The 57,671-nt window shown below is 47.6% G+C and carries 41 protein-coding genes (1 of these 41 running past the window's edge); 9 read left to right on the top strand and 32 right to left on the bottom strand.

Translation table 11 applies throughout. The features are described 5' to 3' along the window. Together ACJMM9_RS09560 and ACJMM9_RS09565 are read right to left on the bottom strand one after the other, a co-directional pair. Positions 1-3,831: hypothetical protein (locus tag ACJMM9_RS09560; protein WP_405326136.1), on the bottom strand; the 3,831-nt coding region annotated here is incomplete at its 3' end. 12 nt (positions 3,832-3,843) lie between these two features. Then, positions 3,844-11,565: a hypothetical protein gene (locus tag ACJMM9_RS09565; protein ID WP_405326138.1), complete on the bottom strand. Its 7,722-nt coding sequence runs from the start codon at positions 11,563-11,565 to the stop codon at positions 3,844-3,846. A 524-nt stretch (positions 11,566-12,089) separates the two neighbouring features. On the opposite strand from ACJMM9_RS09565, the gene ACJMM9_RS09570 reads away from it, so the two are divergent. The 6 genes from ACJMM9_RS09570 (at position 12,090) to ACJMM9_RS09595 (ending at position 16,750) form a co-directional block, all read left to right on the top strand. Continuing rightward, positions 12,090-12,941, top strand: coding sequence for an FISUMP domain-containing protein (locus ACJMM9_RS09570; protein WP_173466836.1), 852 nt, complete (start codon positions 12,090-12,092; stop codon positions 12,939-12,941). Positions 12,942-13,046: 105 nt separating this feature from the next. Beyond that, positions 13,047-13,439 (top strand): hypothetical protein, encoded by a 393-nt coding sequence (locus ACJMM9_RS09575; protein ID WP_405326140.1) that lies wholly within the window; start codon positions 13,047-13,049, stop codon positions 13,437-13,439. Position 13,440: 1 nt separating this feature from the next. Next, positions 13,441-14,817, top strand: a complete 1,377-nt coding sequence (locus ACJMM9_RS09580; RefSeq protein WP_405326141.1) for a GspE/PulE family protein — start codon at positions 13,441-13,443, stop codon at positions 14,815-14,817. A gap of 4 nt (positions 14,818-14,821) precedes the next feature. After that, positions 14,822-16,048, top strand: a complete 1,227-nt coding sequence (locus tag ACJMM9_RS09585) for a hypothetical protein (RefSeq protein WP_405326143.1) — start codon at positions 14,822-14,824, stop codon at positions 16,046-16,048. After that, positions 16,038-16,388, top strand: a complete 351-nt coding sequence (locus ACJMM9_RS09590; protein WP_405326144.1) for a hypothetical protein — start codon at positions 16,038-16,040, stop codon at positions 16,386-16,388. The genes ACJMM9_RS09585 and ACJMM9_RS09590 overlap by 11 nt, the downstream gene beginning before the upstream one ends. Further along, a complete protein-coding gene (locus tag ACJMM9_RS09595; protein WP_405326146.1) occupies positions 16,385-16,750 on the top strand; it encodes a type II secretion system protein in 366 nt (121 codons plus the stop codon). Before ACJMM9_RS09590 ends, ACJMM9_RS09595 begins: the two co-directional genes overlap by 4 nt. A gap of 2 nt (positions 16,751-16,752) precedes the next feature. Here the strand turns inward: ACJMM9_RS09595 and ACJMM9_RS09600 are convergent, their stop codons facing one another. Genes ACJMM9_RS09600 through ACJMM9_RS09610 form a run of 3 tightly spaced genes read right to left on the bottom strand, consistent with a single transcriptional unit; the run spans position 16,753 to position 20,168 of the window. Further along, positions 16,753-17,226, bottom strand: a complete 474-nt coding sequence (locus tag ACJMM9_RS09600) for a hypothetical protein (RefSeq protein WP_405326148.1) — start codon at positions 17,224-17,226, stop codon at positions 16,753-16,755. Between the two features lie 27 nt (positions 17,227-17,253). Then, complete coding sequence (locus tag ACJMM9_RS09605) at positions 17,254-18,543, bottom strand: U32 family peptidase C-terminal domain-containing protein (RefSeq protein WP_405326150.1); 1,290 nt, start codon at positions 18,541-18,543, stop codon at positions 17,254-17,256. A 5-nt stretch (positions 18,544-18,548) separates the two neighbouring features. Continuing rightward, the gene (locus ACJMM9_RS09610) at positions 18,549-20,168 is read right to left on the bottom strand and encodes a hypothetical protein (RefSeq protein ID WP_405326152.1); all 1,620 of its coding nucleotides are present in this window, start codon (positions 20,166-20,168) and stop codon (positions 18,549-18,551) included. 184 nt (positions 20,169-20,352) lie between these two features. Between ACJMM9_RS09610 and ACJMM9_RS09615 the strand changes: the two genes are divergently transcribed. Next, the gene (locus ACJMM9_RS09615) at positions 20,353-22,377 is read left to right on the top strand and encodes a carbohydrate-binding domain-containing protein (RefSeq protein ID WP_405326153.1); all 2,025 of its coding nucleotides are present in this window, start codon (positions 20,353-20,355) and stop codon (positions 22,375-22,377) included. Between the two features lie 110 nt (positions 22,378-22,487). Here ACJMM9_RS09615 and ACJMM9_RS09620 read toward each other — a convergent pair whose 3' ends face one another. The 27 genes from ACJMM9_RS09620 to ACJMM9_RS09750 form a co-directional block, all read right to left on the bottom strand. Beyond that, the gene (locus tag ACJMM9_RS09620; RefSeq protein ID WP_088639846.1) at positions 22,488-23,588 is read right to left on the bottom strand and encodes a type IV pilus twitching motility protein PilT; all 1,101 of its coding nucleotides are present in this window, start codon (positions 23,586-23,588) and stop codon (positions 22,488-22,490) included. A 1-nt stretch (position 23,589) separates the two neighbouring features. After that, a complete protein-coding gene (locus tag ACJMM9_RS09625; RefSeq protein ID WP_405326155.1) occupies positions 23,590-26,139 on the bottom strand; it encodes a tetratricopeptide repeat protein in 2,550 nt (849 codons plus the stop codon). Then, a complete protein-coding gene (locus tag ACJMM9_RS09630) occupies positions 26,136-26,393 on the bottom strand; it encodes a Trm112 family protein (protein WP_173353554.1) in 258 nt (85 codons plus the stop codon). Before ACJMM9_RS09630 ends, ACJMM9_RS09625 begins: the two co-directional genes overlap by 4 nt. A gap of 63 nt (positions 26,394-26,456) precedes the next feature. Next, complete coding sequence (locus ACJMM9_RS09635; RefSeq protein ID WP_405326158.1) at positions 26,457-28,121, bottom strand: glycosyltransferase family 2 protein; 1,665 nt, start codon at positions 28,119-28,121, stop codon at positions 26,457-26,459. Positions 28,122-28,334: 213 nt separating this feature from the next. Then, positions 28,335-29,048 carry a polyprenol monophosphomannose synthase gene (locus ACJMM9_RS09640; protein WP_405326160.1) on the bottom strand — a complete coding sequence of 238 codons (714 nt, stop codon included), beginning with the start codon at positions 29,046-29,048 and terminating at the stop codon, positions 28,335-28,337. 32 nt (positions 29,049-29,080) lie between these two features. After that, positions 29,081-30,019, bottom strand: coding sequence for a glycosyltransferase family 2 protein (locus ACJMM9_RS09645; RefSeq protein ID WP_088639851.1), 939 nt, complete (start codon positions 30,017-30,019; stop codon positions 29,081-29,083). A 16-nt stretch (positions 30,020-30,035) separates the two neighbouring features. Continuing rightward, entirely contained in the window at positions 30,036-33,242 is a 3,207-nt protein-coding gene (locus ACJMM9_RS09650) for a DUF2723 domain-containing protein (RefSeq protein WP_405326162.1), read from the bottom strand. Positions 33,243-33,247: 5 nt separating this feature from the next. Continuing rightward, complete coding sequence (gene nusB / locus ACJMM9_RS09655) at positions 33,248-33,688, bottom strand: transcription antitermination factor NusB (RefSeq protein ID WP_405326164.1); 441 nt, start codon at positions 33,686-33,688, stop codon at positions 33,248-33,250. A 2-nt stretch (positions 33,689-33,690) separates the two neighbouring features. Then, positions 33,691-34,158, bottom strand: a complete 468-nt coding sequence (gene ribH, locus ACJMM9_RS09660; RefSeq protein ID WP_405326166.1) for a 6,7-dimethyl-8-ribityllumazine synthase — start codon at positions 34,156-34,158, stop codon at positions 33,691-33,693. A gap of 1 nt (position 34,159) precedes the next feature. Then, positions 34,160-35,407 (bottom strand): bifunctional 3,4-dihydroxy-2-butanone-4-phosphate synthase/GTP cyclohydrolase II, encoded by a 1,248-nt coding sequence (locus ACJMM9_RS09665; protein ID WP_405326168.1) that lies wholly within the window; start codon positions 35,405-35,407, stop codon positions 34,160-34,162. Then, positions 35,394-35,993 (bottom strand): riboflavin synthase, encoded by a 600-nt coding sequence (locus tag ACJMM9_RS09670; RefSeq protein WP_405326169.1) that lies wholly within the window; start codon positions 35,991-35,993, stop codon positions 35,394-35,396. The genes ACJMM9_RS09665 and ACJMM9_RS09670 overlap by 14 nt, the downstream gene beginning before the upstream one ends. Before the next feature lie 160 nt (positions 35,994-36,153). Beyond that, positions 36,154-37,428 (bottom strand): bifunctional diaminohydroxyphosphoribosylaminopyrimidine deaminase/5-amino-6-(5-phosphoribosylamino)uracil reductase RibD, encoded by a 1,275-nt coding sequence (gene ribD / locus ACJMM9_RS09675; RefSeq protein ID WP_405326171.1) that lies wholly within the window; start codon positions 37,426-37,428, stop codon positions 36,154-36,156. Between the two features lie 79 nt (positions 37,429-37,507). Beyond that, positions 37,508-37,948, bottom strand: a complete 441-nt coding sequence (locus ACJMM9_RS09680; protein WP_405326173.1) for a rhodanese-like domain-containing protein — start codon at positions 37,946-37,948, stop codon at positions 37,508-37,510. Between the two features lie 116 nt (positions 37,949-38,064). Beyond that, positions 38,065-39,231, bottom strand: coding sequence for an alpha/beta hydrolase (locus tag ACJMM9_RS09685; protein WP_405326175.1), 1,167 nt, complete (start codon positions 39,229-39,231; stop codon positions 38,065-38,067). Positions 39,232-39,267: 36 nt separating this feature from the next. Next, positions 39,268-41,016: a 1-deoxy-D-xylulose-5-phosphate synthase gene (locus ACJMM9_RS09690; protein ID WP_405326177.1), complete on the bottom strand. Its 1,749-nt coding sequence runs from the start codon at positions 41,014-41,016 to the stop codon at positions 39,268-39,270. A gap of 222 nt (positions 41,017-41,238) precedes the next feature. Then, positions 41,239-42,183 (bottom strand): hypothetical protein, encoded by a 945-nt coding sequence (locus ACJMM9_RS09695; RefSeq protein WP_405326179.1) that lies wholly within the window; start codon positions 42,181-42,183, stop codon positions 41,239-41,241. Beyond that, positions 42,180-42,830 carry a hypothetical protein gene (locus tag ACJMM9_RS09700; RefSeq protein WP_405326181.1) on the bottom strand — a complete coding sequence of 217 codons (651 nt, stop codon included), beginning with the start codon at positions 42,828-42,830 and terminating at the stop codon, positions 42,180-42,182. The genes ACJMM9_RS09695 and ACJMM9_RS09700 overlap by 4 nt, the downstream gene beginning before the upstream one ends. A gap of 202 nt (positions 42,831-43,032) precedes the next feature. Further along, complete coding sequence (locus ACJMM9_RS09705) at positions 43,033-43,821, bottom strand: RHS repeat-associated core domain-containing protein (RefSeq protein ID WP_405326183.1); 789 nt, start codon at positions 43,819-43,821, stop codon at positions 43,033-43,035. 481 nt (positions 43,822-44,302) lie between these two features. Then, complete coding sequence (locus ACJMM9_RS09710; protein WP_405326185.1) at positions 44,303-44,740, bottom strand: hypothetical protein; 438 nt, start codon at positions 44,738-44,740, stop codon at positions 44,303-44,305. Between the two features lie 151 nt (positions 44,741-44,891). Next, positions 44,892-45,098 (bottom strand): hypothetical protein, encoded by a 207-nt coding sequence (locus tag ACJMM9_RS09715; RefSeq protein WP_405326187.1) that lies wholly within the window; start codon positions 45,096-45,098, stop codon positions 44,892-44,894. 171 nt (positions 45,099-45,269) lie between these two features. Then, positions 45,270-46,331 carry a hypothetical protein gene (locus ACJMM9_RS09720; protein WP_405326189.1) on the bottom strand — a complete coding sequence of 354 codons (1,062 nt, stop codon included), beginning with the start codon at positions 46,329-46,331 and terminating at the stop codon, positions 45,270-45,272. A 189-nt stretch (positions 46,332-46,520) separates the two neighbouring features. Beyond that, entirely contained in the window at positions 46,521-47,381 is an 861-nt protein-coding gene (locus tag ACJMM9_RS09725; RefSeq protein ID WP_405326191.1) for a DMT family transporter, read from the bottom strand. A 99-nt stretch (positions 47,382-47,480) separates the two neighbouring features. Continuing rightward, entirely contained in the window at positions 47,481-51,035 is a 3,555-nt protein-coding gene (smc, locus tag ACJMM9_RS09730; RefSeq protein ID WP_405326193.1) for a chromosome segregation protein SMC, read from the bottom strand. 176 nt (positions 51,036-51,211) lie between these two features. Further along, entirely contained in the window at positions 51,212-51,733 is a 522-nt protein-coding gene (locus ACJMM9_RS09735; protein WP_405326195.1) for a hypothetical protein, read from the bottom strand. After that, the gene (locus tag ACJMM9_RS09740; protein WP_405326197.1) at positions 51,733-52,950 is read right to left on the bottom strand and encodes a hypothetical protein; all 1,218 of its coding nucleotides are present in this window, start codon (positions 52,948-52,950) and stop codon (positions 51,733-51,735) included. The genes ACJMM9_RS09735 and ACJMM9_RS09740 overlap by 1 nt, the downstream gene beginning before the upstream one ends. A gap of 193 nt (positions 52,951-53,143) precedes the next feature. Beyond that, on the bottom strand, positions 53,144-54,562 hold the full coding sequence (locus ACJMM9_RS09745; protein ID WP_405326199.1) for an MBOAT family O-acyltransferase: 1,419 nt from the start codon (positions 54,560-54,562) through the stop codon (positions 53,144-53,146). 176 nt (positions 54,563-54,738) lie between these two features. Next, positions 54,739-55,140 carry a hypothetical protein gene (locus ACJMM9_RS09750; protein WP_405326200.1) on the bottom strand — a complete coding sequence of 134 codons (402 nt, stop codon included), beginning with the start codon at positions 55,138-55,140 and terminating at the stop codon, positions 54,739-54,741. A gap of 431 nt (positions 55,141-55,571) precedes the next feature. Between ACJMM9_RS09750 and ilvB the strand changes: the two genes are divergently transcribed. Next, positions 55,572-57,290, top strand: coding sequence for a biosynthetic-type acetolactate synthase large subunit (ilvB, locus tag ACJMM9_RS09755; protein ID WP_072830376.1), 1,719 nt, complete (start codon positions 55,572-55,574; stop codon positions 57,288-57,290). Between the two features lie 15 nt (positions 57,291-57,305). After that, positions 57,306-57,671, top strand: partial view of an acetolactate synthase small subunit gene (gene ilvN, locus ACJMM9_RS09760; RefSeq protein WP_088629071.1) — the 5' portion only. Its footprint extends 129 nt past the window's final position; 366 of the gene's 495 nt are visible here — the first part of the coding sequence; it begins with the start codon at positions 57,306-57,308; the stop codon falls past the right edge of the window.

The raw sequence follows: 57,671 nt of genomic DNA on the forward strand, positions 1-57,671 counted from the left end.
AACACGAGTGAGCGTCAGGTTGTCAGAATGGTACTGACCGAAGTACGTGTACTCGCCGATTCCCGGATATGTAACCTTTGTTTCGTGAGCGGGAGCGTCAACGACGAACTTTGTCCAAATTCTCTGGCCGCCCTCGTCGTAAGCCATGTCCGTAAAGCCAATTTGCCCCGTGAGATAGGCATCACTCAAAACATCATCATATGTCGAATTCACAGGATCATTAGAGAATAGCCTCACCCTACTCGGCAAGCCAAGAGCGTTTATCGTATAAGTATTTTTCGAATTTCTGTCGATCCACACATTGCCAGAAGGGTCATAGAAATAGTACGTCGTATCTACAGAGTTGTTCACATTCATCATCATCGGCCTAAATAGCGTATTGATGTATGTGTAGGCAATTGTCGTGTCACCTTCACGCTTGGACAAAAGCCTGCCCAAGCCGTCATAGCCATAGGCTCCGTTACCGATGCTACCATTATCTGTCGTATATCCAGTTAGACGCCCCTGAGCATCATAGGTGTAACTTTCGTCAGAACTGTAACCATCCCACACATGCTTTGCAGTTGCCAAACGGCCCGCAACAACGGACGGATATGTCACTGTTTCAGAATAAAGTGTCTTACCGGCAGCATTCTTGTAAGACACCTGACTCGTACGCCCATAGATGTCCTTCGCGTATGTCATGTCATAGACATGATCACCCTTGTCGAAGTAGGCCTTCTTCGAGACAGTCCCTGCCTCAGTGCGGTCAATACGCATGAGGCTGTCACCTCCTTCGAGTACAGACTTCAGGCGGCCCATATTGTCGTAGTAGTAAGCAAGCAACGATATCGTGCTCCACGAGCCGTTCTTCCACTCGGCGGTCTCCGTCGTGGAAAGCTCGCCAGACACATTGTAAGTAAAGGAAGCCTGCGTGGCGGGAGCGCCTTCCAGCCCGTAAATGGTCCACTGCTTGACCTTTTGCCCCAAACGGTTGTACGAAGACATCTTGAGGCTATTCGCCTTAATTGCGGGATCTGAACGTACACAGACACCGTCATAGGAAGCAATCGCCCCGACATCGTTCGGCAAAACACCCTCCATCTCGTCGAGAATGCTCTGCAACAAAACTCTATCTGTCGTAACACCTGTTGACAAAAGCTCTCCTATCGTCGGTTTTCCATAAAAGTTCTCCGAAAGAATATACAATTTGTCATCGGGAACAGCATTGACTGAATCCGCAAAGGAGTGTCCACAATGCACTTCGCCGGTCTTCGTGACCTTACCCTTATCATTATACTCAATCGTGGAGAAATAATTGCCGCTACAGCCAAGTTTTTCAGACATCGCCTGCTGACGTGCGTCTCGAGTAAAACGGACATTATCGTCAGCGTCGTACATGCTTACGACAGTCCCCTTGTCAGGAGTCGTGACAGTCTTGACACGACCAGCGGCATCGTAGGTGTAAGTCGTGGCAAGACCAAAAGCCCCTCCATCCACGGAAACATCCGTGTATTCGACCTGATTATCCTTATTGTAGCGCGTCCTCGAAATGACGATATGATTGCCGGATTTCGCCCAAGCGTAGAGGATATTGCCATTTGCGTCAAATATCTGCTGCGTAAACACACCCTCCGCAGAACGATTTACAACCAGCTTGTAATTGTATTCCGTCCAGTTTTCGACACTGACATCTTTGTTTGCGATAGCCTTCTTCGCTGTCGCATACTTTTCAGTCATAACCTTCTCGTTGAGCTGATTCTCAGAAAGGAAATTCGTATAATCAGACGTAATCAGCGGGATTGTCCACTGCATCGCAGATTCTTGACGCAGTGCATACGAAGCTTCTGCTACACCGGAAACATCCTTTGTCACTCCATTGTCCTCGCCGTAGTGGTAATCTTCCTTGACATACGGAACACCAAAGGCCTGCTGTTTGTCCAAGTCATCGCTACCATCGTGGTAAGCCGAGGATTTCACAATGCACTGCTTACAGAACATGTCCTCATAAGCAAAAGAGTTCTTTGCGGAAAGGTATGACAGCGGAGCGAACTCGACATTACCAAAATCGTCCAAATAAGTTGCATTCACGTTGAACTTGCCGTTTCCGAGATCAGTCTGCGTCTGCACGACACGACCGAGTCCATCCTTCACAGAGTAGGATTCAAGTTTTCTAGACGCATCCGACGGATCGAGGAACACTTCAGCCTTCACATAGGACGGGTTCACGGCAGGCAGCACCCTTGTACCGCACTTCTTGGACGTAGCGGTCACATAAACATTTCCGGTCAAAGATTCCAATGTTAAATCGACAGTTCCATCTCCGGGGAGAGTCGCAAACTGCTCCAAGAGCACCGGACCGTCATGCTTGTAAACCGTAAAGCCGTTAATTACAACTTCATCTATAGTATCTCCTGGAGCGGGTACAATCTTGGCATAAAGACTGGAACCATTAATGAATTCGTACGGGAGTCTGCCGCTGAAGTTGATTCCCTTCATGTAGGCAAGACCGTCAGACTCAAAGAAGAGAGTGTCCGTTTGCGGTTTCAGGAACTGTACCGAACGCGGCTGGCGCAATCCGTAGCTTATGTTCTTTATCCGGATAGCCCTGTTATATGCAGTATCACTTGTCTGGAACTTGAACGCAATAGCCTTCGTCATTTCCAGTGTTCTTCTATCGGTCCCCTGCTTATGCCACGATTTCATATACGCCACGGGCCATATTACAGAAGCCCCCTTAGAGGTGCTGAATTTTTTTCCCTTGGCAATAGGTTTTTCATAAGATAACCGAGGATAATTATTATAAATATCAGCCTGTCCCAAGGTTGGTCCATCTAGAAAATAAGGATAATCAGCATGAACAGCGTCATCTTTATATATATCCCCATTATCTGTTCCGAAATACCATAGCAGCACTTCGATCGGATTTTGCGCAGTTCTTCCATCACCATAAGTAATGGATTGAGCCTCGAAGGTTACATAGTTGAAGCTACCGACAACGGGATGTTCCCTAGAATGGTCAAAAGCCAAAAGACCTCCAGGAGCCTTCTGCGCTCCGAAATAAATATCAATGCTATTTTCCCCTTGACTAAACAAAACGCCATCGCCATCGAACGACTTCGCTATCCAGCCCGGACGAAGCTGTCCATTATAAACCAGAGGTTCAGCATGCCAATTTATAATATCCCTATAATTCGTTTTTAATAGATACCCACCATTATAAAGCGCTGGGCTAAAAACATCCTTGCTAGTTAATTGATTTAACGGGGAGCTACCATACTGCCCATTATAAGTATAAGCGGCAACGCTACCCCATTCAATCCAAGGTTGAAACTGGATTTCGCCATCCGTGTAGAAATACACCTGGAACGATACGGGGTACTGGAACCCATCGACTTCGAATGGGCCGATTTCGACAACGGCATACCCTTTTTTAGGATCAATAGGCAACCACTTCACTTGGATTGATGAAGAACCGGAAACAGGGTGCATCTGCTTTTTCGTGGTTTCCAAAAAAGGAACATATCCCCAAGCCTCTTCCGAAAAATCATAATCATCTGGCACATGCCCAAGATAGATACGCCCAGTACTTGTAATTGTCACCTCGTCATAGCCAGTTCCCCCAAACTTGATATTATTTTCCAAATTCACATAAAGGAGGGAACCCTCTTTGGGAAAATTCGCCGCATTGAAGCCATACGAAACCACATCTTCCCATCCTGGAAGTCCATAATGAACTCCTTGGTCATTATATCTCGGCTGGGAGAGCTGTTCAGGTTCGTCAGCCAAGGATACAGAAACTAAGGCGGAGAAAAGAACAATTTGAACAAGATTCTTTATAAACATATTCATAATTCTCTCCCCTTATCTCAAGACACTATACGGTTCTACATTGAAGTTTGCAGACCACACAAAGCCATCGAAAACAGAATGGTCAAAAAGTTGTATAGACGCATACGGAGCATAGAGAACAGCCCTCATCTGCACGTTATTGCCTATGGGGATATAGCCGTAGAAGCCAACATAGATGAACAAATCACCAAGACTGCCTCCATGGGTAATTCTGTTGAAGTTGCCCACATTGAAGCCGTTCGTTACCCATATGCGAGTTCCCGCCTCAAAATAAAGTTCAACATGGGGGTCAGTCCAGAACGAATCAAAGAAATAATCCCCCGCAGCAAAATGAATCACGGAACTATCACGGGCAGTAAAACCCTTGTAAACGCCAGGAACAGCATTCAGGCTCTGTCCAACCTTGACAAGTATATCAGATGAGCCAGTTGCGAACGGGATCACAGGCATGGATGTAGTTGAAACATTCGAAGTGTAGACAACATCACCATAGACTGCATCGCCTTGAACCTGCAAGTTTCCTCCCAGACGGATTCCACTTACATGCGAGCGGTTTGCCAAAGTTACATCACCACCGGATACAATCAAGTCACCTACTTCAGATTCGACACCAACTTCGATACCAATTCCAGCAAAGATAGAGCCTTGTACGGATACAAAGTCGCCAAGACGCATGCTGCCTACTGTATAGAACCTAGCATCAGCGAGCGTTCTCACTTCATCAGGGACATTTCCTGAAAGCAGCTCGCTAGATGAACTAGAAGAACTATAGAACAGACATGTTTCACCATCACAGGACGATGAAGAAACTGAACCGCAGGCCTCACCTTCACAAGACGAGGACGATTGGCTCCAGATATCGTCAGAGGAACTGAAGCCGCCAACATCAGACGAAGAACTGAAAGCAATCTGGTAGATATCATCGTCATTGTCGTCATCGGAGTAAGAATATTTCCATCCTCTCGACGAACTGGATCCCGAATGCACGGAACTACTAGATCTGAACAGAGATAAAGTATCACGCCTTACAAAGAAATCAACTATGACTGTATCGCTATACGGGCTTACAACGAACACATCTTTCGGAAGCGGCCCCACAAACGGAATCGTGTCGCCCCCATGATAGACAGTATCCTTCCCCGACAACGAATCAACGACATGAATCTCCCAACCGCCGGTCACATGGATATGGACCTTCGTTGTATCGGCTCTGGAAGGCTTGGCTGAGTCGCCTTTTTCGGGAACAATCGGCGTCAAATCAAGCTTGACCGTATCGCCAACCATGTTGCCACGCATCACGAGGGAATTACCGTTACCCCACAGGACTGGATTGGGTCTCGGCTTACGGTACGTATTGAGATAGTACGACAGTTCGGAACTGTCCTTGCCGACAACGCGCAGTTCAACCCTATTCAACCTTTCCCCAAGCGCAATACTCGAAACAGCCGCCGAATTGGGAAGCCTGCTCTGCACGATATTATCGTTGACGTAAATCTCTATACGGTCTACATCGGAAGGCGTACGCAAAGTCGGTTTTACAGACAAGGTACTTTCATATCCGACATTGAGTGTGTAGTTCAATATATACTGTCTGAACGAGCATGATTCATTCAAGGAGTCAGCCCCGAGATCTAGCGTAGACAAACTCAGATCAACTTTGTCATTTGCATTATAACGCATTGTGACAAGTTTATCCTTGCGAGTCGCATACCCCGCATCGAGACCCTGTTTAAATACGACATACGGATTTCCATTCGACTTTACAGCCAAATCAACAGATTTTTTCGACTGGACTGGATATGCGAAAGCGGGATTGCCGATCGACAACCACCTGTTTCCATCATGTTTTATGACGGAAATCCGATTTCTATTCGCTTTATTGCCAAACATGATATACGGAGTATCCCCACGAACTTCCAGGTCAAAGATATCGTCAGGCTGCACATAGAGAACTCTGCTTCGTTCGTCAGAAAGAGAATTGCCGTTTTTTGCAACGGCAATGGAATAATCCTTGACCGGGTTCCAGCGCAGATAATTGCTGTATGTAACCCCGTCAGCATTCACATTCTGCTGCACCGTTGCCTTGAAGACAGTAAGGGCAAGTTCCCCGTAATCGATATCGGCATTCACTACAGCATTCTGGTCGTCAGCTTCCTCATCGTCATCAAACCGTTCATCCGGATGCGTCTTATAGACAACGGCCATAAACAAGGACTGCCCATCGTAGGCAAGCTTCACCGCCTGGGGTTCGTCAATCGCATGCAGGTTTGAACCATCCCACGAAACAATATCGCCTTCATAGCGGGGCTGTCCAGAAATCTTACTCGGACCCGCCCACACAGACCTGCCCATGGACGTCTCGGAAGCATCGTAGAGGCGTTTCAACACTATATATGTCGGCGCAATCTTCACTTTATTCAAAGTTCCGTCATCTTCCTTATTTTTCGCACCTACTTCAAAAGCTTTCGGATTACCAATGTAGGCAACATAGAGTTTACCGCCTGGTCCCGAAATCATATCGAAGGTCTTGTTATTGTGGTCGCAGACAACACCATCAAGGTATGAAACGACATTTCCATGGACAACCTTCAGCACGGTGTCGCTGCCAGAAATAGTCACAGAAAGAGTATCCTTGTCAAACACGGGTACCGATCCGAGGTTTTCCCACTGGCGAGACTGCATGTTCCAAATTTTGCTATATAGCATGTCATCCGCTACAAGCCTCGGCATCGTTTTTTGATAGGTTCGAATCGAATCTATCGAGTCACGGAGCGTGACCGGAACAACTTTAGCCCTAACATCCGCACGGTAAAGCAAAGCCGAGGTGTTCCCACTTATAGCGACTTTCATATCATCTACACCGAAAGACGTATCTTTTAAATCCCTGTAATTGAAGCTAATTCCGTCATCACAATCATAAACCATAGGATATGCGAGTGAAACAGTAGAATCACTAGCACCGCTAACCACAGGAATAAAGCTCAATGCATATTTACCTTTGCCATTTTTCTCTCCATACGCAAAGTTGTAAGCAACAGAACGTCCATCAACAATTGCAGAGGTATTACGCCACAAACTTTGGGTAAAATCGGCTCTATAAATGGAATCATTGCTACCATTCTGATAAACAACACTTGAGGAGTCGTACGGGTTCATGAACTGAGGAATTTTACCATCGGCAAAACCACCAATCTGGCCATAAACAACCCAGTCCTTCTTCTTCATTCCAAACTGGAAAGCATAATCGCCATATGGTTTGCGCACTGTGTCAAAAGGTGCCACATCGACGAACAACATCCATTCCGGGTTATCAGTAAACTTGAACGAAATTGGGCAGAGTCCACCACATGCAGCGGGAATCCATTCCTGTATTTTTTTGTTTTTCCAATCGGATTCGCTACCCTTCACCAGAGCGTACTTGACTTCAGATTCATCTACTTCCAGACCAAGCTCAACTCCGATATCGATAGCATTAAGTGCGAAATACTTCTTCGATGACGGGTTATTATAAACCTTTCCGTTGACCTTTACGAATTTAAGCTTATCATCACCTGAAGCCGCGATAATGCAGCTTCCATCAACAAATGTCTTACGAGAAGCGAGATACACATTTCCTTCAGCCGTTTCAGAATAAGATTCAATTTCACGACCCATGTTGTCATAGACTACATAAGATCCGATACCTCTATCATTCACGGTGGTAATGACCTTGTCCCAGATGTCATCCCAGAACATCGCAGAAGAAGCAGCGTCGTAAGGAAGCACACGAATATCTTGTAAATGAATTCTAGATGGAGCGTTCGTCATCAATGAAAATTGCACCGGTACGGACGAATTCAAAACAGGCATTTCAAATTCAATCTTCTGCCACTCTTTATTCGTCAATACATTCCTACTTGACGAATTGGATCCTAAAGCTACATTGACACTTACGGAATCGGTGTCAAATGTCTGCACCCATGCGGACACCTTATATTTTTTACCTTGTACAGGCTTTTTTATTGTTGCAGAAAGAGAACCACTCCTTGCCAATTCTAAAAGCTTTGTCGAAAATCTGCCATATTGAAATCCAGTACTTCCATTAATCGCATAACCTGTTATTCCTTCTGAAGAATCCTTCAAAATGCAACCCGACCACGCGACATTATTAACCGGGCCGCAATACTCACCAGAAAGCATCAAGCCCTCGTCAACGCCACAACCGGCTGCGGTACCATAGACACGACGAGTCACCGGATTTTTAAACGAGGCCATTTTTACCTTTTTCGGACCTTCCTCCGTTTCAATAACGTCGTCACCGTTATACACCGAATTGAACGAAGTGCGTTTCCAGTCCGCATAGGAAGAGACACTCCCGTTTTTCACTATATGGCTGATTCCATTTTCCACATCAGTTTGAGACATTCGCTTTTGTGGAGCCATTTTCCAAGTAGATACGGACCTAAAGATATTATTAACAGTATCCCAACCGTTCGCAAACGCAGAAATGACTCGTCCCGATTCACAAGTTCCTATACACGAATAACCACCGGCAACAACATCAATTCTATTGTCTTTTCCCAACTTATTGTCATAATCACTAAGTGGCGACTTCAAATTCGCGACATACTTGGTGATTTCTTCCGTTGTCTTGGATCCATTTTTCTTTATTATAGACACAACCTGTCCATTCTTGGGAGAATACACGTAAGTTTTCGTTTCTTTGGTCGACCCATTGAACGATACGTCCTTTATTATACGATCTTGATAAACTCTTGTAGGCCAACCACTGTCTCGATATCTTTCATAACTAGTTTCCTTCCTGGATAAAATCGCGTTCTTGCCTTTGCTTTTCGAATTCGAACGGCCCCTTTGGGTCTCGACACACGTTGAACCCAGCCCGACGTTGTATTCAGTCTTGCCATTCTTGGTATATTCCCCGCTACACAAAACACTGTGTTTTTCCCCCTGGCCAAAGGGAAGCGTGACATTCATTTCCTTGAAAAGAGGTGTATTATTCGCTTCATCATAGGCGATTTGATTTGAATCTCTGGTAAAGCTATAAGTATATTCAATGGTCTTATCAACAACAGGCTCGAAAATGGTTTTCTTTTCTACATGGTACGAATCAAACGAGCCGGAAAACGAATTGCCAACCTTGTAATAGACGTCCGTCTTATTCCCCGCCGGAACAGCAAATGCATCATCTCCCAAAGAATAGGCTTCATTCAAATTAGGTACGGAAATCAAAGAGTCTTCATTCCACTTCTCGCCGTCCCAAATCCATGCTATTTTCACTTGGTTCTTTTCAATGAACCAGTCCGTTCCTGTTATAACCTTCTTCTGATCCATTTTGTTTTTCTTGGAACCGAGGTAATCGTAAGTCCACTTCTTATTTTTTGCGTCTTTCATATAATAGAGATGCAGATAGACGTACTTCTTCACATCACATCCCCTCCACTTGCACTTCAAGCGACTCTGTCCAGCAATGAAAAAGTCTCGACCGCTAAAACCGACCCAATTCCAGGCCGCAGAGGGCCAGGCAAAATCCTGAACCTGGAAATGACGTTGTTTTTCGCCCTCTTCATTACTCCATTTTTCCGTATTCCAGTAGTAGTTGGTCAGGTATCGCTTGGAATGATGCCTTACCGTATAGTAGTCCTGCCCGTGAGCCTGTAAGTCCATTGCTGTATAAAAGCCATCATTGTCAAAGTCATTCTCGTATTCCCTTACCCAATCAGAGCCGGTCCAATGCCAAGCTCTAAACCGAGAATTACCGCCAACATAAGCAGAAGGCTCCTCTACACCAACAAAATAGCCATCTCCAAGGAAATATGTACTTCCGTTATCCTGATTCGTATTATCATGAGTTTTCTTATTTCCGTAAGTTTTCTGCACAGTCCCCTTGCTGTCAAACGTATAGACATGGAACTTCACGGCATTGGAAAAATCAGTAGTGTTCACCTGTATTAACATGTGGTTTTTCTGAGCCATGACTCGTATGCCGCTCTCATTTACTGCGGCGTTGCGTATCTGATCTACATCAAATTCCATACCCCATTTTGACCAGACAATTTTTATCTCCGTTTGGGGAGTATCCCAAATGTTCTCTTTTTTAGTTTTTACATGAACCACATAATCAGGTCCAGCAAAGAACCCCATTGCTTTGGAGAAAGAACTATTGTCTATTTTTTTTTCGCACACCTTATTCCAATCCATTCCATCCCACTGATAGACCAAAGCACCTATAACGTCCTTACCTCGCTTATCATTAACAAGGAACCATCCCTGATCACCAAACTCAACATCGGATACGTCATTCACGTCAATCGTCTTGACCAGTTTCCAGCTCCCGTTTATCCTGTGAAATACGACAACATTCTTCTTAGTCTTCTTCCCGACCAAGTAGGCAGTACCATCCTCAAGGTAACCCTTGCCAAATATTTTCTCTGCATCAAGCGTCTCCTTGTGTCCCTGACCAAGAGTCTTTTTTACGTAGGTATATTCCACCCATCCGCATTCTTTTCCCTTCACTCTGAAAAGAGCACCCAACGGGTACACCACATCGCTTGATTCACCGACAGCATTTTCCGATCCGTCATAATACTCATAATACTCGTAATCGTTTTCCTCGCCCATCTTGTTAAAAAAACGCACCGCAGTCAGAAGTCTCTTAACAAAGCCTTCTTTCTTATTTCTATCAATTCCATATTGGTTCAAAGCAGAGTAGCAAAGTTCGACAGAACCCACTCTACCATTCCTACCCAAAATCACAATCTTGGCCAAGTACTTGCGGTTTATTTTTTCTATTGACATATCGACATCAGTATCACCCAGAAGTTCATTTTTCAAGCCTTCGTAGTCTAGATACTCGCCAAAAAAAGCACCCTCACCCTTATTCCTGTAATCAAATTGAAGCGCATCGCCCATGGATGAAACGACTGTTTTCAAGTACGATTCCTTGGTATACTCCTTGCCTTTAGAATCCCAGTGACCACTCCTTTTAAAATTGCCAGAAAGCCCCTCCATTATTTGCTCATAGGTATATTCGAGATAATTGCCCTCGACATCCGTTTCCTTGCTAATATTCCATACAGTCGGATAAAGCCATGGAGTGCCGCCAATCGCTTTGCCTATCAAGCCGTAACCAAACGTGATCGAGGAGCCGTCTTCCTTCAACGGCCAGAATAAGTCGTATTCTGTCGCATTCCGTTGCGGATTCGTCAAGATTTTACTGTCTGGTTCATTGATATCGCCATACTCGTGAACCACACCCTTCGTGTCTGTAATTTTCCATCCCTTGACATAAGTTATAAGATCCCCATTCCCGGTCACATCGGTAGAACCGACCACCTGTTCGACCTTCATGAACGGGTTGCCTTCCACCCACCATTTATCATTGGGATTGGAGGGATTTTCCCTAAAAATTTTGAATCGTCCACCAGATGACAGCACTAGGTAGTACTGATCATCACCAATGAAACTTGTTCCGCGATTGTCGCTGACAACTTTAGCCCTACCCAATGTCCAACCAAGACCGACAAGGCCCACCGTTGTTTGGTCGTTCCTCGTATTCATTTCCTTGAATATATTTCCCGAATAGCTCAAATCGAAATTCACCGAGACCTCGCCCGCAGAGATACTCGCAAGTGGTTTGGTCAACGCAACCGTACCTGACAAAGGATTTATGCCACCTTCGGGCGACATGTATTTATTAAAAGCATTGGAATTATCGCCGTTTTCAGCGAAAGACAATGAAAGAGCAACAATAAAAACAAAAGATATTTTTCTAAACAAAATCACAACCCTTTTCAAATTTTATTTGCAATAATTTAGTAAAAACAGACAAATTATCAAAATAAATTTTCTTTTACTTCATATTCAATTTATACACAGCAAAAAACATATTAAAAGCATACAGATATTTTCCATAAAAATTAGTCTAAAATAAATCAACAACAGAAAAAAATTGTTTTTATACATTTTGAAAATTTGTATTTATAATAGCATTAACAATTTAAGACATTACCGCACAATTCGTCACAAATTTTAATTTACATCAACAACCATTTTTCAACCAAATAAATTACCCCCAAAAAAAGCAATCCGAATGAGTCAATTCCATTCTCTTACCGGCATACAAGTAATCAAAACTTTACAAAATGTTTTAAAACAACTTTATTCACACACACGCAAGCCCACTCCACTTTCTATTTACCCATTTTTACACAAGTCTTTTTACATATTTACTATATTCGTAATGGCAAGGAGTTTACAACATGAAAAAAGAAATTTTCGCCTACTGCATTACCGTTGCATGTCTTTTATCCGCTTGCGGAGACAATTCCCCCACAACCCCTAGTAACAACGCTGAGGATTCACAGATATCAAGCTCTTCAGCAGCAAGCAAACCAACATCTTCCACAAAAGAGAGTAGCGATTCTAAAGAAGTTTCCAGCAGCTCCGCAGCCTCAAGCAGTTCCAACAAAGAAGTTGCATCCAGTAGCGCTGCGGCAAAAGGTTTCCCAGCAAACTACAATCAAGAGACGGGAATTCTGACAGATGAACGCGATGGAGAAGTTTATACGACCGCAAAAATTGGCGACCAAATTTGGATGGGGCAGAATTTGCGATATTTTACGGCAGAACCAGCTGAAGGCTGCGATTATACATATAATAGCGAAGCTGAAAATATTCCAGACCAAGAAACTTATGGACGTCCGTATTCATGGATAGGGGCAGTTCGAATTCCTTGTGATTACTTAACAAAACAAGCTGTTTTCGGAAATGACGGATTTCCCACACCACATCAAGGAGTTTGTCCCAAAGGATGGCATATTCCAAATTTTGACGAATGGAAAACAATGATTGAATTTACCGACTCACACTTGTATAAACTACTATCAAAAGATTGGGTAGAGCCTGGATATGCAGGAACAGACGAATATGGTTTTAATGTACTTTCCCCCAAAGGTGCCAATGTAGTTGTTGAATACCTTATGTTAGACAACAATGGTTCCAAAAGCACAATCATAGCTTTTAACGATATCGGCGGATCTACTCTTGAAATAGAGACGATACGTTCCGTAAAATCAGTCAATAGCATTTATCTCCGTTGCCTAATGGACTAAGTTTTGAAAATTCTAACAATCTCATAAAGACCGATGAAAATTTCATTGGTCTTTATTTTTCAAACAACATTTTCTAAATTTACCGTAATCCTTAAGGGCATCACTTTGAAAAAAGCATTTTTATTTCTTTTATCAATCGTTTCATTCTTCCTCACCTCCTGCCTTCAGGACGAGGACACGGACACTCGCATTCCTGTCCGCTATACTGTTATTGTCACAGACAAGATTACAGGCAAGGCTGTAGAAAAAGCCAAGGTCGAACTTACAAACGAAGTCCAATCAGCCCAAGCGCTCAACACAAATTCCAGCGGCACCGTAATTTTTCCATCCGAAGAAAGTTACGTCAACCAGATTGTAGTCACCAAAGATGGTTACTTCCCCAAGGATACGGTGGATATCATCAGTGGCGCCGACTCGACATTAAACGTGATTTTACGTTCCATCAGCATATTCCTTGTTCCGACAGATACAGCCTCGGTTGACTCGACAAAGAAATAGCATGTCGTTCGAGCTTAAAAATCCACCTCCACAAGCGGCCTTGCGCTTTTTACCGCAAGAGCTGATGGTCCGTTACTCCGTCATCCCGGTCGATTACAACGAAGAAAGCAAAAGGCTCACTGTCGCCATGGCCGACATTGACGATTTCGACTTGATTAACGACATTCAAGTTGCGGCAGGCGTTTACGTAAATCCAGTCAAAGCGGATGAAGATAAAGTCATCCAGTGGATTAGCGCATTTGCAGAGCATGCCGTTCCAGCTTTCGGCATGACTGCCGCCGGGAACAAGGCAAACTCCCCCGCCATCCGCATGGTGAACGAGATTATTTCGGAAGCCATGCACACGGGCGTTTCCGACATCCATTTTGAACCGGGTGAAAAATCGTTCCTCGTTCGCTTCCGAAAAGACGGTGTACTAAAGATTGCAAGAAAGCTCCCATTGCGCATCATTTCAGAAATCACGTCGCGCATCAAGATCATGGCGAGCATGGATATCGCCGAAAAGCGGCGCCCGCAGGACGGTCGCATCCATTTTGACGACGGAACCAAGGCCGTCGATATCCGCGTTTCAGCTTTGCCTACGGATTACGGGCAAAAAATGGTATTGCGCCTTTTAGACAAGGGAACGATCATACACAAGCTGGATTCACTGGGTATGACACAGGTCCAAATTGCCCTTTGCGAAAAAGAAATCCATAAGCCGTACGGCATGTTCTTGATCACAGGCCCGACGGGTAGCGGTAAGACCACCACGCTCTATACGCTATTGCAGATGATTCGTAGCCCGGAACTGAACATTTCGACAATCGAAGAACCGATTGAATACAAGCTAGACGGCATCACGCAGACAGCCGTAAACGCAAAAATTGACTTGACTTTCGCTGCTGCATTGCGTACGCTCCTCCGTCAAGACCCGGACGTAATCATGGTGGGCGAAATTCGCGATAGCGAAACGGCGGAACTGGCCATACGCGCGGCACTCACGGGCCACCTGGTTTTCAGTACACTCCACACGAACGACGCTCCTTCTGCAATCGTGCGCCTTATCGATATGGGTATCGAGCCGTTCCTTGTGGCTTCGGCAGTGAACTTTATCATGGCACAAAGGCTTGTCCGTAAAGTTTGCCCCAAATGCGGAGGCAAGGATCCCAATTGTTTAACCTGTGGCGGTAGCGGTTACAAGGGGCGTGTTGGCATTTTCGAGATGATGCCCATGACCGAGACTATCCGAGAAATGGTCCATAAAGGGACATCAAACGCAGAGCTTCGTCGGGCAGCCATTGCCGAGGGCATGAAGACTCTTGCCATGGACGGTGCAGATAAAGTTGCACAAGGATTCACCACGGAATCAGAAATTGCCGCAGAGGCGATGATTTAGCAAAATGGGCGCGGTAAGCAGCAAATGTGGATACACACTCCCCCTCACCATAGCCATCCTTGTCATTATCGGGTTTCTCGCTTCGTCGTTTTACACCATGGTCAAAACCGAACGGATTGAATCATCCCGCAGATTTTCCGATACTCAAGCAACACTCGAATTGGAGAGCGGAGTCAATTACGCATTTTTCCGCATGCAAGCCGAGCACAAGCCTTGGCGCACCGACAGCTTGCACCATACCAGCAAAGACGGGAACATCAGTTTTTCACTTTCGCAAGTACAAGACGGCGCTTTCGCCTCGCTCAACGTGTTCAATCACGATTCATCGCGCTATTTTACGGCACACACAGGATTCATACCGACAAAACGCCCCGCATTGACGTTGCTTGCTTCACAGGCTAACATAAGCCTCGTCGGAAACGCTCGTATTGATGGTGGCACAGCGCTCATGAGCGGCACTGTTTCGTACAGCAACCATTACAAGATGCGCGCAGAAAAGGATGCTTTTTTCGACACAGTCTATGTCGGCGACAGCCTCCCCTATTTTGACACACTGAAATTCTCCCCAGAAATCAGCCGTAAGCAATTTACAGAACTGTTCCAAAAGGAGCGTTGCGTTTTTGACGGAACAGATGAGGTTCCAACAGAACTCAGTTGCCGCATGGTCATAATGCAGGGCGACAGCCGCTGCAACCGCTGCAAGATTGTAGCAGAAAAAATCTTTTTACGAGAAAGATCATCATTCACAAAGGCAAATATCATTGCACGAACCATTTCAATAAAAGATAGCGTATTGTTTTCGGGAACATTTTTTGCACAGGATTCGCTGGAAGTATCCGTAAAGCGCAAACAAGAAAACACTATCAACTTGGCTGTTCAAGGGCACAAAACCGGCGATGTCGATTATACCGGCACCATCATGATTTCCGACTTAAAAGCAGACAAAGCGATAATCTTGTTTATGGGCGACAACTGGAACGAGACCATGAAGGGCATCCCCGTAACCATCGCCGAAAATGTCGATATCAAGGGATCCGTCATTTCAAGGGGATTGGTTGACTTTCGCGGTAAACTGACAGGGCAAATGATAGCCTACTATCTTGGTTTTTACGAAGGCGAAACGCTCTGGAGAGGGTTCTTTAGGAATGGACAAATAAAAGGAGACTCCACAATTCACCCATTCTTACCCGACATCGTTTATTTGGGCGGCGAGGCAAGCTATGAAAATTAAGCGCTCAAAAAATGGGAGTACACTTGTCGAAGTGCTTATCAGCTTTGCCATTCTCTCTTCCACCGGGGTTCTTGTTGTCGGCTATTTATTCCAGAATCCAATATCGAATAAGGCGTGGATAAACAATTACGGGCAAGAATTAAGCAAGATTATTTTATTGACTACACCGATTGCAAGCGACACCGTTGTCACACACACCGATGCAAGCGGGAACCACTGGGAAACAGTCGTAAAAGTTTTAAAAGACCAGGAAGAATCGTGTTTTGAAGCAACCTCAATCCGGCGTAAAATAGATACGACCCGTACGCTCCATTACTGCAAATACGGAGCGTACAAATGAACCATTTATGCAAACGAGGGTTCACACTCATAGAACTTGTAGTGACCATCGCCATTTCGGGAATTTTTTTCACCATGGCCATGAACCTCTACAGCACCGCAAACAGGGCTTTCGTCACCGACAAGAAATACGATGAACTCTACTTCGAATACAATGTTCTAAAGGCAAAAACAGTACGTTTTTTGCAGGAGCACCCCGACTTTTGCGAACGAGCCGACAAATACAAAGCAGAATACAGCCTACCGCTCAGCCCTCTGCAATGCAAGGCCATAGACAAAAAACGATATCTGGTCTATTTCCAAGGATACTCCGATTCGACCAAGCACTCGCTCGTCGGATTCAGCACAATTATCGAGGAATAAACCTACGGATTCTGCGGTGGTGGCGGTGGATTATTTTGCCCGCCATTTTCCCCGAGCTTTTCTTGCAGATGGTCGATCCGGTTTTCGAGCAGCTTTTCGATTTCTGGGAGCAAGCGGTCCTTCACGCGATCGAGATACAAGCACTGCAGCTGGATCATGCGGTTGCGATGGCGACCGGCAAACTCCTGAATCCAGTGGCTCACAGCCTGCTGGCGGTCCTGAATCTTGTCGTGCAACGAGCGCTGGATGAATGTCCTCTGGACTTCCATATAGCGCTGCATATTGAACGGCATGCGGTAAGTACGAATAAACTGCTTTAGCAATACCAGCAAGCAAAGATGATCATTGCACTGATGATCGTGAATGAACTGCCGCAACTCTTCCAGGTGTTTCTGGAAGAATGGCACAATCGCTTTATCATCGATCTGATAAAGTTCAAGTTCATCCTGTTCTTTAGTCGCTTTATCGACAGCCATGTTCCAAATCTATTTTTTTACCGAATCTTATACTTTTGCCCGCTTCACAAGGAAGCTGAATTTGGCGTTTTTTTCGTTATTTAAGGTACTTTTTCCCAGAAAAACGCGCCCTTCCGTTCCCGGATTCAACCGATCCGCAGCGGCGCCGCGGAAATCTAGCATTTCCTCGACTTCGCACTTCTGCATGCCATCGGGAGTCATCAGCTCCAAGGAATCGTCCATGGAAAACGGATTTTTCACGTTCACGAGGCAGGCTCCCGTAGCTTCATCAAAATCCTTAATCTGGGCCGCCACGCAGCCACCAGCGGCATCCACATGCGTCGCTTCATAGTTCTGCGGCAACGGTCCGCGCAAGAATCCCGGCATAAAGCCTCGCCCATCGACAAAGGTAATCGCACGGCGGCTTTCTTCGGGCACGGGCTTTCCCTCGGCCACGGCGTCAATCGCCATGCGGTATGCTCGCACGACCTGGCTCAAGTAATACACGGAGCGCGTACGGCCTTCGATCTTGAAAGAATCAAGCCCGCCCGCCACGAGTTCAGGAATCACGTCCAGAGCGCAGAGGTCGCGGCTACTCATAAAGTAGGTGCCCCAAGTGTCTTCGTCGAGCGCAATCGGGTCAAGTTCCGGGCGGTCGGTGCGCTGGAGCGCAAAAGAGCCTTCATGTTCACGATAGTCCTCGACCTGCGGACCGGAGTTCGCATACAAGCGATAAGGCATACGGCAGCTGTTGTCGCAGGCGCCCTGGTTTGCGTCGCGGTGCGTCACCCAGTTCGAAAGCATGCAACGGCCAGACATGGCCATACAAACTGCACCATGGACGAACACTTCAAGTTCAAGGTCCGGGACCTGTTTCTTTATCTCCAAAATTTCAGACAGGCGAAGTTCACGGCTCAAGATGATACGGCGTACACCCAAGTTCTTCCAGAACGAGGCTGCAAGATAGTTTGTCGTATTCGCCTGCACAGACAGGTGAACTTCCGTTTCCGGGTGTTCCTTCAAAAGCCAGCCCACAAAGCCCGGATCCGCGACAATCAAGGCATCCGGCTTGAGTTCAAGTGCCGCATTCAAAGCTTTCTGGAACGATTCCACCTTCACGTTACGCGGAATCACGTTACTCGTGAGGTAGAACTTCTTGCCATGTTCATGCGCATACGCAATGCCTTCGGCAAGGTCATCGAGGTTCTTGAAACCGTTTTCACGAGCGCGCAGCGAGAACGCCGGCTGCCCAGCATAGACAGCATCCGCCCCGTAGGCAAATGCATACTTCATTCGTACAAGGTCACCCGCAGGTGCTAAAAGTTCAGGCTTTTTCATAAATTCTACCACTTGAATCCAGCGCGGATATACGCTTTTTTATCATCAATCAAAGTCAGTTCTCCCAGGAACGAGAAACGCCTACCTTCGTAGCTTATCGCAGGCGTAAGCATGTACTGGAGTTTTGCGCCACCAAGGAACTTCTTAGAAAGTTTCATATGGTTCGATCCCGGAGTCGTATCGTTTACAGCGCTACCGTAATCCGTTCCCTTCCAGAACCACGTCTGGCGAACAGAAGCAAAGATACAGCCATCCAAGCGAGCAAAGACATTCCAGTCAATCGTACGGCTGTTCGGACCGCCCTGGTTGCCTAGCGGGAATCCGAGATGCGCCACCTGGGCCGTATTTTTCTTGAAGTGCGAATACACATAAGGTTCTACACGGGCGTATTCAAAAATCGTACCCGCCTCGATCTTGTGCCCCTTGTAATAAAAATCATGGCCCGCCTGGAAACCAGCCATCCAAGCCCACTTGGCTTCAATGTTGTCGTTTCGGATAAGGCTAATCGGAGATTCCATATCGTCCAGGAAAAATTCCGTATAAAGGCGCACCGCGTTAAACAGGCGGTAGTTGAAATCAAATGAAATAGAGCCGTTATTGCTGGGTTCCGAGAAATTCCCCTTTTCCATAAACAGCGGAGCCGTCGGGACAAACAGCCAGGGCTTCATGTCGTCATAAAGGACCGTCAGTTCACTGATGCCGAACGTCGCATTGCCCACGGCCAGTTCATAACGGTGACCAAACAGGTTTCGCGAATTATCCTTGTTCGACGAACTCATGCTGTTAAAGATGCGCAAGTCCGCATAGAAGCTCATCACGCGAAGAGGTCCTATCATCATGTCAAGGCTCAGCATATTGTACGGAAGCGAGAACTGGCTCAACGTGAGGTTGTTGTAGTAACCCGGCCCCCAGTGCATCACGTCGCGGCCAAAATCGAGACGCAGCCAGTCGTAATTAAAAGCGAAATGCGTACGATAGCGTGCGTAACTCGTGTATTCAACGCCGGAATTATTTTCCTCTCTCTGGATTTCCAAAAATTCACCATCATAGGATTTCGGACACGAAATAGAACTTCCGTTGCGCAAGCATCTAGCCGAGTGCCCTTCATTGTAAATACGAGCATCCAACACAAAGTCAACGGAATCGATAAAGCCACGCAAGTAAATACCGCCATCGAGAGCAGGCCAAATCGTATCGCCAATCGACTTTTTATTCAAACGATAATCTCGCCCCGTCCAAACCGTATCGCCGAGAGATTCGCCACTTCGGTAGTCTATACCGCCGACAAGGCTTGCGGCAATACCAAAACGAGGAATCACAGAATCAGGAGAACCAAGTCCCTTTCCTAAAATACCTGCTCCGCGCTCGCTATCGTAATAAAGCAGGGCATCACTTTCCGTTTTCGTGAAGTTCTTGCGGAAAGTCGTATCCCTGCGCGGATACGTAAAGTACTGGCGCTCATTGCCCGTCGTCTGTCGATGGTATTCAAACAGCATCGGAGCCGTTTCCAGAGTACGCAAGTTGCGGGAATGTTCAGGCTCAATGACCGGAGAGGCAGCAAAAGATACACTTGCAGCAACAAGGAATGCACATGATACAAAAAGGAAAGCCTTCTTCAAAATCATTTTGCAAATTTAGCATTTTCGATAGCAAGATTCGCTAAATTGCAGAAATTTGAGCCATTTCGTTCCGCATGGAACTTTTCGTTCCGATTAGACATGTGATAAAAAACTTAAACCGCATTTTGAACATTCAAATATGATCCTACAAATAATAGGTTTTAAGAAAATGTTGAATGGGAGAATTTCTATGAATAAAAAACTTCTGACAATAAGCTGCATTTCAAGCCTTTCATTAGCAATGTATACCGCCTGTTCGGACTCGACTTCAGCGGCAGATTTTTACAACGCAGGTGAAGAAATCGACGCAAGCTCCAGTAGCGTAAGCGATAACCAGTCAACACCCACATTTGAAAGCAGCGACTCTGATATTTCAAGCTCCAGCGAATTACCTCCCGACAATTCCGCTCCGGGCAGTTCCGCAAATGTTCCTGCAAGCAGCTCCGGGAATGCCCCCGCAAGCAGCAACAGCAACGGCACAAGCAGTGCAAACACAGCCTACTCGAGCACTCCGGCCGCGCAAAGCTCTTCCAGCGCGCAGCCCGAACAAGTTAACGAAAATCCCGGGGACCGCGCCGTCATCGCCTACGCTGCTAGCGGCGCCACAGTCACAAACGCAGGCAACTGCGTCACCGTTACAGGCGGTACCGTCACGATCAAGTGCGGTGGCGAATACGATTTTAGCGGTTCTTACAGCGGTAGCGACGCCCAGATTCTCGTGAATACCGCCAAGACAGACACCTCTGTTTACCTGAACATGAAGGGCCTCACGCTGACAAACACGACAGACGCCCCAATCTACATTCAAAAGGCAAGCAAGGCTTTCGTTGTCGCCAAGAACGGCACGACCAACACATTCACGGACGCATCTTCGAGAACCAAAACATACAACTACACAAACGACTCCGGCGAAGCCAAGACCGATACGACAGGCGCATGCATTTACTCCAAGGACGACCTCACCATCAAGGGCGAAGGTACGCTTATCGTCAAGGCAAACTACAACAACGGTATCCATACCAGCAATGACTTGAAGGTGAAAAACGGCCTCATCACCGTAAACGCGAAGAACAACGGTCTCAAGGGTAAAGGTTCCGTCGAAATTAGTGGCGGTACCATCAACATCACCACGACCGAAGGCGATGGCATCAAGAGCGATACCGAAGATGCAGCAGACTTGGCATCCGGCAAGGGTTCCATAGAAATCACGGGCGGCACAATCACCGTAACGTCCGCATTTGACGGCATCACGGCGGCAAACGCCGTCGTCGTTGCAAACGGCGAATCCAAGAGCCCGAGCATCAAGATAACAGCTGGCGGCGGCCAGACATGCCTCAGCAACAACACAAGTTCGACAGGCGGCCGCGGCGGCATGGGAGGATTCCCTGGCGGCATGGGCGGTAGCTCCTGCTCTACAACCGAAAGCATGAAGGGCATCAAGGGCGATTCGAGCATTACCATTAGCGGTGGCGTAATCGACATCAACAGCCGCGATGACGGTCTCCATAGCGGCGGAACCATCACGCTCAGCGGCGGCACAATGACCATCGCTACAGACGATGACGGTGTTCATGCCGAAAAAGCCCTCTACGTCAAGGACAACGCGAACGTGAGCGTCACCATCGCTTACGAAGGCATGGAATCCCCGGACATGAACTTTGAAGGCGGCATCACGAGCGTCATCACCACGGACGACGGCTGGAATGCGGCTGGCGGCACAAGCTCCACAACAGGCGGCAACACGGGTCGTGGCGGCCCCGGCGGATTCGGTGGCGGTGGATTCCCGGGCGGCATGGGCGGTAGCACTGGCAACCTCAAGGTCACGGGCGGTTACCACTACATCTACGTCGGCACAGGCGACACAGACGGCATCGACAGTAACGGCAACATTGATATCTCTGGCGGCGTCATCATCGTGGAATGCCGCATGAACGGCGGTATGGGCGGCATGGTCGATTCCGACGGCAACACAACCATTTCCGGAAACGCAAAGCTTCTCGGATTCGGGACAAACAATTCTGAAGAAGGTACGCAGTACAGCGTCAATTTTGACACCAACAGCTATTACGGCACTTCGGATATCGCGTTCAAGCCAAGCTTCTCTGGTAGCAAAATGGTTTCTAGCGTAGGTAAGCCGGCCGCCATGAGCAGCGTAAGCGGCATGACCAAGACCTGCTTCGGGAACAGCACCGATCGCTGCGTTTATACGAAATAGACGAAAGAACGGGCTGTTAGCCCTACAGACGAAAGACTAAAGATAAAAGGCGAGCACATTTGCTCGCCTTTCTTATTGCAATTTCCGGCTTCTCTCGTCTTTCGTCTAAACTACATCCAGCCGCGGTCAGATGTGCCGGAAATACCACGAATCTTAAGGTCAAAGTCATCGCGGTTCGTCGCAGCGTTCATTGCCGTTTCGAGCGAAATCTGCTCATTCTGGTAAAGCTCCAGGAGCGCCTGGTCGAACGTCTGGCTATGGTATTGGATGTGGCCTTCGGCAACAGCCTGTTCCACCATGTCAATCTTGTTCTTGTCCTGGATGTATTCCTTGATAGCGCCCGTATTCACGAGAATCTCGGCTGCCGGGACTCGCCCCTTGCCATCCTTCGTCGGCAAAAGGCGCAGCGAAATGATGCCCGCCAAGACTTCGGCAAGCAACAAACGCACTTCGTCATGCTGGTGCGGCGGATACATCGAAAGCACACGGTGGATCGTTTCCACGGCGTTCGTCGTATGGATTGTCGCAAAGACCATGTGACCCGTATCAGCTGCCGTCAAAGCAATCTGCATCGTTTCAAGGTCACGAATTTCGCCCACGAGGAGCACATCCGGGTCCTGACGGAGAGCCGCACGGAGCGCATTCGCATACGAAAGCGTATCCACGCCGATTTCACGCTGCGAGATAATCGCTACGTTATCTTTATAAAGGTATTCAATCGGGTCTTCGACGGTAATGACGTTTACGGATTCCTTGTGGTTGATGTAGTCAATCATCGAAGCAAGCGTCGTCGACTTACCAGAACCCGTCGTACCCGTCACAAGCACAAGACCGCGCTTGGTCAAAGCCAAATCGCGAATGACTTCGGGCAAATGCAATTCTTCAAACGGCGGAATTACGGCCTTGATATGACGAATCACGACTGCGATCGAACCACGCTGACGGAACACGTTCACACGGAAACGCCCCATGTCGCGGGCGCCCACGGCAAAGTCGCATTCCTTGTTCGCTTCAAAGCGCTGCTTCTGGTCGCGATTCATGATATCATCCAAGAAGGAATCCATCATAGCGCTATCGATGCGCACGTCAAAAAGCCTCTGTAAAGCACCATTGATACGATAAACAGGCGGAACGCCAACTCGCAAATGCAAGTCAGACGCCTTGCGGTTTACCATTTCACGCAAGAGCTGTTCAATGCGAAGTTCAGCCATATTAGACTTCTCCAAACTTTTCGCGGCAGAGTTTCTTTACTTCTTCCAGACGAGATTGAATTTCAGCATTATCCGGATTTTTCTTGGCGAGATCCGAATAAATATCTAGAGCCTTGTCGTAGACTCCCTGTTCCATGTAAATGTCGGCCAGCGTACGCGTATTCAGACTGTCATCCAGATCAGCGGCGCCACGAGAGAGCGGAGCTTCTGCATTTTCAACAAGGCTTGCTGAAACTTCGTCATCGGAATCGCCGGACATCAGGTAGTCTACGCCGTTGTTGTTCGGTTCATCGGACTCAGGCAGGGAATCGTCTTCGTCAAACAGTCCCTTGAATGCGTTCGAGACTTCGGAATCGATGGAATCGAGTTCAGCAGACGGAGCAGTCTCTTCTACAGCCTGTTCTGCGACGGGAGCTGCAACAGGTTCTTCCGGCAAATCCAAATCATCATCTTTGCCAAAAATGCTATCAAAAGATTCTTCGACGCCCTTTTCTACATTTTCCTTTACTGCGCTCTCTTCAAGTTCTGCACTTGTCGCTTCCTGGCTCAAAGATTCTTCGGCTGGAGTTTCTTCGACCGAATTTTCAGAAGAAGGAGCAGATTCCGCAAGAGAAGAATCGTCCTTGTCACCGAACATGGAAGCAAAAGCACCACCCATTTCCTGAGCAAGGCTTTCTTCTTTCGGCTGTTCTGCGACAGATTCTTCAGCAACAGGTTCTTCAGCTGGAGCATTTTCTACAGGAGCTTCATCATCGCCAAAAAGCGCATCAAAAGCACCGTCAACGTCTTCGGCAGCCGATTCTTCATCCTTTTTTTCAGATTCGCTTGATTCATCCAGATTCAAGACAAAATCATCTTCAGGCTTGGACAGGTCCTCTTCGTCCGAGAAATCCATATGAGAAGTCGGGACCAGACCTTCTGCCGGAGCAATATTCTCGGCAGCTTCCGTTGGCGTAAATTCAGGAGCCTTTTCAACAGCGTCATTGCCTGCAGCATTAGACAAAGTATCTTGGTCCATGCTAAAGCCTGCATCAGCAGACTTTTCGAACAAGCCACCCAAAGATTCCCCAGAAGCAGGTTCTTCAGTTTTTTCCGCTTCAGGAGCCTTTTCATCCGTGAATGCGGCAACAGAATCCGTCGTTTCCTTTGAAACATCTTCATTCATGTTGAAGTCGGCATCGGCGGATTTTTCAAACAAGCTCCCAAACGAATTTTCATCGGACTCTGGAGCTACAGAAGCATGTTCTTCAGGGAGTTCATCATCACCCAAAAGCGACGAGAAAGCATCATCAACATTCGTTCCGGCATCTTCAGTCTTTGGCGCCACCTCTTCCGGTGTTTCATCTAGATTAAGATCGTCCGACTCAACGGCATCGGCTTCATCCGAGAAATCCATATGCGATGTCGGAATGCCACTTTCAGAAGATTCAGCAACGAGATTTTCCTTTTCTGTCGGATTTTCATCTGGCGCATCCAAACTTTCTTCAAGCGGACTTTCTTCAAGCGGTTTCTCTTCATTTAACTCAGAGCTGGACGAAGTGTCAGCCGTAGATTCTTCCGGGAGTTCGTCGTCGCCAAGCAGCGAAGAGAATGCATCGTCAACATTCGTTGATTTTTTATCTGCATCCAGCGGTTCATCCAAGCTATCAAGACTAAACTCGCTCTCATCAAGCTTTTCATCAGAAATCTTTTCGAGCGGTTCATCAATCAGTTCATCAGAGACGCTCTCCTGCTTGGATTCTTCGGCATCATCAACCTTTTCGTCATCCGAGAAATGCGAGAAGAGAGATGACGTTGCCGGTTCTTCTTCGGCAACAGCCTTCTTGCCCGAATCCACAACATCGAGATCGTCATCACCGCCCAGGATGCCAGAAATGGCAGAAGAAACTTCTGAAGAGTTCAGCACATGATCAAAATCAGGAATTTCAGAACCATCAGGATTCTTGGAAAGATCATCGGAAGCAAAATTCAGGGAATTACGCAAAGCCTCCATTGAAGAATTGTCTTCTTCATCAGTATTCGGAAGCGAAGCTGCAAGGTTTGCAAAGATATTGTCTTCACCGCTGGTTTCTGCATTTTCAGCATCATCGTTCACGTCCATCGTAAACGAACTTTCGTCCATCGGTGGCGGCACGAGACTTGCCTGTTCTTCTTCTGGGAGAACATCGTATTCCTCTTTCCAGAACGGATCCAGCGGGTCCATATCGTGAACACGGCGGAAACAGGCATTTCGCTCAGCAACCTTACCAAGCTTATCGTAGGATTCACCCATTCTCTTATGAGCAGAGAGGCAGAACGGATCCTTGGCAAGCACCTTCTTATATTGCGAGATGCTCCCCGCATAATCCTGCTGACCTGCCAAGACCTTTGCACGGACCAACATTGCAGGAACATCGGAAGGTGAAGCCGCAAGAGCCGTATCGACAATTTTCAAGGCGGCTTCGTAATCACCCGAAGCACGTTCCATGTCGGCAAGCCAGGCAAGAGCCTGAGAACGCCCCTTATTCTTTTTTACAGCCTTTCTGAGAGAATCCAACGATATAGCCATCATTTCTCCAATGGAAGAAGAACAGCTTCATCCGCCAAAAGTACAGGTATACCGTCGCGAACCGGATAGACACGGGAACCATCAGGTGTCGTAAGCGCTTCGGTCAGGGGTTCAGTAATAGCTTCGCCAGCTGCGTTCTTGAGTGAGCCGGCACTAATAGCATTGTTCAAAAGAGCGATGCAATCCTCGCCCGCTTGAGAAAGAGGTTGACGTGTTTCCGGGCAGCAAAGAATACTTAACAATTTAGAATCGAGCATAAGACCTTTTAAATGTGTTATTTCATCAAAAAAATAACACATTTTTACAAAAAAGGGCAAATTTTAACGAAGATATTTAAGGTTTACAAGGGCAAAATTGCCGTTTTTGCCATTTCCAATAAGCAAATACACGCACATACCCAGTTTATCGAGCCAGTTGATGTTGAATTCTTCGCGGTAACCCGAGAAATTCGAGACCACCAAAAGCTCACGGCAGCCCGTGCGGTTGCAGATGGACTCCATGTCCGAAAGCGGTCCAAGGAGATGCTTGCGGTTTTCTTCGCTCAACTTTTCAGGTTCAGAGCTCACGCAGCCGAGAATTTCAATGCCCGGGATCACGTTGTAGCTGTCGAACCAGTTGTTGAGGGAATCTTCGCGGCCACCCAGCAAGATGGAGCGGTGGCGTTTTTTCGCAAATATACGGTAGAAATAGTTTATCCAGAACGCAACGCGACGCCAGGCAAGGAGCGCAAGCGGAATAAAGAGGCTGGAGAAAATCGTAATGAATAACCAGTCCCTACCAATATACGGTAAGGAGCTAGCGCTGTTTCCAAGAACGGAAACCTGGGTAAAGTAACGGAACGCAGCGTACCCGCCCACCGTAAGCAAGTTCAGCGGAATCAGGTAACGCAGGAACTTTTCGCCCTTGAGGCTCGACACAGTGTATTCACCACGGAACACGAGAAACACGAGGTTCACAATGGTGACAAGCCCCACAAGCCACCAGTCCTCAAATTGAGCCAAGTCCAAAATGCCATGCACGGCAGTAAAGCCTGCGGTGGGGCTATCAGTAATAGCAACATCAATCCCTTTGTTCAAGCCGACAAGCGCCCACACGACAAGCACACCCAAGTCGAGGAACATCTTCCAGAACTTCGGGATAAGGCGCGAAAACATGCCCACAAAAGCAGCAAAAAGGATTCCGAACGACACAAGGAAATTCGGAACAAAATAAAGGTCCTTGTGCTTTTTCACAAAGATCAGCATCGCCTTGTAGAAATCCACATACGAACCCCAACGGCGCGTACGGCAGCTCTGGCCCTTAAAATGCAAAATATTCGTGACCGGCGTGTAATAGTTGTGGAGACCCATTTCCTTGGTGCGGAAACAGAGGTCCAAGTCTTCACCGTACATGAAGAAATCTTCGTCAAAGCCGTTCAGCTTTTCATAGACATCGCGGCGGATGCAGAAGAACGAGCCGCTAATGGCATCGACTTCAATCATCTCGTCCGGGTCGGCGTATGTCATGTTATAGCTTGCAAGCGTCTTGCTTTTCGGAAAGAGCGAAGCAAGGCCAATTGTCTTGGAAACAGCAGAAACAATCGTCGGGAACGAACGGCGGCATGCCCACTGCAGCGTTCCGTCTTCGTTCAAGATACGGCAACCGACCGTGCCTGCATCCGGATGCTCTTCCATGAACTGGAGCATTTCGCGGAAAGCGTTCTTTGAAATGATCGTATCCGGGTTGATGAAGAACAAGTATGGCTTGGTCGCATGCTTTTCGGCAAGGTTACAGCCTTTGCCAAAGCCCAGATTTTCCTTGGAGTCAATCCATTCCACTTCCGGGAAGAAGTTCTTGATTTCGGGAATGATCGGCTCGGTAGAACCGTTATCCAGAACGATAATCTGCGAATCGATCCCTTCGCATGCGTCACGGACGGACTTAAGGCATGCCGGAATGAAGTCGCAAGAGTTATAAGCAATGATAATGACAGAACAGGAAAGCATGAGCAATTAGCAGTAGAAAGTTGTTGTATTAATTCGGAATTATGATTTCGGAATTCGGAGTTTAAATAATCGCGGCAAAGCCGCCTTATTAAACAATTGTACTTTCGTTTTACTCAAGTACCTAATGCTGGACTCGAAAATAGGCTTGCAAGCAATCCTGCTTCACTCGCCCTATGCATTAGTCCTAATTCATACTTCCTAATTCCGAATTGCTTAAGCGAGGCCGAGGCGAAGCTTGAGCACGAGGAAGAACGCTTCGGAGATGATCCCGCCGCTCATCTTGGAAGTGCCGCGAGTGCGGTCCGTAAAGATGATGGGGATTTCTTTCACGCGGAGACCCTTCTTCCATATCTTGAAGGTCGTCTCGATCTGGAAACAGTAACCATCGCTCTTCATCTTGTCGAGGTTAAGCGCCAGCAACGCTTCACGGCGGAAGCACTTGAAGCCGCCCGTCGCATCGCTGATCGGGAGGCCAGTCACAAGTCGCGTATAGACATTCGCGCCATAGCTCAAAATCAGGCGGCGCAAATCCCAGTTCACCACGCTGATGCGGTGATCCTGATAACGGCTACCCAGCACAAGGTCGGCATCTTCGGCAGTTTCCAGGAATCGGTTCAGATCCGTCGGGCTATGGCTAAAGTCGGCGTCCATTTCGAAAACGCGCTCGTAATCGCGTTCAAGCGCCCACTTGAAACCCATCACATAGGCGGAGCCAAGACCCATCTTACCCTTGCGGCGGATCAAGTGGATTCTGGGATTCTTGTCGGCTTCGGCCTGAACGAGGTCGCCAGTACCATCCGGGGAACCATCATCCACCACCAAGATTTCCAAGCAATCATTCTGTTCCAAAATGGCCGACATAATGAGGAGAATATTCTCCTTTTCATTGTAGGTCGGAACAATAACCAAACTCTTAGGGAACGCCATAAAATACCTCTCTAAACACAAATCTACACAAATTACAATTCGCCAATGGTATCAGAAACGGGATAAGAGCGTTTTTTGTTGCCATTCATCATCTCGCCAAGAAGTCCAAGCGAAAAGAACTGAACACTCATGACAAGCGAGAACGCCCCGGCCAACAGAAGCGGACGCACATGCATCGCCCCAGTCTCACACCATTCATAGCCAAAATAACCGCAAGTGCCAAGACCGAAAAGCATCAAAATAAGCCCAATCAGCCCAAAGAAATGGAGCGGTTTCGAAGAGAAGCTACGCATGAACATGAGGGATACCAAGTCCAAAAAGCCACTCACCAAACGGGAAACGCCGTACTTCGAGACCCCATGGACGCGAGCGCGGTGCGCGACAGGCATTTCCGTAATGCGAAAGCCCTGCCACTTGGCCATCACCGGGATAAAGCGGTGGTAGTCGCCATAGAGCTGGATAAAGCGGACAACGGAGCTGCGATAAGCCTTGATGCCGCAGTTGAAATCGTGCAGGCGCTTGCCACAGACCATCGACACGGTCAAGTTGAAAAGCTTGGAAGGCATCGTCTTGTGCCAAGGGTCAAGACGTCGAATCTTCCAACCAGAGACAAGGTCGTAACCGCTTTCGAGGATCTTGATCATCTTCGGGATTTCGAGCGGGTCATCCTGCAAGTCGCCATCGAGCGTAGCGACATACTTGCCACGAGCCTTGGAAAAACCAAGGGCAAGTGCGGCGGCCTTGCCGCAGTTGAACTGGAAACGGAACGCACTCATCGAAGATCCAGGTTTTACACCATATTCCTTGGCGAGACCTTCGACAACTTCCCATGTATTATCGCGGCTACCATCATCAATGATGATCACCTCGAATTCCATACCGGTCGGTTCGATTGCGGCCCAAATTTCCTTCATCAACTCAGGAAGATTTTCACTTTCTTCCTTAACAGGGATAACCAAGCTCAAATCCATGACAATACCTCAAGAACTAATTTACAGCATCGGCAGCCGGTGCCGGTTCTTCATCAACCTTAAGCGATTCGTCCGTAATAGATTCGATCTGCTGGAGGCTCATCGTAAGGCGGCTCTTACCCGGAGCATCGTAATCCGGGATGTTTTCGAGACCGCGCTTCACGACATCGATAGCCTTAGCCTTCATGCCCGCAGAAGCGTAGACATAGGAAGCGGCCCAGTAGTTGCGCCATTCTCTCGGGAACTGGTAAATGCCCAGCTCAAGATACTTGGCGGCATCGTTAGCAATACGTTCGACTTCAGCCTTGTCGGCCTTGGTAAACGGCTTCTTCGTGATGAGGGCCGAAATCTTTTCACGGGCATCAAACGAGATCTGCAAATAGAGCGAGACATAGCTGCTGAGCAAACGTTCCGTTTCGGAATTGATGTACGCAGAGCCATCGCCAAGACCGCGGAACTTATACACGCTATCAATGAGAGCGGCAGTCTTCTGAGCATCAAATGCATTCTGCTTCGGCGTGAGGTCGCCCTTCACAAAGTTGTAGACCATGCCTTCCTGGACCATGTACTTTTCAAGACCCATGAAGTTCGAAGTTCCGACAGTCGTCGAAATTTCAATCGGCTTATCCATGTTCTGGAGAGCAAGATCGATCACGAGCTTGTACTGCGTGAGCATCATGCTAGAACGGTTTCTCTTAGCCCAATCCAGGAATGCGTCCCAGACCTGGTAGTTCACCTTGAACTGGAGAAGCTTGGCAGAATCAGCCTGGGAGAGATTTCCGGCGGCTTCCATCTGGTCGATGCGTTCCTTGAGCTTGGGCTTCAGTGATTCCGCACGGCGCACCCAAGTCGAAACAAGGTGGTTCGGGTTGTTGGCGCTGCTATTGTCAAGGACCAAGTCGTTATCGATGGTTTCCTTGGTATAGGAAAGCTTGAGAATCGGTTCATTCACGAGCATCTGCTTGATGTACCAGTCCGTATTGCCCAAGGAGAGGTTCACCACGCGGACGTCCTTACGAATACCAGCGACTTCCTGAGCAAACCACAGCGGGAACGTATCGTTATCGCCATTCGTGAAAAGGATTGCATTCGGGCGGCAGCTGTTGAGGAGGTTATAAGCATAATCCCAAGGAACCCAGAGGCCAGAACGGTCATGTTCCTTGTAGTTCGAAATGCTCGGAACAAGGAGCGAAACAAGCACGAGTGCGGCGGCAATCGGAGAGGCAAAAGCAGCCGTCGTTGCAGTCGTTGCAGCAAGCAGCACGAGAATACCAGCACCAATACCGTAAATCATGCTCATGAAGATGAATGCCGGCGTGTAGAAGTAGTCACGTTCGCGGACTTCCATGTGGACCGCTTCCGGGAACGGGGCGCGCTGTCCAAAGCGGGCAAAGCTTTCTTCAATCTTCTGCCAGTTTCTCCAAGCGGCTGTATTTTCGGCATCGCTAATCTTCTTTTCGAATTCAGCAATTCGGGATGCCGGAGCGTTGCGCATGCGGAGGCGTTCAATCGCAAGCTTGGAATAATCAATCGTCTGGCGAAGGTCGATGAGTTCGTTCGGGTCCGGAAGAGACGTGATGCCAGCACCGGCATTGTTCAAGTCCGCCACATTGCGAGTCATGGCGCTAACCCAGTAGTCACGGTCGCGCTGTTCCATGCGAGTGCCATCGGCAAAGTTGATATAGAACAGGAGGCCAAGCGAGCAAAGGGCGTAAAGCGTCGAGACAAAGATTCCGAGATGCTTGTTACGCTTATAGACATAAACGCAAGTAGCAACAATAAGACCGTTAAACAGCAAGAAGAAGAAAAGCTGCATAAAGGTGTTGTCGCCCATAAACGACATCTGCGTCGGGAACTTGAAGCCCAAACGCTCGACCGGTTCATTTTCGGAAGCGTCAAACGTGTAGACACCGTTGGCGTAGTTCACCCCACCGACCTTTGTCGGCAAGTACTGGGCCATCTGGTAACCACCATAGCTCATGCTCGGGAAGGAGAGCACCTGGTGGGCAATGCGGGAACGGCGATAGAAAGCACGGGAAATCATGCTTTCGGAACCGTACTGCTTACGTTCAATAAATGCGTTGAAGGCATCCCAGTTCTTGGCTTCGAAAAGGTTTCCGAGCTGGAGGTTGCCCTGTTCGTCACGGATGTTGAGTTCCGGATCGTTTTCATCAATCGTCGGGTTGAGTTCAGAACGGATCGGGATGTAAAGATGGGTGCTATAGCCGACCAAAGCAAAGAACGCAAAAGCGAAAGAAAGAAGGAAGCTACGCTTAAAACCAGCTTCACAACGCCTGAATACACCCTGGCTAATGCCAGCATAACCCAAACCAGCAACAATCAAAGTACCAATGATCGTAATAGGCCAGCTATCCGTAATCATCAACAAGGCGGCAGCGACAAGAATCGACAAACCGGCCACAGCCGTCTGCTGGAACGGGAACCTTTTGCTGAACAGAAGGACAAGCCCCAGAACAAGAACACAAATCAGGGAAATTTCAATAAAGCTAGACACCATGTAGATGACGGAGCAGAGGAGCGTACCCGTAATCCAGATGGGAATGCGTTCGACAATCTTTTTCGGCTGAGCGACAAGGAGGAGCACAAACACGGCCGGGACGGTAAGCATCGTATAGAGGTGTGCGCCCACGCCAAGGAATGCGATATAGCAAATGAAGATGAGAAGCTTATCGCTGCCCGATTCTTCGCGCTTGTTGTACCAGACAAGACCAAAGTAAGAGACGAGCATCAAAATGAGCATCGCAACGCCATAGACTTCGGCTTCGACCGCGTTGAACCAGAACGTATCGGAGAACGTGAGGAGGAAACCTGCGACGAGAGCGGCTGTGCCAAGCACAAATGTGCGCATCTTTTCAGAAATCTTTTCGGCAAGGGAGTCCGTCTTGAGGACTGTTGCCAAGAGTTCCCAGGCAAAGAGGGCTGTCACATAGACCGTCGCGGCAGAACTCACCACGGAGATGTAGTTCACGCGCTTTGCAATTTCGCCCACGAACGGCAAAAGTAAAATGACCGCACGGGCAAAGAACACGAAGAACGGCGTTCCAGGAGGATGCGGAATGCCAAGCGTGTTAGCGCAAGCGACGAATTCACCGCAGTCCCAGAAAGAGACCGTCGGGGCCATCGTCATCATGTAAACGATCAAAGCAATAAAGCCAGCGATACCGGCAAAGATGTGCTTATGCCACTTCTCGTTAATCTTCATAAAAATTAAGCATCCTTCTTAGTATTGTTTGCAACCATGCCACGCTTCTGCAAGAATCCGGCGAGGAGTCCGTTCACGAACGTACCCGAAGAATCCGTGCTGAACTTGGCGGCAATCTGAACCGCTTCAGAGATGACCACCTTCATCGGGATTTCAGGAACATACAAAAGTTCAACCATCGCGATGCGGAGGACAATCCTGTCGAGAGTAGCCATGCGCTCAATTCCCCAATGAGCGGAGCAGGCTTCGATTTCAGAATCGAGTTCGGCCTTGTGTGCAAGGACCAAGTCGACAAGCTTCATGCCGTACTTTTTCATGTTGTCCTGGAGCGGCTGGGCTTCCAAAACGCCCGGGAGAGCATCAGCAACCGTGCCACCAGAAATTTCCATTGCGTAAAGCAACTGCATCGCAAAGACGCGAGCAGGTCTAAAACTTACTTGTGCCATAATTATTTCCCAATCTGCTTGTAAAGATTTACCATTTCGACGGCAGTTCTTGCCCAGTTGCAGCCGAGGTTTCCGGCCTTGAGGCCAGCGCGGTTCATCGCCTGATCGACCGTATCGGTCGTAAGGATCCCGAGAATCACGGGAACCTTGCCTTCGGCAGCGAGCGATGCGATTCCGCCCGTAGAATTGTTCACAACCACGTCATAGTGCCCCGTTTCGCCACGGATAACGGCACCGAGAGCCATCACGGCATCGTACTTGCCAGAATCCACAAACCTGCGGCAGAGGCCCGGCAGTTCAAAAGCACCCGGCACATGAGCCACAGCGATATCGTCGCTATCGACGCCGAGCGTTTCGAGTTCGCGGACAGCGCCTTCGAGGAGCTTGTCAGTCACCACTTCGTTGAAGCGGGCAACGGCAATCGCGACCTTCAAACCAGAACCATTGAGGGAATTTTTGAATTCTTTCATCTTATTTTCCTTCATCTAAAACTTCAGCTGCGCCATGATCCGCATTGTCGAGATGGAGTTCGTGGCCCATCTTTTCTTTCTTGGTGCGCAGGTAAAAACGGTTGATTTCATTGGGCTTGATTTCGATAGGCACACGTTCCACGATCTTGAGACCGTAAGCGGAAATGCCAGAAATCTTGCTCGGGTTGTTCGTGAGGAGTCGCATTTCCTTCACGCCGAGGTCCGCCAAAATCTGAGCGCCCGTACCGTACTGGCGCAAATCGGACTTGAACCCAAGGTGCAGGTTCGCCTCGACTGTGTCGAGACCCTTTTCTTGGAGTTCGTAAGCGCGGAGCTTGTTGCAAAGACCGATGCCACGGCCTTCCTGACCGCGCATGTAAAGGAACACGCCACCGTGTTCGCCAATAAACTTCATGGCTGCGGCAAGCTGGTCGCCACAATCGCAACGGAGGCTACCGAAAATGTCGCCCGTGAGGCATTCGCTGTGAACGCGCACATAAACCGGCTTGCTAAAGTCCGGATTACCGGCAACCCAGGCCACATGCTCGACGCCATCGGTCTTGCTGCGGTAGGCATAAGCCGTAAAATCGCCGTACTTGGTAGAAACGTGCGGGGCAGCCACACGCTGCACCAGCTTTTCATTTCTCAGGCGGTAGTCGATCAAGTCGCGAATCGAGATAATCTTGAGGTCGAACTTCTTTGCGACTTCCTGAAGCTGCGGCATACGAGCCATCGTGCCGTCTTCGTTCATGATTTCGATGAGAGCGGCAGCCGGGCGGAGACCGGCGAGCTTTGCAAGGTCCACAGCAGCTTCGGTGTGACCTGCACGGCGCAGAACGCCTTCTTCCTGAGCGTAAAGCGGAGAAATGTGCCCCGGACGGCCAAAGTCCGAGGGCTTGGAATTCGGATCGGCGAGAGCCTGGATCGTTGCGGCACGGTCGTGGGCAGAAACACCCGTGGTGCAACCTTCGAGCTTGTCGACCATGACGGTGAACGGAGTGCCGAGCATGGAGGTGTTTTCAGCAGTCTGACGCGTAAGATTCAATTCGCGGCAGCGAGAAATCGGAAGCGGGCAGCAAAGCACACCACGCCCCTCGTGGAGCATGAAGTTCACCTTTTCGGGAGTAATCTTTTCGGCGGCGATAATGAAATCGCCCTCATTTTCACGGTCTTCGTCATCAACCACGACCAAGAACTTGCCGTTCTTGAAATCTTCAATGGCCTCTTCAATCGTATTAAGCAAGGTCACGTTCCTTTAGATAGTTTTCAATATATTTGCCGAGCATATCGACTTCTACATTCACCATGGTGCCAGGCACCCAGTTCCTGAGATTCGTGCGGGCTAAGGTCTCGGGGATAATGCAGACGCGGATGTAATCCTCCCCTTTTTCGGCGACCGTAAGGCTAATGCCGTTCAAAGTGATGGATCCACGACGGATGACATAGCGGCGCAAGTCAGCTGGCAGAGCCAAATCGACTTCCACGCCCGTTTCGCGCGGAGTGACGCGCAAGACTTCGGTAGTGCAGTCCACATGCCCCATCACAAAGTGACCGCCCATAAAGCTATCGGCACGGCAAGGATACTCGAGATTCACGAGATCCCCGACTTTTGCCTGCTGGAAGGACGTATTCACGACGGTCTGGTGCATGAGACAGAACGTAGCTTCGTCATCGGTACAGTTTTCAACTGAGAGGCACACGCCATTATTGGCAATGCTGTCGCCCAGTTTGCTGTTTTTGAAGAATCCCGGCGACTTCATGCGCATGGTAAGCGCGTCTCCCCTGTTTTCGAGGGAAATGATTTCGCCGGTTGCTTGAATTATACCCGTAAACATACGGTGCAAATTTAGCAATTTAGACGAAAGACGACAAATGCATAAGCTGAGAGTCGTGGCCAAATTCATTTGGACATGACCGAAGCAAGCATTTGGGACTTGAGCGAAGCGAAAGTCCAAAGACGAGAGAGAAAGGGCTTTTAAGGCGGATTACCCTTATCTAATTGGGATAATACACGGTCAGCACATCGGGGCCGATGACGGCGGATTCTTTAGCGACAATATTGGCGGGCAATTCGGGGTATTCGAGGCCAGCCTTGACAGCACCGGACTCAATGAGATTTTCGAGGGTGATATCGACGGAAGTGTCGGTGGAACGCCAAAGATCGAGGCGGTTCCAGAGAGGGTACGCATTTGGGGCGTTTTGCGAGAAGTCGCCACATACGCCTTTGAACAGTTCGCGCGCAAGAGCTGCGCCGGGTTCCACCATCAAGCGGTGCATTCCACGAGCAGACAAGTCGTCAACCATCGCGCACCAATTTTCAGCAAACGAATCGTGAAGTAACACAACGCAATCGGCAACATTCACCAAATTCGGTTGCGCCACGCACGAAAAAACAATTGGCGTTACATCGCCAGCACTGAAGATTTTCAAACGCGAAATTTCATCGGCGCTAAATTCGTGATGACCCGCCCAGACGATTTTCACGGGATTGTTGCCTGCGGCATAACGCACATCAAGTCCCGGATTATCGGCAAGGAGCGTCCCCGCGCCGACGAGAATCGCATCGCTCATCGCACGGAGTTCGTGATTCCAGCAGTTCGCGCCCTGCTTTGTAATCGCAAGCGGCAAACGCTTGCCAGAAGCATCAACGCTACCCATAAATCCGTCTTGCGAAATGGCAGACTTGACTTCGACAAACGTGCGCTTAGTGCGTACAAAATAATCATACGCTTCAAAATAGCGTTCCACTTCGGCAAAGACGGCTCGGCCTTCAGCTTCCCGAGCAGCCTTGTCTTGAGGTGAAAGACTCGTAAATTCGAAGACGCGGCATTCCGAACAAGATTCACCGTTTGAGCAATCCTCGACGCAAGCGAGAATGCAAGCGTCCACGCCTTCGTGAACTTCAATTCCCGCATTCTCAAGAATCTTGCGAGACTTCCCATGCACAAGAGGATTCGGGTCGGAATGTGCGAAATAGACTTTCTGGATTCCGGCCTCGATAATCGCCTTGGTGCAAGGCGGAGTGCGACCGTAATGGCAGCACGGCTCCAGCGTCACAAAAATGGAGGCGCCGCGAGCAAGTTCACCCGCATCGCGTAACGCCATGACTTCAGCATGAGCGCTCCCAGGGCGCTGAGTGCGCCCCTTCCCCACGACAATTCCATCCCTGACGACAACGGCACCGACCGCCGGATTCGGGCGGCTCTCGCCTATCGCAAAGAACGCTTGCTCCAAGGCAAACTGCATGTAGTTTGTGATTTCTGGGGTCATGTCTTTAGCAACTCAAGATGGCGATCCCGGAACGGAGTCCGGGATGACAAGTCAGGATGAACATTCAAAGGGCGAACGTTTAGTTCTGCGGCGGGAGTGCGAGGATGCCACCTTCGACGTTGAACACCCGGGTATAGCCGTTTTCAACGAGGAACTTGGAAGCGGCCATGCTGCGCTTGCCACTGCGGCAGTAAATCAACAAGTCCTTGTCCTTCGGGAATTCGCTCAAGCGCTGCGGCATTTCCTGAAGCGGAATGTTGATAGCGGTTGCAGCCGCCATGCCCTTCGCCACTTCAGCCGGGGTACGCACGTCAATAAGGACAGCACCAGCCTTGTGCATATCCAAAGCCTTCGGCCAGTCAATCGTCGTAATCGTCGCTACTTTCTGTTCAACAACGGCAGCAGCCGGTTGTACAGCTTCAACTTTCTTTACAACAGCCTGCGCTTTCTGTTCTTCAGAAGAATCGCAAGCCGTAGCAAGCAACATAGCGCAAAAAGAAATCGCCAATAATTTATTCATTTACGTACTCCTTGAAAATTCAAAGTAAAAGATAACTGTTTTTTAAAACATCATATAAAATATGCACTGGATTCTTCACCCCTTTGAGGTTCAGAATGACGTAAAGCATTGAAAATCTAATCTTTCTTCACATGGGCGTCAATAAAGCTAAATGCATCTTGGTAAGCCTTGTCGCGAACGTCCTTACGCGAGAGGAACAAATCATGAAGGCCGCCAGGAATCGTCGTCGTCGTTACGGAATCTCCAAGATACGGCGCCCACTCTTCAATATGATCCACATCCAGGACCCCATCGCAATGCAAATAATCATCCGTCCATTCTTCACCTTTTGCGCTACAGTCTCCATGCATAACCAGCACCGGAGACTTGATATTCAACCTAGAGTGGACTCGGCCTTGACCGTTCATAACCGCGCGGAGCCAGCCGAAATACATATCTGGACGGGAGGAACTTTTCAAGGTTTCATTGAACTCCCATTCGCCCTTTTCACTTTTCAAAAGTGAATAGGCATAATTCGGATCGCCCGTGGAACCTACACAGAAATCAGGCCAGAAAAGCCCCATTTCAGAAACAAGCGGAAACCCTATTTTGCGCAGGAACCAATTATAGTTCATATCAAAAAAGGGGCTGTTCAACACAAGGGCCGCAAAGCGCTGTTCGCTACGATCATTCGCATAAAGAGCCGATATCAAGCCTCCCAGAGAATGACCAATAATCACAAAAGGAACATGTTCCGCCTCTTCGTAGTCATCTACAGCAATTTTCTTGCTGAGTTCAACAGCAACATCAAGTTCTGCATAAAATTCCTTGATGTTACGCATGTCACTACGGGGTTCATCAGACACAAACGAGCGACCGCAATAATGCAAATCAATCGCAAAGAACGCAAAGCCAGCGGAATCCGCTTTTTCAGCTAGTTCCTTCTGGAAAAAATAATCATTGTACCCATGCACATAAAGGACAATACCACGCAAACTCGTATTCTGCTCGCCCGCACGAGGAGAACTCCCAAACGGGTATTCTATAAGCGTCGAGTGAAAAACAGCATGGCTATCAGGACTCGTCTCTATCGGATAAACCTTAAAAGGTTCACCAAGTTCCATGTCAGTCTGCACCTGGGACATCGATTTTTCAATCACATCAGGATGCACATCGATAATAGAAGTGCTATCTAACTTCACTTCCTGCATAGCTTCGGCGTTCGCAAAATACACATAAACCGCCCATGCAATAAAGAAAAGCACCAGCGGAATAATCATGACGATTATTTTAACCTTTTTCATGCGCTACATAATACAAAAAATTTATTGCGGCGAAGATTACAAAATCAACGCAACGACCTCTTTTGCAACCTGAACTGGATTCAAGTGATTTTTCTCACAGAGATCCGCAAAGCTCACCTTGTCATAGAACTCCTTGGAAAGCCCGCGCACAAGCACCTTCGCACCTGTATCGCCAAGAGCAGCCGCCACCTTCTGGCCAAAACCGCCCTCGACCACGCCGTTTTCAAGAGTGACAAACACATTGTGAGTCTTGGAAAGCTCATGCAGCAAGTCGCTATCAACACCGCTTGCATAACGCGGATTCACAAGCGTTGCATCAATACCTTCGCGACGCAGTTCAAGCGCCACAGCTGCGGCACGCTGGTAAAAATCGCCAAGGCCGATCAGAGCCACGCGCTCGCCACGATGCACGACCTTGAACTTGTTGAGGTTAGAATAATCCTTTTCAAAAATGTCGCTGCGGTGATGTACAGCGTTCGGCACGCGAATCGCCACCGGATGTTCCGTCTGATCAATCGCCCAATCCGCCATCGTCTTGAATTCCTCAACGCACGTCGGGCACAGATAAACTAGATTCGGAATATTCGAAAGCATCGGGATATCAAAGATGCAGAGGTGCGTCGTATCGTTCATGCCATCTGCACCAGACATCGTCACAAGAATCGTTGCGGGATTGTTATTGGCACACAGATCCTGCGAAAGCTGGTCGTAGGTACGCTGAATGAACGTGCCATGCGTACTGTACACAGGTTTTGCGCCACCCTTTGCAAGCCCGGATGCAAGCGCAACCGCATGTTCTTCGGCAATGCCCACATCAATAAATTGCTTGCCCGCCTCTTTGCGGCGGGCTGGATAAAAGCCAATCCCCGCCGGAACAGCCGAATGAATCACGACAACCTTCGGGTCGCTCTTGATTTTTGCCATGAGGTAGAGCCCGAGAATTTCGCCGTAACTTTCGCCACTGCCCCAGTTGATTTCGCCCGTTTCGATATTGAACGGAGCCGCCCAATGCCAGCCTTCGCGGTTCTGTTCGGCATAAGAATAGCCACAGCCTTTTTGCGTATGCAGATGCACCACGACCGGGCGCGTCGAATTTTTCACGGACTTGAAAATTTCAATGAGCAAAGCGATATCATTACCTTGTTCAAGATACTTGTAATCAAAGCCAAGCGACTTAAAGTAATTGTTTTCAGACTTGCCCGCAGTCGCGCGAAGTTCTGCCAGGGACTTGTAAAGCCCGCCGTGGTTTTCGGCAATGGACATTTCGTTATCGTTCACCACAACGATAAAATTCGTAGCGTATTCGCCTGCGTTATCGAGACCTTCAAACGCTTCGCCACCGCTCAAGGAACCGTCACCAATTACCGCAATCACATTGCCCGATTCACGCAGCACATCGCGAGCGGTCGCAAGGCCAAGCGCAAGGCTTACCGACGTAGAGGTATGCCCCACCATAAAAAAGTCGTGTTCGCTTTCGGTCGGTTCGCTATAGCCCGTCACATCGCCATAATGCGGTTCTTCCAAGAACGCCTGGGCGCGGCCCGTGAGCATCTTGTGGCTGTAGCTCTGGTGGCTCACGTCGTAGACAATCTTGTCCCTCGGAGAATCGAAAACGTAGTGAAGCGCAATCGTCCCTTCTACAAATCCGAGGTTCGGCGCCACATGGCCGCCACGCTTGGAAAGCTTTTTAAGGAGTGCCGTGCGCATTTCGGCGGCAAGCTGTTCGAGACTCTTGATGTCCAACGCTTTCACGTCGGCCGGGGACTTGATTTTTTCTAGGAGCATAGGAACCAAACTATTTTTAAAGGTGACCTTTAGTAATATATACAAAAAGTTTCGCAAAAAAATTTTTCAATGGTTGACAAATAAAGCCAACCACCAACTCAAGCAGCTGCGTTTCTAAATCAGAAGATTCCTCCTGAAATTTTTTGGGTTTTCTCTGTAATGAAACGCAGGGCATAGAGTTAATATAGGACTATTTTTTCAACCGTAAGCAGTTAAAAAATATTACAAATTCTTACGAATGATGAGTTTTCCGGTTTCGTTCAACGGAGCTAGAGGTACTTTCACAATGTCATCTAAAAATGCTCTTTCTTCCGGTGTAAGAGCATTTTTACTGATGGCTATCCAGGGTTTTGAATCATCACAAGACAAGGGGTCTTTTCCAAATTTGACAAACAAAAAATTTGAATTTAGTTTCATCAGATAATCAATGCAAGCAGTTGAACCCTTGTTTGGAGGAATCATGCTAACATAGCGAAATAAGGAATCTATATTCAATGAATCAGAACCCAATACAGCCATTTTCAACAATTCATTATTAACTACCAACAATCCATCTCGAGTATTTATCTTCGGAGGAGAAAATTTTCCCGATATACCATCCAATGTTTTAGCCGAATCCAAATACTGTAGAATTTTTGCGTAAAATTTTTCTTCCGACCTCACTGCTTTTTTGACATATGCGGGCCTTTTTTTGACAAAATCCCGCATAAGAGAATCCGCATTCAAAATTTCGTGGTTAGAAACAACCTTTTTCAAAAAGCGTTCAATTTCTTTTGCATCCTTTGATAAAAGGTATAGTTGCGACCATTCAGCTACAGGTTGCCGTAAAATAATTTTTTTGTCTTTTATTTTTTTGACTTCATCCAATTCGAGAGGACTCGACCAACTTTTTGTTATCGTATGGACAAACTCATGGTCTATAGATCGAAAGCTTTCTATACTTTCAGTTTCAAAATCTGTCCGTATAAACGTATCAAAGATGGCTTCGAAATACCGACCAAATACATATTCTTGTGAGATTCTAGAAAAAGCAATTCGATTCCACCAAAAAGAGATTGCCTCGGCATCCTTGATTTGACAAGGTATAAACCCGCATTGAATATTTTTACCTTCTGCAAAAACAGAAAAAAAGCAAAACAGTAGAAGCAAGACTATTCTTTTCATCATGGCGTTTTCTCAAGTTTTTTCAAAAAATCAATCTCTTCTTTTCCAAACTCATTCAAAGGGAAACCGACCCAACTCCTGCAACTGAAACCTCGACGAGATTTCAGTTTCTTATTCGTAATTAGAAAATCTTCATTATAAAACTTTTTGTAATAAGAATCAGATTTCACAAGAAAATATTGCGTCGATATTTTTTTTAAGAATGCGCTGCAATCATACGGATGATCAGAACGTTTAATAAAGTCCCCTGTCTGGACATAAACCAAACTTCCGTCAATTCCAATAAAAGTTTCGTAATCAGTACAGAAACCATCCTCTTGTTCGCATGAATCCCCTATATCATAAATCACAGAAATGGAATCAATATAAAATAAACTCGAAACGTTCTTTCCATCAGCAAACAATCGTCCATATTCTTTTTTTTCTACAAACTTAGATAGCGTATCTATAAGAACAGGCGTCTTTCCATAAAAAATTCTACCCATGATAGATTTCTCAAAAGGAGTTTTTACTTCTATAAATTTTGAAGAAACAATCAAGGCGGAATCCTGACGGAAATAACGAGATTCATCGTTTGCAGCAAACACCGTATAGGAACGAGAATTTGCAAAAGCAAAAAACAGCAAAGTCAATATTACAAGTAATCGCATAGTTGCCAGATGCCATTCCTTTTATAAATAATCATTTTGTCATTTGAATCTGTTTTTTAAAATGTTGCGGGACGCATTTATTGATATCAACTTCTTGACTATAAATACGAACCGATCGTTTTCCTAAAGCTTTTCCACTAACATGGACATCATAGAAATAAGATCCATCTTTATTTGTAAGGACTTCAATACCAACCCATATTTAACCATCTTTCATATTCTCATGATCTCCAGGAGAAGAGAACATTGAAGGTCTATCTATTTTGTCTAAAAAAAAAGTTTGTTCTGCATTTTGCCAAGGATGTAAGTGAAAAACCAACATTTTTCCATTAGGATTACTATTTCTAAAGGTTTCGGTTGAAACATTTAAGCTATCCCTAAATTCAGATCCCATAGTATGAGTCCCTCTTGCTTTATCATAAAAACCAATATAAACCGTATTTAAATTCCTTAATTTTGTTCCTATTGCAGAAATTTCTTTACGATTTTCTTTATCATTTTTATTTTCACGAACCATACTTAAATGGTGATAAACCATTTTCTCTATAAACTTGTCAATTTTATATTTCTTTATTGCTTCAGCCACAAATATAATCATGTCCATCGCTTCTTTCGTAAAGCGGTCTTCACTTGCAACAGGCAATTTTTCATTTTCATCATTCGAAAAAGCATTCGCTAGATTGTCTCCATCTACAGTTTTTTGAGTTCTTTCTTTTTCTTTAGAAGCATTAATTAACTGATCATCATTTTCAACGGTCTGCGTTCCGCTCGGGTCCACGCCGCTTAGGGGGTTCCCGTTCACATAGGCATAGAGGTTGATGCCGTCGGCAAGCCATGTGGGGTCCGTGGAGACCCACCTTGAGATGTGTGCTGCATAGAAGCCGTAGTTTTCCGCGATTTGCCAGGCACCATCATCCTTTTCGCAGAGAAAGCCGAATTCTAGCAACAGTGCTTCTAAATCAGAAGATTCATCCTGAAATTTCAGGGGCATTCTCTGCAAAGAAACGCAGCGCATATGGTTAATATAGAATTATTGTTTGCATAGATTAAATTCTGGAAAATCAATTTCAACAATAATACACCTATTTGATACTTCTAAATAAGATGTTCTCCTTTTTCCAACACCAAATATATAATTTGCGTTTTCAATCTGAATTGGAGCTTCGTACATTATTCGACCATCAAGAACTAAAAAATTTGATTTAATGTACCATTTTCCCACATTTGAATCTAACCGATCCTTATCAGTATAAATTTGAAGAAACGAGTGATCAGGATATAGAGTAACAGATTCAATACCATACCTATGCTTACGCACATATGCCCCAATATAATCATCACTTTTTGAGCATCCTAACAACACAAGAAGAAATAAAATAAATATAAATATTCTCATGGCAATTATTTTAGATGTTTGACACAACATCAATAGGCAAATTACACCAACGAATCGTATTAAACCTAGTTGTGGATTAAGCTTTAGCCTTCATTTTCCTAAATACAGCAACAGCACCAAAAATGAATAGTAACAAATACATGCTATAGATAATAGCCGGAACTAAACTATAGGCAATAAAATAAGTCATATCATTTGGAAGCACAAAACGAACGCCGATAATATTCCATATTATTTTTTCAACAACAAGATAGTAACTACATCCATCAACTCGGAACTGTCCTCCAGTAAACGGGAATAGCAACATGGTCATAATAGAGCACACAAGCGAAATTTTAGGCAACAATTCAAACACATTCAACAAGACCAAATTAAGAATAATAAGATACAACAATTCAACTTGTCCGTACATATAAGGAATGTCCTGAAAATGAACAAAAAATCCCTGTATTTCCATCCACAAAAAAATCATTGTAGCAACGACAAGATTCATAACATTTATTTTTTTTTTCATTCCTATTTCCTAGTCCTTTTTTGTAATTGTGGCTTATTCATGTTTAGTTTATTTCGCAATAGCTGAACAGCCTCCATTCCCATATTTCCAGAACATTTCTCGAATGATAAACAACTATTGAGTGGTAATAATAGCTATAAGTAAGTTCAAGTTACAATACGTACAAAGCAAGAACAACAACGAGTGCAATAAACGGAAGTGCAAAAAGCGCAAGGAATCGTAAGCAATAAAGAGCGACTTTCACATTCCAGAAGAAAAGGCGCCACCGTCCCTGCTTAGTCTTGCGGATTTCCGCCTGACAATCAGGGCACATATTGCCGATTTTATTGCGATAACGAATGGCAAGGTTACTTTCCATCGGGGACATCCCCACCTTGTCATTAAATTCCTTTTTGCAAATTGAACATGTACTTAGCATGCTGCTAATATAACAATTTAGTTATTAGTCATTAGTCTTTAGTCAGTAGATTTAAGTTTGGCGCCAATGGCGTGGTTATAAAGCCATTGACTATTAACCAATGACCAAAGTCTAAATTCCCTTAAAGAGCGTAGTTATTTCTAACGAGTCGCGATTTCCTTCAAAATTATGACCACCGGAATATCTATATCTCAATTTCCATGTAATCAAAGTGTCTTTTTTCAAAGGCGATTCAAGATTATTCCAAAGATAGAATGGCTTTTTGTTGTAAAGCGTTGGATAAGTCGTAAGCATTGATATTGGACGAAGAATATCTTGATAAATACAGATACGTGAAGAATCTACCGTCGTACATTTAGTATTATTCGATGCCCAGTCCGGCAACCCATCCACCGTAATGGTATATCCTGAGAACAAAGTATCTATTCCGAAGATTGGCTTTTGCGTATCGAGCGTATCCAGCGCATTGCGGAATGTAGCCGTATCAAAAGCAGGCGCATTGATGGCAGGAACATAATCCGTCCATGCGTTTACACCATAATTCAGGAATGTTGTGTCACGGGCAATCGTTCGTAATGTTGTATGGAAAGCATCGTGGAAAACAGTATCACGCACACAGCGATACCCCGGTTCAGAGCACACGGTATTCACAACTATTACAGTTGAATCATAATGCATATCCGGCAAACGAACAGTTGCGACCTGGGCTGAACTCATTGCAATATCATCAGCTAGATTATACATGTAACAAATGCCAGCCTGCGAGCAATTAAACGTCTTTTCTACATCAGAAGAATCAAGCTTGCAATAAATAGGTACGCTACCGCACGGACCTGATGCCCCGCTTTTTTCTGCAGTAAGACTGACAAGCGTATCGTTTTTTTCCGTATAACGATCAAAGTAAATAAAGCTGGTGTACTTTTCATTGCTTGTAATCAAAGTATCATCGTAAACGGTATCCTTATAAATATCTACGACTCTACGGACAAAAATGGTGTCGCAAAAAGCACGCAACGAGTCCAACTGTTCTTGCTTTTTAGCGTCAAACCATCCAATTGTGCATTCGCCATCCGGAGTGTAACCGATCGGTTCCGGAGCAGATGTAGAAATATTGCACGACACAAACAGAGCCGCAACCGAAGAAAGCAAAAGAGTTTGAACTAAATTTTTCATGTAAATAAAACTATAAAATGATTACAGAAAAATCGAGTATAAAAGTGAAGAAAAAACGGGAATGAATGCAGAAAACGCCGTCAAAAAAAAATCAAAATGTATTATATAGGACTTAGTTGTTTGTAATAGGTCACTAGTCAATAGTCATTAGTCAGTAGATTTTAGTTTGGCACCTACGGTGCGACTATTCTACTTTTTCACGGCAATGAGCACAACGGAGCCGAGGATTAAAATGATTCCAGCGACAAGGCGGGTGGTAAGAGTTTCACCGAAAACAGTTACGCCAATCGCTACAGCGGTCACGGGTTCCAAAGCGCCAAAAATCGCCGTCGGCGTAGAGCCGATGATTTTCACGGCCTTGACCATAAAAATAAGCGAAAGCACCGTCGGCACAAAGCCAAGCATAAAGCCCCAGCCCCACGAACTTGCCTGCGTAAAAACCGGTGGGAATCCAGAGCCAAGCGTCACAGAATAAAGCAACAAAAAACATAGGCAAAAACAGATGGCGTAAAAAGTCATCTTCACGGAACCCATCTGGAGGTTCACGCGGTTCGCCATGACGATGTAAATGGCGTAAGTAAAAGACGAAATAAAGACCAACAGCCAGCCGATGGAACTTACAGAAAAGCCGCTATCGCCATTGTACAAAAGCGAGACGCCCACCATCGAAACTGCGATAGACGCTATCACGCTCTTTTTCATTTTTTCTTTGAAAAATAGCGACATGATGACAGCGACTTCAAGCGGATACAAGAAGAGGAGCGTCGAGGCTAGCCCCGCATCCATGTACTTGAACGAGGCGTAGTACGTAAGCGAACTTACCGCAAACAGGAATCCGAATGCGACAAGCGCGCGGAACTCGCGAAAAGAAATCTTGAAATACGAGCCTTTCGCGAGAATCACAGCAAAAAGGAGAATTGCTGCCGTAAAAAAGCGGTAAAACAAGACCGTCTCCGGCGAGTAATTCTGGGCGTACAAATGCAAGGCGCCCAGCGGATTCGTGCCGTAGCAAATGGCGGACGCCGCCGCGAATGCGAAACCTTTAAACATAGTCGGAAGTAGACGGTAGGAAGTAGGAAGTTAACAATGTATTCATAAAAATTGTTTTTAACAGTTCTGTCTACTGTCTACTTCCTACTGCCTACTATTTTAAATCGCAAACTTAGTGGCGTCAGCGAGCTGAACGCTTGCGATGCGGGAAATACCCTTGATTTCCTGCGTCACACCGTAAAGCATATCGGCTTCGGCCATGGTACGCTTGTTATGCGTCACGACGATGAACAAGGTCTGCTTACTGAATTCACGGAGGAGCGCCATAAAGCGACCGACGTTAGCGTCATCAAGCGGACCGTCCACTTCGTCCAGCACGCAGTACGGAGACGGCTTTTCCATGTAAATCGCGAACAGGAGCGCCGTTGCCGTAAGGGCGTGTTCACCACCGGAAAGCGCCTTGATACCGCGCATCTTCTTGCCAGTCGGGCGGACGTTGATTTCGATATCGGCATCAAGGATGTCCATCGGCTTGCCCATTTCGTCCACGCGTTCCACGAGGTTCATCTTCGTTTCGCCATTGAGGAACAGCTTACTGAACACGAACTGGAAGTTCTTCTGGATGCGTGCAAACGTATCCAGGTAGCGCTGGCGGGCAATGTCGTCAAGCTTTGTGATGGTGCGGTCAAGCGATGCACGGGCGCGATCAAGGTCGTCGAACTGTTTTTCGACTTCTTCGAGGCGTTTCTTTTCGTCTTCGTAATCTTCCATCACGTTGACGTTGATCGGTCCAAGCTCTTTAATCTTGCCACGGAGTTCACGAATTTCGCGGTCTGCTTCGGGCTGCGTGTATTCCACACGTTCGACATTTTCCGGATTGTCCAAATCGACAGTCCATTCGTTCGTGATGCGTTCACGGAGGCGGTCGAGATTGTTCTGGAGGGATTCCTGACGACGGCCGACGTCATTCAGTTCCTTCATCTTTTCAATCATGTCATCGCGGAGGCGGTTGACTTCGTCGCGCCATCCTTCAAGGTCGCCGCTCACGAGGTCATAACGTTCACGAGCAAGGTCGCGGTTGCGTTCAAGTTCGCGGAGCGCATTGTCTTTCACTTGCGCTTCGTCGGAGAGCTTGTTGCAATCCGTCTCAAACTTTTCAATAGAAACCGTATTCTTTTCGATTTCGTCACGGCGATTGCGAATCGTATTGTCCAAAAATTCCATCTGGTCGGCAATGGCGACCACGCGGTTCTGGTTCTGCTTCAAGCGAGAAGTCTTGTCTTGCGCACTGCGTTCGAGTTCGCGGACATCTTCTTCTTTTTCGCGGAGCATCGTCTCGTTTTCACCCAGCTGGTCCGAAATCGTCTGGTAACGTTCTTCAACCTTTTCAACTTCAGCTTCGGCTTCGGCAAGTTCAGCATCGCTGTTCTTGGACTGCGCCGCCGCTTCAATTCTGTTCTGCGCGTTCGTCACTTCGCCATTCAACTGACTCAAACGACGGGTGCAGTTTTCAACCGTATTCCGGTGAATGCGGATAGAAGCATCGCCACCACGCAGTGAATCACGCTTTTCGCGGATTTCATCGACCAAGGATGAGAGCATCTGAGCATCTTCTTCGGTCAATTCACGCAAACGGTCTACGTTTTCTTCGCCGGCAGAAATATCGCCAAGCACCTTCTCTAACAGTGCTTCGGCATCTGCAATTTCGTTCTTGCGGGAGAGTGCCCCCGACGTCGAAACGCCAAACGACACAAGGCCGCTTGTACGCACAATCGTATCGGCGGTGACAAAATTCAAGTTCTCGCCAAGGTATTCCTTCGCCAAATTGAGCGCGGTCTGCAGAGAATCTACAACAAAATAGCGAGAGAGAATTCCAGAAAGCCACGGAGAAACTTCGTCATCCGTTTTGACAAAATCCTTGAGCGAACCGACTACCCCCGGATTGTTCACCGGCTTGTCATAAGCAGGGGCTGCACTCGAGACAAGCGACATGAGCACCTTGCCCACGTTTTCGCTCTTGAGTGCATCCACAATTTCATTAACAGCATCGTCGCCATTCACGACAACAGAATCAAGGATTTCACCGAGAGCGGCTTCGACACTGGATGCGTATTCCGGCGTAGCCTCGATGCGTTCCGAAACAAGACCGCCAATGAGGTTCGCCTTGTTTTCCTTGAGGTAACGGTTGGCATCCGAACCTTCGTTCATCACGCTCTGGAGCACGTCAATGCGAGACTGCAAGCGGGCTTCTTCGTTCTTCAAGCCCTGCAATTTCTGTTGCGCTTCGGAGAGTTCGGCACGTTCAGATTCCAAACGTTCTTCACGCGTGGCGCGCTGTTCTTCGAGATTTTCAATTTCGCGATTCGTGTCCTCGATGCCCGCCTGGATTTCGGCGATGTTCGCTTCGGCGTCGGACTTTTGCTTGTCGAGGCCTTCAATTTCGGTCTGCCACTTCGCGATGTTCGACTGGAGCATGTTGACTTCAGCATCCATGCGTTCAAAACGCCCACGGAGGGAGTTCACGCGGTTTGTGGCCTGCAAGCGTTCGTTCGAAAGTTCACGGGACTGCGTACGCAAGTCATCGACCTTGTCGCGCATGACCTGGAGCGTTTCGCGTTCGCGTTCCAAAAGCGCATTCAGCTCGTCCATGTCGTTTTCACTACCGAGAACGGCAATTTCTTCTTCGAGGCGAGCCTTTTCTTCGGAGAGTTCCTGCGATTTCTGTTCACTGCGTTCGATTTCGCCCTGAGCCTTTTCGTTCGAAGATTCAAGAGCGGCCATGGAATCGCGCAAACGCATGATGTTGTTGTTCAGATCGTTTAAGGCAATCGTTGCCGCCTGGACATTGCGTTCCAAATCGCGATAAGTATTTTCGTCTTCGCTAATCGCAAGCTTCTTTTCTTCGATCTTAGCCTGCAATTCCGTCGCCTGCGTCTTGGAAGATTCCACTTCGTGGTTCATGCGCTTGGTCGTAGAATCAAGCGTGGCGAGACCTTCCTTGTAGTCCTCAAACTTGTCCAAACTGACAGACAAATCAAGTTCACGGAGGCGCGTATTTAATTTCTTATAAGCATTGACCTTTTCGGCCTGAGTTTCATAGAGACGGACAGAACGGCGCACACTGCGCAAGTTGTCTTCGACACGTTCCATGTCCATCTGCACACGTTCGAGCTGGCGGCGCGTTTCCTTGCGCTGCTGCTTGTACTTGCTCACGCCTGCGGCTTCTTCAAAAAGCACACGGCGGTCGTCCGCCTTGTCCGAAAGAACCGCCTTGATCATGTCAGCGTTCATCTGCGAATACGTGCTGGAACCAAGACCCGAGTCAAAGAGCAAGGCGTGAACGTCACGCAGACGGCATTCCTGGTTATTGATAAGGTATTCGCCCGAACCATCACGGTGCACACGGCGCGTCACAATGACTTCGGAATAATCAGAAGCAAGCGTACCATCGCTATTATCGATGACGATAGAAACTTCAGCAAGACTCATGGCGGCACGTTCTTCGGTACCGCTAAAGATAACGTCTTGCATCTTGCCCATACGCAAAGCGGCGGCTTTCTGTTCGCCAAGCACCCAGCGGATGGCATCCGTAATATTGGACTTGCCACAGCCGTTCGGCCCAACGACAGCCGTAAGACCCTTCGTCGGGAAGTTAATTTCCGTCCTCTGCGCGAAGGATTTAAAACCAAAAATCTTTAACTTAGTTATCTGCACTGTAGCAAAATGTAGTAATTATTAAGTCTTAGACGAAAGACGAGAGACGAGAGACGAAAGAAAAAAGTAAGATGTTGGGAATAGACTTTACTGGATCCTTCCGCTTTCAGCGTCAGGATGACATCATGGCGGACAGATGGCGGATCGAGGTCCGCCATGACGCCGCCATCTAAGTTCTACTTCAGTTTGAAAGCCACATTTCCGTCTTCGTCTTTCGAGACCACAAGGTACTGGCTGCCGCCTTCAAAGTCAAGCGTCAACTTGACATACGTGGCAGTCACTTCGCTACGACTGTTTTTCTCACATTCAGAACCAAGTTCTTCAATAACTTCAGACTCCGGCAAATCCGCGAAATTAGGAGCCACCTTTTCAGGCTTTTTGTCTGGATCCGTAATAAGAATTGCACATAACGAAAACCTTTTCTCAGTTTCGCCATTCCACTTGTCAAAGCGCACACGGACCTTAAACGTTCCGACCCAGTCTTCTTCAACGACCTTGCTCTTTTCGCCCGGTTTAATCGCATCGCGAATCCACGGCTGCACAGACTTTCCATCTTCCGAAATAATATCAAGCCCAAGAATCGTGACATCGGTCTTGTTTTCGACCTGTAGCCTAGTCGTCGTATCGACAAACAAGTGACTCATGCAAGCCGTCAAAGAGAATGCTACCAGGCAAAGGAATAAACGCAAATACTTCATTAGTGACCTCCCTGAGTTGCATCCACTTTTTCGTAGCGAATACCCTTCGCCTCGATAACCTTATTGCCTTGAGCATCCACCGTCGGCGTACTGATATTTTGCTGTTCAGACTGCACCTTCAAGAATTTTTTCAAGTCATATCTGCGGTCAGTCGTTTCCATCGGAGCTGATTGAGCAGCACCACGTCCAAAGAAACTGTTACCGATCTTACCCAAGCTAATCTTGATTTCGGCAAGGAACGTCCCCTTGGCATGGAACATATTCTCGTAATCAAACGCGGCATTATACCCCAGACGAACGAAGAACAAGTCTATCGCGCCGCCCCAAAGCAAGTCCTTGGCACCAGCACGTTCATGGCGGCGAATGCAAGATGCTTCAATCGCCCCCAGACGAGCCGAACCCAAGTAATATTTCAAAGTTGCAGAACGGAAACCATTATCCGGGAAATCAAACGTCAGTTCGGAATACAAAATTTGTTTATAAAGATTTTGTTCCCAATTTAAACGAACAAAATTATCATCATCGCCATTCGTCTTGCGTCGGTATATCGTGGCATTCAAATTCGGTAAAAACGTCTTGAAACCGCTCGTTGCACCGCCGTAAAGAGACCGCGATTCCAAATCAAGCGAGAGGCGAATCGTCTGGAACGTATTGCGGTAGAAACTAGCCTGTACGCTCACGTTCTTGTAACGCGCATGTGCCCAGTAAAACAGCAAGGAATCCGACTCGTTCGGATAAACCTTTCGGCTTGCAAGTTCAAGATTTTGGTGCTGCAACCCCAAAGCAAATGTTGCATCGTATGCGGAATTCGTATAAGAAAAGCCCCAGGTGAGCGCCGAAGAAATGTGCGCAAAATCGCCATAATGCGGGAAGAAGAAAAAGTCCTGAGAATCCCAGCCAGCGCGGTCAAACCAAGTGAGGAATCCCAAATGATCCGTAGAATCCAGCATCCAGCTACCGAAAATGCCATAATGGTGCCTGAAGGCAAAACCGTCATGAACGCCATACTTGCTTTTTAAAGGCAACTGTCCAGACGAAGGCGTGTAAGTATAACCAATATCGACAAAGCCGCCTCGCCCACCGCGCATCACAAGGCCGATATCACGGAGTTGACGGTCGCGCATCACAAGGCCACCCTGAGTTAAAGCTTCTGTTGGAATCGGACCAGCAAAGGCAACACCAGCAGCCATCGCAAGCATGAGAAATATTTTATTCATACCAAATTTCATGGATGATAATATAGTAAAGGAAATATGAGTGGTTAGTAAACAGTAGGAAGTAGGAAGTAGGAAGAAAGCGTCATCCTCGAAGCGAAGCGTAGGGGATCCATACAGTTCGAACCGCGATTAAAACGTTCTTTTTACATTCCTGTCTACTGCCTACCGTCCACTGTCTACTGCGGCTTCGCCGCTAAAACTGGAAATAAAGGAACGGGTTGTAGCTCTGGGTAAAGAGCGCAAGAGTTGCCAAAATGAACAAGCCAAGTGCAATGAGCGACTTTTTGAAAGAAACGTCAATGCACCAGTCGTAACTGCGGTACTTCCAGAACGAAAGCAAGCCCGCCAGCAACATGAACACAACGCATGTCGGCGTGAAAATTTCAGCAGACAAAATCACGTCGGAAGCTGCCGTTGCGCCAAGCCCAATCATATTCTTCCACATGCGGACGGCATCGCCAATGGAATCCGCACGGAACAGCACCCAGCCAAAGAGCACAATCACCTGTGTCAAAAGGATTTGCACCACACGAGGGGCCTTGTAGTACCAAGCGTTCTTGTTGTTCGCGCGTTCGACAATCATGAAGAAGGCATGATAAAGTCCCCAGCACACGAACGTCCAGTTCGCGCCATGCCAAACGCCACTCACGAACATCACGAGGAAAAGGTTAAAGTACATGCGCCCCGTCGATACGCGGTTTCCGCCCAGCGGTATGTACAGATAATCGCGGAACCAGCTCGTGAGGGAAATGTGCCAACGCTTCCAGAAGTCCGTAATGCTAACAGAGCGGTACGGGCCGTTGAAGTTGCGCGGGAAATGGAACCCGAGCATAAGGCCAAGACCAATCGCCATATTAGAATAAGCCGAGAAGTCAAAGTAAATCTGGAACATGTACGCAAGCGAACCCAACCAGCTGTTGATGACGCCCGGAGCATCGGCCGCAAAAACACGGTCTGCGATAATGCCCACCTGGTTTGCAAGGAAGATCTTTTCGGTAAAGCCAAAGCAGAAGAACAGGATGCCGCGCACAAAGTTTTCAAGCGTATGCGTACGGGTTTCAAGCTCTTCGGCGACCGTATTGTAACGCACAATCGGACCCGCCACAAGCTGCGGGAAAAGCGCCACGTAACACGCGAACGTTGCAAAGTTCTTGACCGGAGGCGCGGAACCGCGATAAACGTCAATCGCGTAACTCATGGACTGGAACGAGTAGAACGAAATGCCCACCGGCAAAAGCACAGTCATGATCGAGAACGGCTCACAGCCAAGCATCGCTGCAAAATCGTTCACGATTCCCATGCCGAACATGTAATACTTGAAGAACCCGAGCGCACCAAGGTTTACCGCAATCGCCGTACCGAGCGCAAAATTCCGCTGAAACTTGCTTGCATTCGGCGCCGAGATGAACCGCCCCGCCACGTACACTACGAGTGTGCAGCCGAACATGAGGAACACGAGCCAAGGTTCGAGCCAGCCGTAAAAAACGTAACTGAAGATGGTGATGAACAAGTTCAGGAACGAATGCTTGGCCCCGAGCTTGAAGAGAACAAAGTAGCCAACCAAAAACGTCGGCAAGAAGTAAAACAAGAAGATTTGAGAAGAGAAAACCATTTTAGACGAGAGACGAAAGACGAGAGACGAGAGTAGGTTGCATTATTAAATAAAAATAGTTTGTGGTTTGGCGACGATAGAAAAACGAGACACGAAATTTTTTATAACCCTGCGCAAAGCGCCATTATTACTCTTTCGTCTCTAGTCTGTAGGGCGAAGCCCGTTCTTTCGTCTAATCACTCATTCACTTCCACGGCGAGGTAGCGCGGGGATTCATCGTCGAAGTATTCGTCTTCAACAGCGCCATCCCAATTGCCTTCGAGCGGAATGATCTTGAGCGTGTGCTTAGCCTTAGCCTTGAATTCGCCTACGTTACCCTTGGACTTGTCGGCCATCTTGTCCTTGACCTTACCACGGGCGATAAGAGGGTTATAGACGCCCACGAGAACTTCCTTGGCGTCGAGCTTGCCCGAAACCACCTTTTGGACCTTGTACTTAAATACATAGACATAGCTATATAAGTCATTGCTCGGCATTTTGCCCGGAATTTCGGTCAAACGCCCTTCAATGGTGATCGGGTCGGCGGCAAACACGAATGCAGCCGCAAGAATCAGCGAGAGAAAAATCTTTTTAATCATGATTACAAATTAGAAAATTTTATGGCGAGAGATTAGAACGAGGCTGGTCAATGGTCACTAGTTATTAGTCAATAGTCATTGGTTATTAGTTATTGGTTATTATCGCCGGGCTTCATTGAGAGCTGACTAAAATCGGGAAGTTTTCCGCACATTCATCTAATTTTTCACATTATTTCGAGCACAAACCTTTCAAAACAGCGAATTTTCATTAAAAAACATTCAATTTTTACTTTACCACAATTCACCAAAATCAAACTTTTAACAAAAATCGTCAATTTTTACATTTTTTAGCATCTAAGAATTAAAATTTTTACCAAAAATTTCAAAAATTTTCATAAAAGTTAGATTTTACCTCTTGCCACCCTCAAAAATTACTCCTATATTTCAGCCCATCTAAATTTTCATCTATTCTTTAAAAGACAGGATAAATTATGGCAAATAAGACCTTAAGTGGTGCCGAAGTGATTATCGAATGCCTCAAGCGTGAAGGCGTTGATACTATTTTCGGCTATCCCGGTGGATCGGCCATTCCGATGTTCGATGCCATCCTCGACTCCAGCATCAAAGTTGTGCTCAGCCGTCATGAACAGGGCGCAACCCACATGGCTGACGGTTATGCCCGCCAGACCGGTAAGGTCGGTGTAGCTCTTGTCACTAGCGGTCCGGGTGCAACGAACACGTTTACAGGTATTTATACAGCTCTTATGGATTCTAGCCCGATCGTTGTGCTCACGGCACAGACGACGACTCCGAACTTGGGCAAGGACGCCTTCCAGGAATGCGATACTAGCGGTATGACTTTTGCAACCGTGAAGCATTCTTACTTGGTGAAGGACACGAACGACCTCCCGCGCGTGATGAAGGAAGCCTTCCACATCGCACGTTCTGGCCGTCCGGGCCCGGTGCTTATCGACCTCCCGAAGGACGTGACTGCAGGCCCCTGCACCGCTCCGTTCACGGACCAGATGGACCTCCCAGGCTACAAGATTCCGACCTACGCCTCTACCGAAAGCGTCGAAAAGGCCGCTGAATACCTCAAGAACTCCAAGAAGCCGCTTTTGCTCGTGGGCCACGGTGCCATGATTTCTGGCGCACACCGCCAGGTGAAGGAACTCGCCGAAAAGCTCGGTGCTCCGGTGACCTGCACGATGCTTGGTCTCGGCGCTTTCCCGACCGACCACGAACTTTCTCTCGGCATGCTCGGCATGCACGGTACGATTTACGCCAACAAGGCTGTCCTCGAATGCGACTTGATCCTTTCGATCGGTAGCCGTTGGGACGACCGCATTACCGGTAAGCTCAGCGAATTCTGCAAGAACGCCGTGAAGATGCACATCGACATCGACCCTGCCGAAGAAGGCAAGGTGTTGCAGCCGGATGTGTTCATGTGCGGTGATGCAAAGCTCGTCTTGGAACAGCTCCTCCCGATGGTGAACAAGCTCGATACCGCCGACTGGATCAAGACTTGCCAGACCTGGAAGAAGCGCTACCCGCTCACTTACGCCAAGCAGGGCGGCCTCCGTATGCAGCACATCGTTGCTACCGTGAGCGAACTCACGCAGGGCAAGGCCATTGTCACGACGGACGTGGGCCAGCACCAGATGTGGGTGGCACAGTTCTTCCACATCAACTATCCGCGTCAGCTCCACTCCAGCGGTGGCGCAGGCACGATGGGCTTTGGCTTCCCGGCTGCTATCGGTGCCGCATTCGGCAACGAAACCGGCTGGCCGGTTTGCAGCTTCAGCGGTGACGGCGGTTTCCAGATGACCGAAGCAGAACTTGCAACGGCCGCTATCCACAAGCTCCCCATCAAGATTTTCGTGATGGACAACAAGTACCTCGGCATGGTGCGCCAGTGGCAGGAACTCTTCTATGACCACCGCTATTCCAGCGTGGACATGAGAGGCAACCCGGACTTCGTGAAGCTCGCCGAAGCTTACGGCATCCCGGGTCTCCGTATCAAGCGCCCGGCCGATGCTGAACGCGTGATCCAGAAGGCTTTGGACTACAACGACGGCCCGATTCTCATCCACTGCGAATGCGAAAAGGAAGACAACGTGTTCCCGATGATTCCGGCAGGCGCTCCGATCACAAGCATGATCACCGAACAGCCGAAGACGCAGCTCGAAAAACCCACCGGATCGACGTAATAGGAGAATTTGAAAATGAAAGATATTGCACATTCTATCAGCTTGTTAGTGGCAAACCGCCCGGGCGTACTCGTGCGTATTGCACTCGTGTTCTCCCGCCGTGGCTACAACATCGATTCTCTCGTCGTCTCCCCCACGCTCGACCCGAACTTCAGCCGCATGAACATCATCGCTCACGGCAATCCCGAAATCTTGATGCAGATCATCAAGCAGCTCGAGAAGCTCGTGGACGTGGTACAGGCCAAGGACCATACCGGTACGGACGCCGTGGAAAAGGAACTCGCACTCATCAAGGTTCGTTGCACTGCAGAACAGCGCACCGAAATCTTGCAGCTTTGCGACCATTTCCATGCCAACACGGTGGATATGACGATGACTTCC

The sequence above is a fragment of the Fibrobacter sp. genome (assembly GCF_045112255.1).
Taxonomy (GTDB): domain Bacteria; phylum Fibrobacterota; class Fibrobacteria; order Fibrobacterales; family Fibrobacteraceae; genus Fibrobacter.

Bases quoted from the DNA above. Each gene is read 5' to 3' on its own strand.
- ACJMM9_RS09570 (WP_173466836.1), top strand. From the start codon at position 12,090: ATGAAAAAAGAAATTTTCGCCTACTGCATTACCGTTGCATGTCTTTTA.
- ACJMM9_RS09580 (WP_405326141.1), top strand. From the start codon at position 13,441: ATGTCGTTCGAGCTTAAAAATCCACCTCCACAAGCGGCCTTGCGCTTT.
- ACJMM9_RS09585 (WP_405326143.1), top strand. From the start codon at position 14,822: ATGGGCGCGGTAAGCAGCAAATGTGGATACACACTCCCCCTCACCATA.
- ACJMM9_RS09590 (WP_405326144.1), top strand. From the start codon at position 16,038: ATGAAAATTAAGCGCTCAAAAAATGGGAGTACACTTGTCGAAGTGCTT.
- ACJMM9_RS09595 (WP_405326146.1), top strand. From the start codon at position 16,385: ATGAACCATTTATGCAAACGAGGGTTCACACTCATAGAACTTGTAGTG.
- ACJMM9_RS09600 (WP_405326148.1), bottom strand. From the start codon at position 17,226: ATGGCTGTCGATAAAGCGACTAAAGAACAGGATGAACTTGAACTTTAT.
- ACJMM9_RS09605 (WP_405326150.1), bottom strand. From the start codon at position 18,543: ATGAAAAAGCCTGAACTTTTAGCACCTGCGGGTGACCTTGTACGAATG.
- ACJMM9_RS09610 (WP_405326152.1), bottom strand. From the start codon at position 20,168: ATGATTTTGAAGAAGGCTTTCCTTTTTGTATCATGTGCATTCCTTGTT.
- ACJMM9_RS09615 (WP_405326153.1), top strand. From the start codon at position 20,353: ATGAATAAAAAACTTCTGACAATAAGCTGCATTTCAAGCCTTTCATTA.
- ACJMM9_RS09620 (WP_088639846.1), bottom strand. From the start codon at position 23,588: ATGGCTGAACTTCGCATTGAACAGCTCTTGCGTGAAATGGTAAACCGC.
- ACJMM9_RS09625 (WP_405326155.1), bottom strand. From the start codon at position 26,139: ATGATGGCTATATCGTTGGATTCTCTCAGAAAGGCTGTAAAAAAGAAT.
- ACJMM9_RS09630 (WP_173353554.1), bottom strand. From the start codon at position 26,393: ATGCTCGATTCTAAATTGTTAAGTATTCTTTGCTGCCCGGAAACACGT.
- ACJMM9_RS09635 (WP_405326158.1), bottom strand. From the start codon at position 28,121: ATGCTTTCCTGTTCTGTCATTATCATTGCTTATAACTCTTGCGACTTC.
- ACJMM9_RS09640 (WP_405326160.1), bottom strand. From the start codon at position 29,048: ATGGCGTTCCCTAAGAGTTTGGTTATTGTTCCGACCTACAATGAAAAG.
- ACJMM9_RS09645 (WP_088639851.1), bottom strand. From the start codon at position 30,019: ATGGATTTGAGCTTGGTTATCCCTGTTAAGGAAGAAAGTGAAAATCTT.
- ACJMM9_RS09650 (WP_405326162.1), bottom strand. From the start codon at position 33,242: ATGAAGATTAACGAGAAGTGGCATAAGCACATCTTTGCCGGTATCGCT.
- nusB (WP_405326164.1), bottom strand. From the start codon at position 33,688: ATGGCACAAGTAAGTTTTAGACCTGCTCGCGTCTTTGCGATGCAGTTG.
- ribH (WP_405326166.1), bottom strand. From the start codon at position 34,158: ATGAAAGAATTCAAAAATTCCCTCAATGGTTCTGGTTTGAAGGTCGCG.
- ACJMM9_RS09670 (WP_405326169.1), bottom strand. From the start codon at position 35,993: ATGTTTACGGGTATAATTCAAGCAACCGGCGAAATCATTTCCCTCGAA.
- ribD (WP_405326171.1), bottom strand. From the start codon at position 37,428: ATGACCCCAGAAATCACAAACTACATGCAGTTTGCCTTGGAGCAAGCG.
- ACJMM9_RS09680 (WP_405326173.1), bottom strand. From the start codon at position 37,948: ATGAATAAATTATTGGCGATTTCTTTTTGCGCTATGTTGCTTGCTACG.
- ACJMM9_RS09685 (WP_405326175.1), bottom strand. From the start codon at position 39,231: ATGAAAAAGGTTAAAATAATCGTCATGATTATTCCGCTGGTGCTTTTC.
- ACJMM9_RS09690 (WP_405326177.1), bottom strand. From the start codon at position 41,016: ATGCTCCTAGAAAAAATCAAGTCCCCGGCCGACGTGAAAGCGTTGGAC.
- ACJMM9_RS09695 (WP_405326179.1), bottom strand. From the start codon at position 42,183: ATGATGAAAAGAATAGTCTTGCTTCTACTGTTTTGCTTTTTTTCTGTT.
- ACJMM9_RS09700 (WP_405326181.1), bottom strand. From the start codon at position 42,830: ATGCGATTACTTGTAATATTGACTTTGCTGTTTTTTGCTTTTGCAAAT.
- ACJMM9_RS09705 (WP_405326183.1), bottom strand. From the start codon at position 43,821: ATGCCCCTGAAATTTCAGGATGAATCTTCTGATTTAGAAGCACTGTTG.
- ACJMM9_RS09710 (WP_405326185.1), bottom strand. From the start codon at position 44,740: ATGAAAAAAAAAATAAATGTTATGAATCTTGTCGTTGCTACAATGATT.
- ACJMM9_RS09715 (WP_405326187.1), bottom strand. From the start codon at position 45,098: ATGGAAAGTAACCTTGCCATTCGTTATCGCAATAAAATCGGCAATATG.
- ACJMM9_RS09720 (WP_405326189.1), bottom strand. From the start codon at position 46,331: ATGAAAAATTTAGTTCAAACTCTTTTGCTTTCTTCGGTTGCGGCTCTG.
- ACJMM9_RS09725 (WP_405326191.1), bottom strand. From the start codon at position 47,381: ATGTTTAAAGGTTTCGCATTCGCGGCGGCGTCCGCCATTTGCTACGGC.
- ACJMM9_RS09735 (WP_405326195.1), bottom strand. From the start codon at position 51,733: ATGAAGTATTTGCGTTTATTCCTTTGCCTGGTAGCATTCTCTTTGACG.
- ACJMM9_RS09740 (WP_405326197.1), bottom strand. From the start codon at position 52,950: ATGAATAAAATATTTCTCATGCTTGCGATGGCTGCTGGTGTTGCCTTT.
- ACJMM9_RS09745 (WP_405326199.1), bottom strand. From the start codon at position 54,562: ATGGTTTTCTCTTCTCAAATCTTCTTGTTTTACTTCTTGCCGACGTTT.
- ACJMM9_RS09750 (WP_405326200.1), bottom strand. From the start codon at position 55,140: ATGATTAAAAAGATTTTTCTCTCGCTGATTCTTGCGGCTGCATTCGTG.
- ilvB (WP_072830376.1), top strand. From the start codon at position 55,572: ATGGCAAATAAGACCTTAAGTGGTGCCGAAGTGATTATCGAATGCCTC.